Raw genomic sequence first — 44,882 nt, 5'->3', positions numbered from 1 at the left:
GCTATCGGGAAGGTCGCAAGTTCGAATCTTGCCATCCCGACTAGATAGAATTTGAATTTCCCAAGTTCAAAAAGAAATTAAAACCTGCCTTCCGGCGGGTTTTTTCTTTTATACTACATCCTCCCCCGATTACATGAATGCTATCCCTGTAATCGCGTCCCGATTGCTATCGGGAAGGTCGCAAGTTCGAATCTTGCCATCCCGACTAGATAGAATTTGAATTTCCCAAGTTCAAAAAGAAATTAAAACCTGCCTTCCGGCGGGTTTTTTCTTTTATACTACATCCTCCCCCGATTACATGAATGCTATCCCTGTAATCGCGTCCCGATTGCTATCGGGAAGGTCGCAAGTTCGAATCTTGCCATCCCGACTAGATAGAATTTGAATTTCCCAAGTTCAAAAAGAGTCTATGACCTGCCAAATGACGGGTTCGTTCTTTTTACGGGGAATTAAATCCGATTATTACCGGGTATGAATAATGCAAACAGGTTGGTGTATTTATTGATTCGTTTTATATTGATTAACATGCATTTGTAGGTGGTGATAGGGGAAGGATGTATATTTGATTTTTCATCAACCCCCAATCAAAATATCCACCAATGAAAAACATTTACCCCTTTTTAATTGGAGTCTTATTGATTTCAGCATGCTCAACGCAAAAGTTTGTGAGCTTTGAAACTCCTAAATCAGAAACCTTTTCAACTGATAAGCTGAAGTCTTTTTTAAGGAGTACCCCTAATCCCAAAGTTGTACTTAGAGTTCCCAATGCTCAGGATAATACAACAGAAGAAGATGGTAATACTTACATCTACAATACCATTGAAAAAGAGTTGTTGAAGAATCAATTTGTAGTTAGGGATAGGGCTTTGTTTAATGAAGTGATTAAAAAATCCGGAGACAAGGTTAATTATGCGGAATTGAAGTCGAAAACTGATACAGATATCATTTTAGAGCTTTCGAATCTCCAAACAGATGTGGAGTACCGTACAAATCAATATTATACCCGTAAGGGAAAGAAATCTCTTTTCGGGAAAGGAGATATAGTAGTGAAAGGTGCCAAAGTAGATTTTAAGGTCGTCCTGATCATAGATAATGAATATGCAGGAAACTATAATTTCAATTATACGCCCTGTCTGACAGGATGTGAAGTGTATGAAGCTAAACGGGGCCCGAAATTCCGTATTTCTGGAAAGAGTGCGAAGCAGCCTTACCAGGTTGTTTCACAAAGGGAATTAGAATCGTTTTTCGCAGATGCAACCAACAGACTTATAGTGGCTCTTAAACAATGACCGGTTTAGAATTAAAACAAAAAAGCCCGCAGATAAAACTATCTGCGGGCTTTTTTTATGTTGTTGAAGACTATCTCCGGTAGCCTGAGCTGCCAAGAGGAGAATTCGCCAAAGGCTGATAGTAGTTGTTTACGTCAACACCTGCAGCTGCAACAGTTACGAATTTGGTGTTGGCATTCGTGCCGGTACCTTCGCGCACTACTGCATCACCCTCGAGGTAAATGTAAGAGCGGGGCTCAATCGTTACACCACCAACGGTACGGGGCTGGATCAGTGCGTTGGCAAAGATCTGCTGTGTGCCTTTCATACCCAGGTAACCATTGAAACGGAGACAAACACCGTAAGTACGGGCAACGGTATTGTGAGAGAACTCAACAATAGCATTATCAGTTCCACGGAAGTTAACACCGTCATGAACGAAGTTGTCACGGAACAGGTTCCGGGTAATTACGTGCTTACCATTGTTTTCTCCTGAACCGAAGAACTGGAAGAGCTCACCCCAGCCATCATGCACGTAGTTGTCGTGAATGTTGGAGTTGTTCACCCTGCCGCCGATGAGCAGTCCACCGCTGTGGGAGGGGTTGTGTTGACCACCCCAGTTGGTGATTTCGTTGTTGTAAACTTCCAGGCCATCGATAGCGGCAGTCTGGATACCATCTGCACCACCATCTTTCACGATGTTGTTATAGATTTTTACGTTACGCCATTTGATGGGCTGCACGTAAACCGATCCCAATACGGCGCCTGCAGGCAGTGTGTAATAGGAGTAGTTAGATTCCAGGTTCCAGTAAGTAGCCGTGTGGCCGATGTACATGCCTTCATTGTGCGTGCCGGTGATCACCAGGTCGTGAATGAAGAGGTTCTCCAGATAGGAATTCGGATAATGGGTAGCCGGAATGCTTTTCACAGGATCCGTCTTAGCCCAGAGACCAGTACCGCCGCCAGTGATGGTGAGGTTAGCGATCTCAAAGTTGTCGGACTGCTCAGCCAGTGCCATGTTAAAGTAGGCGATGCGGCCGGCAGTGGTGGAGCCGTTGATGATAAAGCTCGTTTTGGAAGTGCCTTCCACTTTCACATAATGAGAGTTGCGGAAGCTGAGTGCGGTAGACCAGGAACCACCATTCCATGCAGGGTCACCGATTTTCAGTACGGTACCGGGTGCGTTACGGATGGTGATAGGCTTACCAGATGCGCCTTTCAGGTTGTAGAAGATCACAGCGGTAAAGGTGCCTTTCAGGTTAAGAATGTCTCCTGCTTTGTAAGTGCCATTAGCATTGTTTACTTCCAGCCGGCCGAACTTATCGGGCACAAGTGTAAACTGCCTGCCCGGTGTTCCCGTTGGAGGTTTGGCCGCAGTGGAGTCTTCCGGTTTTGGAGCAGGCTCTACCGGCTTTTCTTCGGTGCAGCTAAATACAGTCATGAGGACTGATAACGCCAATACAAGCATCACAGATACGTTAAAACGTTTGGTCATGGTTTTTCGAATAAGAAATGGTTAAAATTAAAATACGACAATTGTGCAATACTCCCCCTTTTTTTTGGAATACGGCGATTTTTTAAAGAGGCTTAACGACTAAATATTATGCCATTATTTAGGGTGGTTTTATTTATGTCGCGAGGGTCCGGGAGAATTGGGGTATCAGTTGCATTTCCGCGTGTAGTCACGGTTAGGACGATTTTGTTGACTGCTTTGAGGTGTAGGTTTTTCTAATATATGATAATATTTATTGAAGCATTTTATTTGTATATGTATAAAAAGTTTTCCCCACTTTTTGGGTGCTTTGAGATTGCATAAAAAGAAGTGATGATCCTGCTATTCACTGTCGGGAACAAACGCAATTCCATCTGCCTCCACAAGATAATCCGGATGAGCAGGTCCTGCCACGAAGCTCATGGTTACTGCCGGCGGGTGCTGCAATTTGGCAAGAAATGGCTGTGCCCCTTCGGGTTCTGGAACAGCTATTTAAGCTTCGGCATGCAGCCCTATCCGGTTACCTTCCGTATCCTGGATAATGGCAATATAACCCGCTTTAATAAGGTGCTTGGGCGTCAGGATCTTCCCGCCTGCAGGTACTACCTTATTCAGCACAGTCTGGATCTCAGGGTAAGCGTTCAGGTAGATGAGCGTGCCTTCAGCACCGGGTTTTGCTTCGGGTGAATTGGTTAGTACACCGGTAACTCTTCCGGATGTAGCCTGTACAATATTGGGATCAGAAGGGAAGAAGGTAAGCTCCTCTTTGTCGCCAGCCTGCACGGTGCGCATTTCAATGTCGAGGATGGTTTCATAAAACTTCTTTGCCCTCGGTGTATCGGTTACCGGAATCTCGAACCAGGTAACCACATTCGTTTCCGTATCTATTTTCCTTAATTGCTGCATATAGTAAAGGTTTGCGGGTGTAATACAAAAATGCTGCCACCGTTTATGACTGCAGTTTATAAGCAATTGATTATTAAATGAATCCGAAACAATGGGTTACTGAAGGGATACTGGTATATTACCAATATGGTACTTAATGTATATAAAAGGGGCGTAAATCGGCCATGGTATTGGGTAAGACAGGCTTTTATATACATTAGATATACATTAACCCTACAGTAACCCTTCTTTAACCCTTTAATAAGAGCGCCTTACCTTACTTTATCTCCTTTTTATTTTACCGGCCATTTAGAATGGAACCCCGTTACCTTATACGTTGTGCCTACTTTACCGAAAATGAAGGCGAACCAATTTTCTGCGTTGCGGGTTTTATCGGCGTACGGGTGGTAAACTTCATAAAGCGGGGCTGCACTGTCTATACCCGGGAACAGGTGGCGGTAGTAATCGTTTTCCGCACCCGCAGGGATTTCCCTGACTTCTTCCTGTTTTTCTTTTTCCAGTCCTGCTTTTACATCCGGACTAAAAATCTGATCCCTGAACCGGGCAAACTGCATCTGGCTTACCTGGCCGGCGGCGGAATCGGAATGGGAGGTGCTGATGTTATCGCCTGTCCATTTTGGAGCGGTTTGCAGCGGGAAGCGGATCATTTTTTCCAGCGTCGCGTAATCGCCTCCGGTGGCCGCAGTGCGGAAAGATGACAATGCAGTGCGGAAAAGTTGTTCGTTAGTGCTGGTTTGTTGCCGCGGCCCGCCACCGGGCATCTGGGCAAGCGTATCTTCTGTGGGCGGAACAGCATTCTGGCTCGTATGGTTAGGCTCCGGCTGGCCACAGGAGCTAATTATGGCGCATGCTATAATGACGGGGATGGGTAGGTTTTTCATGCGAATGGGTTTTGGTACTACCTTAACCTTTGCAAATACGGTGCCTTATCATGTCCATAGCGGCCTGGTACCCGGGGTGTGGTGCCCGCTGGGCATATTGTAGCATGGGGGCTATTTATTCCTGAGCAGCGTGTTAATGGCCTCAAGTATCCTTTTGGTTTGCTGTTGTGGGGTATCAGCTGTATTGATGGAAGTAATGATCGTTTTCCGGCGCTCTTCCGGCAGCCGGTGGAAAGCTTCCAGCGCTGCGGGCTCATCTTCGAGGCAGGCCTGCAATTCTTCGGGAACGATTACCGGCGTTGCATCACGGTAAAGCACTATATATACCTGATCACCTTCTTTTTTCTTCAGCTTCTTCTGTAATGCGGCCTTTACCGGTAAAAACAACCGGCCCTGTCCCATAGGCATGAGGCGGGTAAGGCCAAGGTCTAAACCATCGATGGTGCCGGTTACCCGGATCCAGCCGAAGGCTTTCCCGGGGTCGGGAGATACTTCGGGGATGTAGGCGTACGTCCAGCCACCTTTGGCCTGGAAGCGTTCCAGGATGTAGTGATTCGCTATGAGCGGGGTGGCTGGCATGAGGACGGATGATTGAGATGTTAAATTTATGTAAAAAATATTTTGGCTCAGGTGTAGGGGGGATATCTGATTTCAGTACATACTAGTATAACCTATGGACAAAAACACTTTCATACTATTAGTAGACCGTTACCTGAACGGTACTGCCACCAAAGCGGAAAAGGAGCTGGTAGATGCGTATTGCGACCGGCTGGAGGGTGTTCCTCCCGCAGCTATGAGTCCTGAAGAGGAGGCTGCGCTGGAAAAGCTGATGTATGGCAGGATTATGACGGGCATCCGCAGGAAGCCTTTGCGCCGCGCCATTTTATGGTACGCCGCAGCCGCCATGGTGGTGCTGGTAGCCGGGGGAGCCTTCTTCCTCATGCGCCCTTCTACTCCCGCAGCACCACTGGCACGTGCAGAACGTTTCAGGAACGATCTGGACCCCGGTTCCGATAAAGCCATTCTTACGCTGGCAGATGGTTCCACCATTGCCCTCGGTGGAGAAGATGCCGATACAATTGCCCGGCAGGGAGGGGCCAGCATTTATCAGCCCACCGCCGGAGCGCTGGAATACCAGGCTGCCGAACCGGAAGCCCCGGTATTCAATACCCTTACCACGCCCACAGGCGCACAGTTCCGCCTGGTACTGTCCGACGGTAGTAAGGTATGGCTCAACGCTTCTTCCTCCATTCGCTTCCCTACTGCTTTTCCCAACGGCGAGCGCCTCGTGGAGCTGAAAGGGGAAGCTTACCTCGAAGTCAGCAAAGATGCCATCCGTCCATTCCGCGTAGTAGCCAAGGGCATGACGGTGGAAGTACTCGGTACACACTTTAATATCAATGCATACGACGATGAGCCTGCTATCCGCACCTCCCTTCTGGAAGGTGCTGTACGGGTGGTGAAGAACGGGCAAACGCGCACGCTCAGTCCGGGACAGCAGGCGAGCCTGCTACCTAACGGACAGCTGCGTGTGGAAGACGGAGTGGATATGAGTGCGGTAACTGCCTGGAAAGAAGGGCGGTTTGTGTTCAACGATGCGTCTATCGCAGAAGTGATGCGGCAGGTGCAGCGTTGGTATGGAGCAGAAATAATATATGAGGGGAATATAACGCACCACTTTGTAGGATCGCTGCCGCGGAACTTGCCCGTGTCGCGCCTGCTGGAGATGCTTGAAATGACAGGAAGGGTCCGCTTTCTGATTGAAGGGAACAGGATTACAGTAAAGCCTTAGGCAACATTAGACCGTTATAGCCATTAAAAAAAATCCCGGCCAGAAGCCGGGATCCGGCAACAGGAGGTACCAGCTCCGGTTGCCAGGGCGCAACAAATGTTCATGAGAGAAAATTTATTTATCACCCAAAATCAAAAGTATGATTTTAAAAGCCAGGTGCCAACACCGGCAGGGTATCCCTTACCCGCCTGAAAGCGCCAACTCCCGGAAGATGCTACACGGGAGCAAAATGTGGAAGATTATGAAGCTGACCACTGTATTTATGCTGATGGCCTGTATGACCGTTAGTGCCGGTACCTACGGGCAAAACGTCACCCTTTCGCTGAAAAAGGCTCCGCTGGATAAGCTTTTCCGCCTGATCGAGCAGCAAACCGGGTATTCTTTCCTGTATTCCCAGGAAGATCTGCACCAGCTGGAGGCTATTAACCTCGAGCTGAATGGTGCCGATATGCCATCTGCACTTCGCGCCGCTTTCCGCGACCAGCCGCTTACCTATTCCATTGTGGATAAGGTGGTGATTGTAAAAAGAAAGCCTGTTAATTATGCTCCTTCCGCCACGATGGAGGTTTTAAAGCCCGTAAAAGTAGAAATCAGTGGTACCATTACGGATACCGATGGCACGCCGCTGCCGGGTGCTTCCATCCTGATAAAAGGAACCCAGCGTTCCGCCATTTCTGATGTGGTAGGTAAATTCGTTATCTCCGCTGATGCAGGCGATGTGCTGGTGATCCGCTATGTGGGTTACAGTGATAAAGAAGTGAAAGTAGGTCCTGAAACTGTGCTGACTATTAAACTGGAACTGCTGCCTTCGCGCCTGCAGGGTGTTTCGATTGTTAGTACGGGGTATACCACGATTTCCAAAGAGCGTGCTGCAGGATCTTTCTCTACCATTTCCGCGAAAGATCTTGAAAGCAAAATGCAGGTGAACCTTCTCGAGAAACTGGAAGGCATGGCACCTGGTTTTACTTATTATAAAAATGTTCCTCAAATCCGGGGCGTATCCACCCTCAACGCTATTTCGAGCCCGTTGTATGTGGTAGACGGTATTCCTTATGAAGGAAATATCGCTGCCATCAACCCGAATGATGTTGCCACGGTTACCATGTTGAAAGATGCGTCAGCCGCTTCTATCTACGGAGCCCGTGCTGCGAATGGTGTGGTGGTGATCACCACAAAAGCGGGTAAGCCGGGTCCCATGCGTGTAAATGTAAACAGTTCATTCCGTGTTACCCCACTGCCTGACAGGAGCTATATGAACCGCATGTCCAGCGCTGAACTAGTAGATTTCCAGCGTGATGTGTTCGCCTATTGGTCTAACGACTATGCCGGCCTCGACGAACGCCGTTTTCTGAACGATGTGTACGCGTTGCTCTATGAACGCAAAGCTGGCAATATCACCGATTCCGAACTGGAAAAGAAGCTGGATGTTTACCGTAACCGTGACCGCTATGAGCAGGTGAAAGACGAATTCCTGCGCAAGGCATCGCTGGTACAACAGCATAACATGAGCATTTCCGGGGGGACTGATAAGCATCAATACAATTTATCTGTCAATTACCTGCGTGATAACCCTTATGAAAAGGTTCAGTCAAACGACCGTTTCGGGTACAACCTCCGCAATATGTTCACGCTTAATAAGTGGGCAAGGCTTGATGTTGGTGTATTGGGCAGTCATACACGTGCCGATTACGATAATGGTTTCAACGGCTATGGCCAGTTAAACGGCGGCCGTGCGAGCTATTATATGTTCCGCAATCCGGATGGTTCCCCTGCACAGTGGTATGGTTCAAAATCACAGTTTGAAATAGACCGGTTGAACGGTCTGAAACTGCAGGATGAAACCATGTATGCACAATCCGAACTCAGGCAACAACATTACCTCGATAAATCTAACTACCTGAATCTTAATGTTGGGCTTAACCTTCGCCTCATTCAAGGTCTTTCGCTGGATGTACGTTACCAGAACGAGCGTACCGACGGCCTGAACAGCCAGTTGTACCGACCTAATTCGAATTTTGTCCGCACCATGCTGAATGATGCCACCCTGATCAAAAACGGGCAGGCCACCTTATATGTACCCACCGGTGGGCAATATGACGAAACGCGATCCACACGTAATTCCTATACACTGCGCGCGCAACTGAACTATAATCGGATGATCGCCAATAAGCATCAACTGCAGTTGCTGGCAGGTGCTGAGCGCCGCAACATACGTACTGCTTCCACCAATATCTACAGATATGGATACGATGAGTTCTCACTTTCCTATAAGTCTATCGACGAGCTCACCATGCTTGGAACAACGATCCAGGGAACTGAGGCGCTTTTCAATCAATTCCGTTTGTCGAAGAAGGAAAGAGGTTTTTCCGATATAGAGAACCGTTATGTGTCTTTTTTTGGTAACGGCTCGTTTAGTTTCAATAAGAGACTTACGGCTACAGGTTCCATCCGTATCGACCAGAGCAACCTCTTCGGTACTGATCCGAAGTATCAATATCGCCCATTATGGTCTGCCGGATTGCTGTATGTAATAAGTGAGAATGACCTTCCGTGGCTTGACCGTATGGCTGCCCGTGTAACATATGGCATTAACGGGAATGTGTCACAAAGCGCAGGCCCATACATGATCGCCAGAGACGGCGGGGCTAACTATTACACCAATGAATCGCAGTTAAGCATCACTTCTCCGCCAAACAATCAGTTACGTTGGGAAAAAACTAAAGTGGTAAACCTGGGCATAGATTTCAGCACTTTCAATGGAAAGCTGTCCGGATCGGTTGACTTCTATAATAAAGCAACCAGTGATCTGCTGGGTTACCTTCAGGAAGATCCAACAAAGGGATGGTCGAACAGAATGGTGAACTATGGCGCCATGTTCAACCGTGGGGTAGATGTTTCACTGACAAGCCAGAACCTCCGCACGAAAGATTTCCGTTGGACCTCTACCATCAACTTCAACTACAATAAGAACGAACTTACGGATCTCTATGTATCTGCGAACCAGGTGATCGACTTTGTGTACAACCCGCAGAACAGAGTGGGGCTTCCAATGAATACGCTCTACAGCATCCGATATGCAGGCCTCAATAATACCGGTCGGCCGCAGGCATTTACGAAAGACGGTAAGATCGTCAATGATGCAGGTAAGCTGACAACAGACGACCTGGTAAATTCAGGTACTACGGTACCGCCCTTCTCCACTTCACTTATCAATAATGTGAGGTACAAGAACTTCGAATTGTTCTTTATGTTCATGCACTATGGCGGTCATGTAATGCGTGATGTAATTGCACCTTATCTGACCCGTTTACCGGAGTTGAACTACACTACCAATATGGATCGCCTTGCGCTGAATTACTGGCGTAATCCGGGAGATGAAAATATCCCGGATATGGCTCCTGCATATTTCCGTCAGGCCCCGTCTGGTACTACCATGATATGGGATGCAGCCGATACGCATATCGCTAAGGCCAGTTATATAAAGCTCCGCGATGTTACACTGGCATACAGCCTGCCTTCTAAATTGCTGAATAAGTATAAAGTGCAGGGCCTCCGGGTTAGTATGCAGGTACAGAATCCCTGGCGCTGGTCTGCCAATCCGCAGGATCTTGATCCGGAAGTATGGAATGGCATGACGCTGACCAGCTACCCGACCCGTGGCATCCTGGCGCCGCCCAGTTATACATTTGGCCTTAACCTTACTTTCTAAACATGCGCAAGATGAAAAAAACAATATACGGCATCCTGGCTGGCGCAACCATGCTGCTGGCCGCAGGTTGTAATAAGTACCTAGATATCAAGCCGAAAGGATTTACCATTCCCGAGCTCGTGGAAGATTATCAGAAATTACTGAACAGCCAGGATCTGTACCGTGCAGTTTCGGCATATCCCGTGTTCCTTACTGATGATGTTCAATCGGGCGTGGATAATGATGTAAACCGGGCTGCCGGCTTCAGCACTTACTCATTGTTCAAAAGAAACCTCTATACGTTCGAAAAGGGGCAGGTAATGGAGCAGGGGCAGCAGGATGTGCAATGGGAACCCAATTATTCGCACATCTTCACCTTCAATGCGATCATCAATAACGTAATGACCGCTAAAGACGGTTCTGATACAGATAAACGCAGGATCAGGGCAGAAGCACTCGTGGGCCGTGCTTTCGAATACCTTACACTTGTAAACCTGTATGCGAAACATTATGATCCCGCAACTGCTGATAAAGACCTGGGTGTTCCAATGATTCTTTCGGAAGACATAAATGCAACATATGAGCGGGTATCAGTTGCTGCTGTGTATGCTCAGATAAAGAAGGATCTTGACGAAGCAATTCCTGATCTTTCCGAACGCGTTCCTAACAACTTCCATCCTCCTAAAAGCGTTGGATACGCTTTTCTGAGCCGTATGTATCTCTACATGGGCGATTACCAGAAAGCACTGTTCAATGCAAATGAAGCCCTGAAGCTGAATAATCAATTGATGGATTATAAAATCTATACTACGAAGAAAGGGACTTTCGGCAGGGTTTGTAAACTGTCTGACAGCACGGCATTCCCTGAGGTGCAAAAGAATATCGAATCACTCTGGGTGCGACTCGGTACAGCCAGTAGTGGTACAGTGTTTGCCGAAGTGTATGCAACTGAAGACCTGATCACCACCTATAAAAACAACCTGGCCGCTACCTCGGAAGATTATCGCTATAAACTGTTTTATTGCGACGGTAAAGCGCAGTTCGGCGCCTCGGTAATCAACTTCCCGGGACGCGTACTCTGGGCTTCGTACGTTGATGCCAACGTAGGCCTCTCCACCCCCGAAGTGATCCTGACCGCAGCTGAGTGTGAAGCACGTGTAGGTGATAAAGACAAGGCTATGACGCTCATTAACCGTCTACGTGATTACCGCATTGCCAATAATCAGCCACTCGTTGCTGCGGATAAAGAAATAGCCCTGCGTATGGTACTCGATGAACGCCGTCGCGAAATGGCTTTTGTAGGCTCTAACCGCCTCGTGGATCTGAAGAGACTGAACAAAGATCCCCGGTTCGCGAAAACTGTAACACATAAGCATGCCGACCAGACATATACACTGCCCGCTAACGATAACCGGTACATCCTCCCGGTTCCTCCACGCGTGCTGTCTATGAACCCCGGCATACCGCAATATGAAAGATAAAGCCAACCATCTTTCTTAACCACGAATGACAAACCCATACAACACAAAGGCGCCGGATGTTCCGGCGCCCTTTTCTAAAAAAGTCATCATGAAACCATTCTTACTGATCTGCGCCCTTTTTGCCACCGTAACCCTCCGCGCACAGGAAGGCATCCGCTTCAGCACCGCTACCTGGAACGAAACGCTGGAACAGGCCGCAAAAGAAAATAAGCTCGTATTCCTCGACTGCTACACCTCCTGGTGCGCTCCCTGCAAATGGATGGATAAAAATGTATTTGTCCTCAAAGAAGTGGCAGACCTCTACAACGGTCAGTTCGTGAACACGAAATTCGACATGGAGAAGGGAGAAGGAATTGAACTGCGGAAGAAATACGGCATCCAATCGTACCCCACCTACCTCTTCATCAATGCAAAAGGAGAAGTAGTGCACCGCACCGGCTCTAAAATGTCTGCAGAAGAATTTCTGGAAGAAGGCCGTATGGCCGCTGATCCGGATCGCAGCCTTTCTGCCGTAACTAAAAGATACCAGGATGGCCAGCGCGATGTTCCTTTCCTGCTGAACTACTACCTCGCGCTTAACCGTTCAGACAGGCAGGCTTCAGAAAAGGTAGCCGCTGAGATTACGGCGAAGATGACCGACAGCACACTGAGCACTCCCCTTGGCTGGAAAGTGATCAAAAACCTGGCACGCAGCAGCAACGATAAACTGGGCAAATATTACCTGGCTCACGCAGGTGATTTCAAGCACTTTGCACCAGCGGCCGAACAGGAAACCCTGACCGACCGCCTGCTGTCCAGCACGCTGTACCAGCATGTATATGCAGGTAATGAAGCTGCTTTCTATGAAGGACTGAAGCATTTCTCCCAATCGCCGTCTAAAGACCGCCAGATCCAGGCAGTGATGCTGGAGGCGGAGTACCTGCTGCGTGTGGGCCGTGTAAAAGAATACATCGCATTAACGGATAAGGCAATGAAAGGCCCCCTGAAAGGTGAAGCGGAGAAACTGAGCTTCCTTGCACGCCGCATCAACGGTAAAAAGGAGCCGGATGAGAAAATGAAGCCTTACCTCCCGCAGGCATACAAACTGGCGAAGAGGGCGGTACAGCTGGATCCGGAAGAGTACAGTGTGCAAAGCACCTTCGGATGGATCTGCCTGTCCATGAAAAAGAAGGAAGAAGGGCTGAAAGCAGCCCGCAAAGCACGCCTGATCGCTGATGCCGAAACTTCTAAGATTCAGAAGCTGGCACAGGAGCTGGTAGATGAACTGGAAAAGATATAAGCATAACGGTTGATAATATATGCGAAAACGCGGCCCCGGATTTCTCCGGGGCCTTTTTTGTTAATGCATTTCCTGATAAGATTAACAACTATGGCCGGAGTTGCCGCCTGTCCCGGGAATGGGCCGCCGTAGCAGGCGGGAAGGGGCGCAGTCGTGTAATCCATGCAGCGGAATTGCCGGAAAATGGCGTATTTTTACGGCTTGATGCCGGCATATTCGACACATACGGATGAGCAGTTATATGAAATGCTGCAGGGGGATGATCAGGAAGCTTTTACCGAAATCTACCAACGCTACTGGAAAGTACTCTACCAGCGGGCAAGTGCTATGTTGCACGATGGCCAGCTGGCACAGGATATTGTTCAGGAAGTGTTTATATCCCTATGGAACCGCCGGCACGAAGCACAAATAGAAAAACTGGCCGCCTATCTCCACCAGGCCGTCCGTTTCCAGGAGCTGAAAGCCCTGCACCGCCTCCAGTCAGACACTGCTTTTTACGACCGACTGGCTTCCATCACACAGGATCTTATTCATCATGAGCCGCTGCTTTACAGTGAAATGGAACGAATCGTCCGTACATTGCTCGACAGGCTGCCGGAAGATCAGCGCCGTATACTCCGCATGAGCCGGGAAGAGGGGCTTACCTACCGCCAGATCGCGGAAAAAACCGGTATCTCCATTAAGACCGTGGAAAAGAAAATCTCCCTGTCGCTGCGGGCCATCCGGAAAGGGATGGACGGCTCCTTCCCGCTGATACTTTCCCTCGCACTCGCAGCCCAATCAGGCCTCCGCCACCTCTAAACATTTGAAAAGAACGATTCCCGCTGTATATTGATAGCCGCAAAAACGTTTATCATGAAACCATCGATATTTACGATGATGGCCGCGCTGTTGCTGGTGGCTGTTATTCCTGCATCCGCCGCGAAAGTGGATACCGTGAGCACCTGGAGCGCTGCCATGAAAAAGAATATTCCCGCCGTGGTGATAACGCCCGATAATGCAGGGAACACACCGCTGCCGGTAGTATACCTTCTGCATGGTTACAGTGGTAATTATGCCGACTGGGTGAAGAAAGTACCGGAGGTTTCCGCATTGGCAGACAAATACAACATGATCATCGTTTGCCCCGACGGCGGGTTTAGCAGCTGGTACTGGAACAGTCCGGCCGATAAATCGTACCAGTATGAAACGTATGTTTCGGATGAGCTGGTGAAGTGGGTAGACGGGAAGTATAAAACGATTGCGAATCCCAAAGGGCGTGCGATTACCGGTTTGAGTATGGGAGGGCATGGAGCGCTGTATCTGGGGATGCGTCACCAGGATGTGTATGGTGCTGCGGGGAGCATGAGTGGCGGGGTGGATATCAGGCCTTTTCCGAAGAACTGGGATATGTCGAAGCGGCTGGGGACTTATGCGGAGCAGCCGAAGCGTTGGGAAGAGCATACTGTGATGAACCAGTTGCATTTGCTGACAGGGGGATCGCTGGCGCTGGTGATTGACTGCGGGACGGAGGATTTCTTTTTTGGTGTAAATGAGAAGCTGCACGCTGAGCTGGCGTACAGGAATATCCCGCACGACTATCTGGTTCGTCCGGGGGCGCATAATTGGGCATACTGGGGTAATGCAATCCAGTATCAGTTATTGTATATGCATCGTTTTTTCGGGAACTGATGCTTATCCGAGCATGAGGATAGAGGCGGCCAGGAGGATGGTCGTCATTTTTGATTTCAGGATTTGTTTGGCATAGCGGAGGTGTGTTTTCACGCTTTGTTTGCTGATTCCCATTTTGAGGGCAGCTTCCTGGTAGGAGAGTTCCTGCTGGTAAACGAGTTCCATGGCACGTTTACGTTGCGGGCTGAGAGAGCCGAGCCAGGATACTACCTTATTTTCTTTTTCCTGTGGGTTTGAATTGTTGTAGGATTCCGGGAGGGAAACGTCTTCCGCTGCGGATTTGTTGTAGTATTGAAAGACCTCGTCTTTCTGGTGCTGCACATCTCTTTTTCTGATTACACCCAGGCATTGGTTCTGCACCATGCGCATGAGGTACCAGCGGATATCGCGAATAGATTTCCAGAGCTGCGGCTTGTGCAGCAGTGTAGCAAAGCAGTCCTGCACCACATCGGCTGCGTCATCCTTGTCACGCATAAAAGTATATGCGATGGTGAGCATGGTAGGAGCATACTTCTTGTAGGCCTGATTAAAGGCTTCCACATTACCTTCCTGCAGTTGCTGAATAAGTTCTTGGTCCTCCACGGTTGCAGATTTTTAAAGTAACAGTATCAGTTTTGTCTTTAACTGCCGCTGGCGGCGTCTTAATACTGTCTTAAGCTTGGATGTGGAGAAACTATATAGTATAAGGTGCAGTCTCGAAAGTGTCCCAACGAAAATTGGCCGGGCAAGTTTACTGTCCTTGTCTAAATTCGGGAAAACGGTCTTAATAATTAGTTATGAAATTGTTAACATTGGGTTATAACCCAACAACCGTATCCGTTAGAATTGATCTGTGAAATATTGATTCTCTGCTTATATTTACGGATGTCCGGCCTTCCTGGATTTATTTAAGGCACAGATTCACCCTTCACCCTGCAATATGCATCTATTAACATAGACCAATTCATGCATGGAAGATAACTTGTATATACGATTGCTGATAATCCGACAGATCCTTGGGCAGATAACGCCTGAAGAACAGCAGGAATTAGACGCAATCCTCGAAGCTGACCCCGATGCACGCTCCCTCCGGGAAGAGCTCCTTTCCCTCCCGAAGGACGAGCTCCGCGATGCATTCACGTCTTTCGACGTGAACGCCGGTCTCCTCGACGTATACGACCGTGAATATGACATGCAGCGCCGCCACCGCCGTACCATCGTCCGCTCTATCCTCTCCGCCACCGCAGCAGCCCTCATTGCAGGGATCGTATATTTCACCTGGGTTAAACCCTCTCCCGTTCATATGTCCCCCGTCGCCATGACCGGTGAAGGCGGTAGCGCCTCCCTTGTTCTGGAAGACGGGACCACCATCGCCCTCAAGGATACCGGCCTTCAGCAGCACCATTCCACCGGTGCCAGCTTCACTAATAATAACCGCGTACTGGAACTGGACAGTGAAAAGCCGCCGGCCGACGGATGGACCACCCTCGTGGTACCCGCCCGCCTCGATTACCAGGTGAAACTGACAGACGGCTCCTCCGTTTGGCTCAACTCCCGCTCCCGCCTCAAATTCAGATTTGAGAACGGCCGCCAGCGCGAAGTATTCCTCGAAGCCGGTGAAGCCTACTTTAAAGTGAAAGGAGACCCCAAACACCCCTTTACCGTCCATACCCCTCAGGGTGACGTACAGGTGCTTGGTACTGAATTTAATGTTAATGCTTACACGCAGCATAAAATGGTAGCCTCTCTCATTTCCGGTAAAGTAGCCGTGAAATCAGGGGTAGACCGTATTGAACTGAACCCCGGCAGCGAAGCCCTTGTAAATGCCGGCGAGTCCATTAAAGTAGGAGCATTCGATCCCAACCGCACCCTCAGCTGGCGCACAGGCGTCCACTACTTCGAAAACGCCACTGTAGACGAAATCGCGGAAATGCTCGACCGCTGGTTCAATATCCAGATCCGGCTTGATGCCCCCGGCATAGGCCGTGAACGCCTCTGGGGCCGCCTCGACCGTAATCAGCCCATCCAGGAATTTATAGACGTGATCAACCTCACCGGCGATGTTACCTTCTACTGGAAAGGCAACGAGCTGCACGTGAAATAACCCCGCCTGTGGAATTTCTTCCACCACTTCACCTTTCTGTTTTCCATGCAGGCCCCATTACGGCACCATTCTGCCTTTCGGCACAGTATGTGATTCCGTAAAAGAAAAAACTTATGAACAAAAGCATATCCCTCTTTATCATCGCGCTCATTTCCATGACTTTATCCAGCTGTGAAATCGTTGGTGGCATCTTCAAAGCCGGTGTATGGACTGGCCTCATCCTTGTTGCCCTTGTATTAGGCCTCATCATCTTCCTCTTTACCCGGGGTGGCCGGAAAGATTAATTTCCCTGGGTCTGAATTGACCGTTTCCCGCCAAACAATTAATTTGCATGTCCGGTAGCAGCACCTTGCCTGCTGCCCCGGATACCATGCGATATTTCTTACCCGTCATCCCTTTAGCCTTCCTGTTTGCCTGCCAGCAACCCGTTGCACAGCAACAGCCTCCCGTGGTTAAAGACACGCCTGCAATTCAGGCATTGCCCCCGGCAGTCACCACCCTCCCAGCCGAACCGGTAGTGGAAAATGAACCTGATGAAGCCATCGGTATTTCCGGTGATTTCAATGGAGATGGTATTATTGATTCTGCCTGGCGCGAAGTTGTCAGGATGTCGGAAGACGGTGATGAGCCTCACATCTTTGCCGTGAAGTTTAATTCCGCTGCTATCCCTCCCATGAAAGAGATCCAAAACCGCTTCCGGCTCATACCCGAAGGCGATCTCAATGGCGATGGCATACCTGAGATGTCTATTTTTCACAGTCCCCTTCATGGTACCGTTCACAGCATCGCCACCTGGACGCTGGCTCCCGATGGATGGAAGCGTATTGCCGGGCCATGGATGGTGCCCACGGCTGGGGAATATATGAGCGATTCCGCCCTGCGGGCGCGTATCGTACTTGAAAATGATACTGTATATTACTGGCAGGAGGATGTGGAAGATGAAAATTTCACCCTTCGTAAGCAAGTGCTGCAACTGACAAAATAAGCTACATGAAGCGTAAGCGTTTCTGGAAAAGACTGGCCTGGGGTACAGGCATCTTTTTTATTCTACTGAACCTGTTCTGCGCCTGGCACGCCTGGCAATTCACTCATTTTACCAGTACTACCGCTCCCCGAACCGATCCCCGGAAGCTCTCCGTGCTGGGTAAGATCAAAACGGTTGTGGTGGGAGTAGACAACCCCAGACCGGTGAACCGCGGGGTGCCCCCCGTACCTTACGAAACGATAACGCTGCAAAGCGATTACCCGCTGGAAGCATGGATGGTACGTACTCCTCGCGCAAAAGGCACCGTAGTGCTCTTCCATGGGTACAGCGGTAAAAAATCCAGCATGATCGACCGGGGAATGATCCTCCGTGAACTTGGATTTAATGTAATGCTGGTAGACTTCCGCGGAAGCGGCGGCTCGGGAGGTAATTACACCACGGTAGGCTTTAAGGAAAGCCGGGATGTGAAAGCGGCTTATGATTATCTCTATGCTAAAGGGGAGCGCCGCATATGGCTGCTGGGAACGAGCCTGGGGGCGGCGGCAGTACTGAAGGCAATGAAAGACGGCGGCATGTCGCCCAAAGGCATTATCCTGGAGGCGCCATTTGCCACATTGTATGAGGCTACCAGTGCCCGCTTCCGCTCCGTAGGGGCGCCACCGGTACCGCTGGCGGCCTTTGTGGTATTCTGGGGAGGCACTATTCACGGTTTCTGGGGCTTTGGTCACAGGCCAATGGAAGATGCGAGATCAGTAAGTGTGCCGGCCATGGTGATTTATGGTGAAAAAGACGAAAGGGTGGAAAGATGGGAGATAGATGCAGTATTCGGGAATCTGAAAGGGAAGAAGCGGCTGGTTACATTCCCGGAGGCGGGTCATGTTAACTTCCTGTCGCGCTACCGCCCGGAGTGGACGGCGGCGCTACGGGAATTTATTAAGGAAGAATAAAATTCGTACAATCGGATTGTACAATTCGTACAATGCCTTTTATACAAAAAGCCGGTGCAAGAGCGCCGGCTTTTTTATTCCAGGTGTCTCAAGTCTAATTTGGGGAACGGGGATTCTTGTCTGATTTCTTTGTCTTAAGCTAAACTGGAAAAAAATACGAACGTATTGTTTCACAGAGTTTTATAAAAGCATTACCAGTTATTGGAAGATGGGCCCGGGCCCTCTCTCCCTGGTAGTCCAGCCTCAGCCAGGCGTTCTACCTTGTATTGTAAAAATGGCAAAAGATCGCCATGCGGCATTGTATATGCCGCGGGCGAAATTGTACGAAGTGAAATTAATCAGCCTGCCTGGTGAAGTTTATGCTTCTCACGGAACTCCTCCGGGGTAATACCGTGTTTGGCACGAATGAGGCGTACGAGGTGCGATGCGTCGGTCAGATTGGTAAAGGCGGCAATTTCCCAGACCAGCTCACTGGTGGTTTTGAGACGGTACTCCGCTTCCTCCAGCCGCTTTTGCGTGAGGTACTGGCGAACGTTTTTACCGTAGTTGTCTTTAAACAACTTGTTGAGCGCCAGGGAATGCGATCCTACTTTCCGGGCAATAGTAGTGGTGGAAATATCTTCCCCCAGGTTTTCCTGGATGTAATCGCAGGCATTTAGCAGCGTTTGGGGAACCTGGTGGCGTTTGAGGAGGTGATTGAAGTAATGGGCGGTTAGTAAAGTAACGTTGCCATGCATAAATGGGCCGTACATGGAAGGGTCACCTTCGTAGGAGCGCATTTTTTTGAAAATTACCTTTTCCTCATGGCTGTAGAGGATAAGATTTTTCTGTTCTCCATCCTGCTCTCCACGCAATTGTTTCTCTACCAGGGCTTTGTATTCTGCGTGCTGGCTGGCGAACATCTGCATGAAAGAACTGGAAAAGGAAACGTACACGGATGTATAATGCCCGGGTGCGAATTCAGCGCGGTTAAACGCCATTGGAGGTACATAGTAGAACGCAAATTTCTTTTCAGGGAGCATCAGTTTTTCCGCTGAGCCCTGCAGCTCGCAGGGTATATCCCCATCAAAGCCGGTATATAAGGCCAGCAAAGGTTTTTGGGTAATTGGATAAAGAAACACATGTTCTTTAATGTCGAAATTAAGCCACCCGATAACGAAGTTTGGACATGCATACTCCTGTTTAAAATATGCGCCGAAGGGGCCTTCCTTATAGGTGACTGTGGTGCCCGGAACGTGATGGGGCTGGTATTGAGACGGTAACCGGTCTGATTCGATGATACGACTTTTCAGATGCTCCGGTACGTCAAAATTCATGATAGCAGGATATTCTATCTCTGACATAGGATAACAGTTTGGCTGAGGACTGGTACCCGTAAATTACGATAATAATTCGGAATCCCCACATCACAAAAGGTACTGTTTACTTACCGGCTCTACGGGGGAAGGGAGGGGGGAATGGCCCAGCATTTCAAGCATATTAATCTCGATCGTGCGGCTGATGCTATTCAATGGCAGTGACATGGGATTGGTTTCAAAAGGATCCATAATACTCAGCCCGTTCTGATGGGTGACATGGAACACGAAGCCTACCGCCCAGCCGAACAGAATAGCCCAGGGGCCTATGTTTTCCGACAGGCTGAAAGTGGTCATCATCACATAAAACCAAATGAATACCCGTGTAAAGAAAAGGTAACTGGGCGGGAAAACGGTGTTGCGGATACGCTCGCACATTCCCAGCTGGTCGGTGAATGCAGTGAGCCTGCTGTTGATGTCACGAAACAGGAATCCGTCTACCGCCTGCAGGTCGCGCAATGTGCGAAGGTCTGTTGCCTGCAGATTGAGCACAGCGTTGGGTACATTTTTACTCTTCGATACTGATTCCGTTTCCTCCGGACTAAGATATCCCTCGTAGTAAGTATCTCCGTCTTTCCGTAAAGCCGACTTCAGTGCATATACAAAGGCCAGGTGGCGGAATACCATGCGGCGCGCCAGCGTGGTGGCCTGTCCGTGATCATCGCTTTCACAGAATGTTATCAGGTTACGTGCCCAGGTCCGGGAATCATTTACCAGCGCTCCCCAAATCTTCCGGCCTTCCCACCACCTGTCATATGCCTGGTTATTGTTGAACCCGATGAAAAAGGCCAGTGCGGTGCCCAATACGGCCGTAATACTGATGGGGATGGATATGTGGTCGCGCAGCCAGTAGATGTCCGTAAAATAGGCAAGCGTGCAGAAAATGATCATCGTAATATCCAGCTTCCAGGTCATCCGGAAAATCTGTAACAGCGATAGTTGGTCGCGTAGAAGCATATGCGGGCATTTGGTATTTGAATTACAATATCCGGCCCCGGTTTGTTGCCGTGAAAAGATTATTTTGCTTTCATGTTTCCCGAACTCACGGCACACATCCGAAAATTCGCTACCCTCCCTGAAGGAGCAGAAGCTATCCTGGCAGACTATCTGGAGGTCCGCGCCTTCCGTAAAAAAGAGTTCCTGCTCAAAGCCGGCCAGGTATGCAATGCCAACTTTTTTATAGCAAAAGGTTGTTGCCGGTCGTTCCTGATCACAGAAAAAGATTCGGAACTCATCAATCACTTCGCGATAGAAAACTGGTGGATCACGGATTACTTCAGCCTCGAATCGCAACGGCCTTCTGAATACAGTATTCAGGCAATTGAAGATACGGAATGTGTTGTGTTGTACCGCAACCGGCAGGATGCATTGTTCCAAGAGCTGCCGGAGCTGGAAAGGTATTTCCGCATCATCAGCCAGAAGGCATTGGCGGCGGCACTGCAAAGGGTCACTTACATTTTCATGCACTCGGGCGAAGAGCGGTACGAGCATTTCCGGCAGTCGTTCCCGGAATTCGTGCAGCGGGTACCGCAATACATGCTGGCATCGTACCTCGGTTTTACACCTGAATTCCTCAGTAAGATACGCGCCAAACGTAATGGATGATTTCTTGAACCAGTTCAAGAAAAGGAGTCTGCTTTCCATCTGATCTTTGTATCCTAAAACGATACATCATGTCTCAAAGAATCAACATTAAAAAACTGGCACCCGCAGGCTACGCCGCCGTAGTGGGTTTGGAAAATTATCTGACTACTACCCGCCTCAGCCCCCTGCATCATGAACTGGTCCGTATCCGCGCCTCACAGATAAATGGGTGTACCTATTGCATCGATAAACATACGCAGGACGCAATTGCGCAGGGTGCTTCCATCCGGCAGCTGTTTGCCCTTACCAACTGGGGGGAAACTGATTTCTTTACGGAAGAGGAACAGGCAATTCTGGCTGTTACGGAGGAAGTGACACTGATCCCGCAGGGATTGTCTGACGAAACATATGCCCGTGCAGCCCGTGTTTTCGATGAAGAATATCTGGCACAGCTGATTATGGCTGTGATTGTCATCAATGCCTGGAACCGCATAGGCGTATCAACCCATATGAAGCCTGCGCTGCATTAACTAAACCCGCTGCTTCTGCTGTTTCGTATTAACAAAAGCGGGCGCCTTTATACAGGGCGCCCGCTTTCCGTTCCGGTAAAAATATTTTATCTTGAAGAAAACCCTGTTTCATATGGATCAACGTATCATTGACCTTTTCGACGAGTATACCCACCGGCCGCTCCGCCGCGATGAGTTTCTCGGCCGGCTGGTGAAGCTCACCGGTACCCTGGCTGCTGCCATGGCAATACTTCCGCTGCTTGAATCCAATTACGCCCGTGCTGCTGCACCGCTGCGGGCTGATCTGGTGGAGGAGGAAGTTTCCTACCCTGGTGACGGTGTAACCATGAAAGCTTACCTCGTGCGGCCTAAAGCAGAAGGTAAGCGCGGCGGTGTGATCGTAATACATGAAAACCGGGGTCTTACACCGCATATCAAAGATGTAACACGGCGTGTGGCCGAAGCAGGATATAATGCACTGGGAGTGGATGCACTCTCGGTTTTTGGTGGTACACCTGCTAATGAAGATGAAGCACGTACAAAAATCGGTCAGCTCGATAAAGCGCAGAATCTCCGTAATTACCTCCTGTCGTTCGACTACCTGCGTAAACGTTCCGATGCAAATGGTAAAACAGGATGTGTGGGCTTTTGCTGGGGCGGCGCAATGGCTAACCAGCTGGCAGTGAATGACCCGCAGCTGAATGCCGCTGTGGCTTTCTATGGTATGCAGGCCGATCCGGCTGATGTACCTAAGATCAAAGCCCGCCTCCTGTTGAATTATGCGGAAACGGATGAGCGGGTAAATGCAGGACTGCCCGCATATGAAGCCGCGCTGAAAGCTGCGGGTACTCAATACGAACTATTCATCTATCCCGGTACGCAACATGCATTTCATAACGATACCTCTGCAGCACGTTACAACGAAGCTGCGGCGAAGCTTGCCTGGGAAAGAACATTGAAAGTTTTTAAAGAAACACTGACCTGATCAGGCCTGCGGGCGGCGGAACCAGTACCATGCAGTAAGTGAAATGGGAAGCCCTACGCAAACCATGTGAATTGCAATGGCTGTTAAAGCTGCCTGCAGGGTTAGGGCTCCCTGTGGTGCAAGCGACAGTGGTACAATTATAAAGCGCATGAATGCCCAAACAACGATACCGTAAAGGCATCCTGTCAGCCACCGGTTGCCCTGCAGCAGCGGGAGTTTTGGATATAACAGGAAGAATATCAGGCTCCATCCAAAAGAAACCAGCAGGTGGAGGATGAGCCCCAGAACAATAAATACACCGCCTCCGGCAAAAGCAGCATTGCCGGCTACGGCACTGGCAACGTATTTGAACACACGGTCTGCCCTGAAGTCTGTTTGTATCACCGCTGCAGTTCCGTCCAGTAAAAAGACAAGGAGCCCTGCGTAGAGTGCTCCTGTAATAAATCTCGTTGTCTGGACGGAATCTGAAGTGGTCATTGATTCGTGGATTGGGGAGTAAGTAGATTTAGATCCTGGTTGATGATAAGCCGGTATTTGTAATTTACTTGATTCCTGCCATATCATGATAGCACTTTCGTGTTGGAAATAATATTAGCTTTTTTGTAATACGTATAGACTGTACATTCAATTTCATCCAACTATGTATAACATTGAGCATATCCAGTATGTAAAAGCCACGGCCGACAAAGTATTTGATGCATTAACCACCAAAGCGGGTCTTGCCGAAATATGGACCGAGAAGCTGGTGGTGAAACCAGAAGCCGGTTTTATCAATGAATTTGATTTCAACGACAATTACAACACCCGTTTCAAGGTGCTGGCCATGAGCAGGCCAAACCGCATACGATGGGAGTGTGTAGACTCTGACCAGGAGTGGATCGGTACCTTCCTTTCATTCGATATTGAGCAGCGGCAGAAGCATACTGCCGTAGTACTGAAGCACAGCAACTGGCGTGAGCTGACGGAGTTTTACCGGTATTGCAATTACAACTGGGCATGGTTCCTTTATAGCCTGAAATTGTATTGTGAAACGGGAGAGGGGGCACCCTTTCAGCGCCGTCATTTCTGATAGCGCCGGATAATGGCCATGATCTTCGCAAAGATCTCCGTGTTCTCATATACACCACGGAAATCGCCAGAGTGCGGCCCGTAAGCGAACACGGGTACCATTACGGCTGTATGGTCGTTGGTACTGAAGTGCCCGTCTACATACCCTTTTGCGATATTTCCATCGAGGAGGGTGAGGCCTCCGGTTTCGTGGTCTGCCGTTACGATCACGAGTGTTTCCCCATTGCTGTCGGCAAAGCGCATGGCCTCACCGATGGCGCGGTCGAAGTCGAGCATTTCGGTGGTGAGGTAAGCAACGGAATTACGGTGCCCTCCCCAATCGATCTGTGCGGATTCTTCCATGATGAAGAACCCTTTCTTTTCGCGTTGCAGCGTTGTGATGGCAGCCTGCAGTGATTTGGTAAGGAAAGCGCCCCGGCCTTGCGCCATGGGCAGCTGTGCACTGTCGGCCAGTACAATATATTTGTTGTTACGGATAGTGTCGAGTGCGGAAAGGCGGTATTCGATGGTATACCCTTTGTTGCGGAGTGTTTCCCACATGCCTTCAAAATGTTGCTGGCCGGCACCGATGAGGATGCTTACAGGGCTTTCCAGTAATCCTCGGGCTATTTCACCATGATGGTCCCGCTCTGCGGAATGACCGTAGAATGCAGCGGGCGTAGCGTCTGTTACATCGCCCGAGCTGATGAGGGCACTCTTCATTCCAAAAGGCGCAATAAGGTCAGGGATGGCGGGTATTGGTGCTCCTGTATTATCCACGCCCACCGAGCGGTTATTCGTTTTCTTCCCCGAAGCCATGGCTGTACCACCGGCAGCAGAGTCAGTGATATAGCTGTCAGACGAAGCAGTTTTACTGAAACCGATATTCAGCATGTTGAACAGGTTCAGCTGTCCGTAATTTGCTGTATACCCGGCATAGATCTGTGCGAGGCCCATGCCGTCGCCAATAAGGAGAATTACATTTTTTACCTTGCTTTGGCGGTCGTTATTCCGGTAGGCAGGTTTATACAGCGCATATCCGGAATCTGCCTGATACTGCGCCTGTACACGGGTACGGAGGTAAGTGGCCAGTGCGTCCGTTTGGTCGGTATTGATGTAATCCACGCCCAGTCGCATCATGGTTTTCCAGGTGTTCACATCATCGGGCGTGCCCCAGAACCTGAATTTCTTTCCTGTCTCATGCGCCTGCGCAATCACTTTCTCAATACGTGCAAGATCTGCAGCTACGGGAATGCCTTTCCCGTTCCACTGACTATAGTTCCTGAAGTTATCGCTGATTAGGGCCAGCTTCTTTAGCTCAGTTGCGGTATAGCTTACACCGGGTCTTCCATCAAATTGAATGTAAGCCGGGTAAGTGTGCCATTGCTGTTGCGGTGGACGGTTACCGCTGATCGTAAACACCAGTTTGCCGTTGCCCGTCAGTTCCGGATAATCAGCGAGCTGGTTGAGCAGGGTAGTCATGGTAGGTGCTGCGGCAGTTTTAAAATCTATAAGGATCTGAAGATGCTGTTTCGTTTCACCGAACACGCCTGATTTTGCCTGGGCCTTTGCACGGAGGGGCTCCAGATATAGCTTACGCAGCGTCTTATTCGTATCGATCTCCTGCAGGGTATGTGCTACATAGAGTTCGCCGTTTTGCCAGAACACATCCGCTTCGATAGATCCGAAGTGCAGGGTGTATGCTTTTTCGAATGGGATGGCCTGCTGGTAATCGTTATGCGAATGGGCATTGCCGGCGGTGTACTGTGCTTGTGCGCCGCAGAAGCTCAAAGAGAGCAAAAGGGAGGTGAATATGTGTTTCATCGGTACTTAAAAATAGCAAACTCCCGCTATAACGGGAGTTTGCAGTAAATCGTAATGAAGAATTAATTATTTCCAGCCGGCATTCTGGAATATGAGGCCGCCGCTGTTGTCGATCTCGCTTTGTGGTACGGGCCATATGTGGTGCCTTGCCGGGTCGAAAGTACGGGCCGGCCAGATCACGCTGCCGTTAGCACCATGGAGTGCCTTGGAATATGCTGCCTGAGCATCTCCCCAGCGTACGAGGTCGGCATGGCGGTTAGACCATTCGCCGGCCAGTTCCAGCCTGCGCTCTTTCTTCAGATCGGCAAGGGTGGCATTGTTGAGGTTGCCAAGACCGGTACGTTTCCGCACGGCATTCAACTCCGTATCTGCGTTTTTACCCTGCATGAGGCGGGCTTCCGCTTTGATGAGATAGATCTCAGCATAACGGAGCAGTGGCAGGCACAGGTCAGTGGTAGGATGGTCTCCGTTTTTGCTGGCATGTACACCATCTGCATAGGTAAATGGCTCCATGTATTTGTTGAACTGGTAACCAGAAAGGCTGTTCAGCGAATTGTAGGTTACAGAATCGCCCCAGAATTTGAACCTGTTACCGGGAGCGAGGATGGTGGCAGCACGGCGCTTGTCTGACGGGTCATAGCTGTCATACAACTCTTTGGTGGGCATGTAGTAACCCCAGCCATTGTATTTACCCCAGCCTTTATTCTCAAGCATAACACCGGGCAGGATGCTGCCGAAGCCGCCATTACCCTTGGAAGTGGAATAGGCGCTCCAGATATATTCGGCCGACCAGTTGTTGGCGATGGTAAATACATCGGAGAAGTTATCCAGCAGTTTATGACGGCCACTGAGGATGAGGGAGTCGCAATAAGCTTCTGCTTTCACCCAGTCCTTCTTGTAGAGGTACATTTTGGCGAGGAAGCCAAGGGCTGCGGATTTATGCGGCCGGCCATAGTCTGCCGGTGCCAGGTCCTGGAACCAGGGCAGGTGAGCAGATGCCTGTTTCAGCTCGCTTTCGATATAATCCCAGTTGGCAGAGATGTTGGCTGCGCGTGGGATGGGCTTCTCGTCGAGCGGCTGATCGCGGCGTACGATAGGTACACCTGCCTTCTCGTCTGCATAAGCATATGCCAGCTCAAAGTACATCAGTCCGCTCATGAAGTACGCTTCACCTATTACGCGGCGTTTGGTGGCCTCGTTCATGGTGATGGCAGGTACGCGGTTGATGACATCGTTGGCGCGTTTAATAATGCTATAACGCATGCGCCACTGGCCTTCGGTGTAGGAGCCGCCGATAAAGCTGCGGTTGAAGTTCTTAATGTTATCAGCCTCGGCTTTGATACGGCCGGTAACCATATCGTCGCTGGCATTAATGAACCACCAGTAACCACGGCCGTAGAAGTTTTCATCGTCTAATGGCAGGTACATGGCATTGGCTCCGGAAATAGCATCCAGTTCGGATTTCCAGAAGTTGTTGGTGGTGGGAGTGCCTTCCGGCGAAAGCTCCAGTTGTTTGGTGCAGGCGGTGGTAAGCCCCATGGCTATAGAACCTGCCAGCATATATCGGATCACTGATTTCATGTTAGTCCGGAATTAAGTCGGTTAAAAATTAACGTTAAGGCCTACGGTCACGTTTTTAGCCTGCGGATAGCGGCCTTTGTCGATACCGTATTCATCCAGTCCCACCTCAGGGTCGAAGCCTTTGTACTTGGTAAAGGTGAGCATGTTGTTGCCGGTTACATAAAGGCGAACCTGGCCAATGCCGGCGCGGCGCAGTATGCTGTTGGGCACGGTATAACCGAGGGTTACGTTTTTCATGCGGAGGTAGCTGCCGTCTTCCACATACCAGTCAGAAGTAGTACCGAAGTTACCATTCGGGTCGCTGCTGTTGATACGGGGGATGTTGGAATCAGGGTTCTGCGGAGTCCATGCATTCAGGATGTCTTTCAGCATGTTGTAGTTCTGACCATTACCAGCATTCAGCGCCGTGAACTTCAGTGCATTGAACAGTTTGTTACCCTGTACACCCTGGAAGAAAACGTTGAGGTCGAAGTTCTTATAGCGGCCGTTGAAGCTGAAGCCATAAGTGAACTTGGGGAATGCGTTACCGGCAATCACACGGTCGTCGTTCGTGATCTTACCATCGCCATTCTGATCAATGAATTTCAGATCACCGGGTTTGGCGAAAGGCTGGATGAGGTTGCCTGCTTTGTCTTTATAGTTGTTCACTTCATCCTGCGTCTTAAACATACCATCGGTACGTACTACATAGTAAGAATACAGCGGCAGGCCTACTTCCTGACGGAGAGGGGCGAGGGTGCTGCGTACATTGATATCGTTCAGCGGCATCACTTTCTGACCATCGCGGAGCGAAAGCAGTTTGTTGTTTACTTTAGTGAAAGTCAGGCCCAGATCGTACTGGAAATCGCCGGATTTATCGGCCTGGAAATTAAGACCCAGTTCGAAGCCTTTGTCCATTGCTTTACCTGCATTCTTCCACATACCATCGGGCACACCGAGCATACCCGGTACGCTAACGTGTACCAGCATGTTGTGCGTGGTTTTCCGGAAATAGTCGGCGTTGATGCTGAGGCGGTTATTGAACAATCCGAAATCAAGACCGATGTTGTTAATTTCTGTACTGGCCCATTTGAGATCTTTATTAGGCAATGCCGTTTCCTGATAGGTGGGCACCTGCTGGGGATCTTTACCGATCCAGATCTGTCCGCTGGACATGGGTGCATCTACCCCGGTGGCTACCAGTGATCCGAGGTTACCCTGGATGCCATGGCTGAGGCGGAGTTTCAGGAAGTTGAGCCAGGAAGATTGTTTCAGGAAGTCTTCTTCAGTGATTACCCAGCCTGCGGTGATACCATAGTAAGGCTCCCAGCGGTTATGCTTGGGCAGCATGGAAGAACCGTCGTACCGGCCGATCAGTCCCAGCAGATATTTGCTTTTGTAATCATAGTTCACACGGCTGAACCAGGATGTCATCGCCCATTTGTTGATACCGCTCCAGGGGCGGAAGAAGATGGTAGAGTTATCGAAGTAACGATAAGAAGGAAGCTCGTTGTAGAAGCCCTGTGCATTGGCGCCTACCCAGGTGCCGCGGTGCTTTTGGTGAGAGAAGCCGCCCATAGCGGTGAGGTTGTGCCCGCCTTCAAAGGTAGTGTTGTAGGTGAGGGTTTGCTCTGCCAGAATCTCGGTCAGGTTGTTAATATCCTGACGGAGCTCATTATAGTTGAAGATTTTACCGATCTCCAGCACCTTCGCGGAATAGGACTTAGCATCCCGGAAAGATTTGGTGAGGGAGAAGTTAGACCTGAAGTTCAGACCTTTAGCGAGATTGATTTCTGCGTAAGGGTTGAAGAAGATCTTGGTTTCCGGTGCCCGCGAATCGATACGCTGCAGGTAAGCCACAGGGTTTATTACGTCGCCGTAAGCACCTGCATACTGGAGCGGCAGGCCGCTGTAGCTGCCATCAGCAGTAAACGGACGGATGTGCGGGGGATAGAAGATGGCGGAAATGATAGCACCGGTATAAGCACTGGTAGTATTGGCACCATTACCATCGGTCATTGTAAGTGCCATATTCTCCCCGATTTTCAGCCAGGGTTTCAGCTGGTAATCAGTATTCATGCGGATGGAGTAGCGCTCGCTGTAAGTATTGAGCAGGATGCCTTCACCTTTGCGATAGCCGAAGCTGAAATAGTAACGGCCGTTATCGCTGCCGCCTTTGATATTGGCGTTGTAGTCCTGCAGTTTACCGGTGCGGAAGATCTCGTCCATCCAATTGGTACGGGTGATCTGGCCGTCGGGGTATTTTGCAGGATCGAAAGCATCCTGGCGGGGTTTGCCGGCTGCATCGTATGCCTGGTTGGTAACGTCAGCGAATTCCTTTGCATTGAGCGGTTCCAGCTTTTTGATAGCTGACTGCCAGCCCTGCTTAATGTCCAGCTCAACAGTTGCCTTGCCCAGTTTACCCTTCTTGGTGGTAACGAGGATTACACCGCCTGCTGCGCGGGCGCCGTAGATGGAGGCCGCAGCATCTTTTAGTACGGAGATGCTTTCCACATCGTTAGGGTTGATGGGACCACCTGCGTAAATGGCACCGTCTACCACATACAGTACGTTTTCACCATTGATGCCACCCATGCCGCGGATGTTCACACGGGGATTGGCGGTGGGGTCGCCACCTTCGTTCTGAACGATTACACCGGGAGCTTTACCCTGCAGTGCTTCGTTGAAGTTGGCGAGTGAACGGCTGGTAAGCTTATCGAGCTGTACATCGGAAACTGCTCCTGTTACTTTGGCTTTGCTTTGCGTACCATAACCGATTACCACAAGCTGATTGAGGTTAACGGTAGATGATTCGAGGCTGATGCTGAAGTCGCGGCGTGCACCTACGGGGATTTCCTGTGTGGCGTATCCGAGGATGCTCACAACGAGCGTCATATTAGGGGTTTCGTCTGCAGTAAGGCGGAAGCGGCCATCTACGGAAGTGATGGTGCCGGCAGCGGTGCCTTTAATCATAACGGAAGCACCGGGAACAGGACCGTTTTTCTCAGTCACGATGCCCGTCAGTGTTATTTTTTCTGCCGTTGCGCCGCCTGTAAGATTGACGGCGTTCTGCTTTGGGGCTTCGTAGATGAGGATGGTGTTGTGCCGCTCTTCAAAGCGGAGGCCTGAAGTGGCCAGTAGTTCTGATAAAATGGCTTCTACAGTGCGGGAAGTGTAGGAAACCGCTTTCACGTTTACCCTGCGGAGGGCTGCTTCGTCGTACGCGAGGCGTACGGCGGCAGAGTTTTCAAGTTGTTTTAGTGCGGAAGAAAGCGGGCCGGCAGGGATGTCGACTTTTTTGACCACTTTCTGAAGATCCTGCGCGGAGAGGGGCAGGGCTACGGTGGTTACCGTGGTAGCTAGCACGATCATGCAGGCCATAACGGTCCGTACAAAAAAATGCTGTCTGATTTTTTGCATCTTTGTAAGATTAAAGGTAATGACTGAACAGGCTTGTAGGCCTGAGCGATTCGCATTGCAGTTGTTGTTACTTTCAGCCGGTACATCTTGCAGCTTGTGCCGGCTTTTTCATTGGCATTAACGGATAGTGAGTTGATGTTGCTTCATCGTGAAACTGATTTTAGGTTTATAACTTATTTTTTGGAGGATATCCAGTACTTGCTGCAGGGGCATGCCTGCAGGGAAGCGGAATGTGTAGCTGCCAGCTCTTCTGTCGAGCGCTGTTGATACGGTGATGCCATATTGATCTTCAAGTGTATGGATCACGTCGGAAAGTGTGGCGTTTTGAAGGAGGATTTCGCCCTTCGTCCATGCGAGGGCATCACTGTGTTGTATGGTGTCTATTTGTTTTTCCGGATATGTGAGGCGCTGCCCCGGTGCAAGGATGCCATGGCCGCTGGCTTTTACTTTACCTGAGAGGAGTGTGATGCGCCGGGTGTTGCCACATCCGGGGCGCTCCATGGTGAAGGCCGTACCGAGTACGGTAACGGTGTCTGTACCCATGAGTACCGTGAAGGGCTTCTCAGCAGCCCCCTGCACTTCGAAATAAACCTTGCCATGCAGGAGCTTCACCTGTCTTTGCCCGGCTATTTCTTCGTAAACCAATTTGGAATTGGGGCCGGCGGTAACCCGGCTCTGGTCGGGGAGGATGAACGTACGGACTTCACCGGTGGCAGTAGCCATCAGGAGGGCTTCCGGAGTTTGCGGGCGCAGGAGCCATGCCGCGGTAAGCGCAATGGCAGCTGCGAAGGAGGCCGCTGCAGCATAATGCCACAGGCGCCTTGGGCGGCGGGGAGCGTTGGCTTCGATGTGCTGCCACATGGTATCGTGAAGGCGGGCCTTTTCAGCAGCCTCCAGTATAGAAGGTTCTGCAGCTTCTGCCAGCCCGTCGAGCCAATGATGGAGCAGGCGCTCTTCTTCCGGCGAGGCCTGGCCACTGCGGTATTTTTCCAGTAATGCCTGTATGTCTTTAGTGTCCAATTAAAGATCGCTTTCTTAAAAGACACGCGCGGAAACACGGATAACTATCGGCAGTGAAAATATTTTTTTGCTTACAAAAACGATTTAGTGGAGGATGCAAAAGATAATGAAAGGGATGGTATGCCATTGGATGCGGATGCGGCGGAGGGCGGTATTGATCTGGTTGCGGATGGTTTGTTCGCTGCTGCCAAGGCGGAGGGCAATCTCGGAAACGGAGAGGTGCTGGATACGGTGCATGTAGAATGCGGTTTTCATACGTACGGGCAGGCGGTCTATCGACTGGAGGAGGGCGGTCTCCGTTTCGCGGAGGTGGATGGTATCGAGGATGGAGTTGTCGGCTCCGGCGGCAGAAGCGCCGAATTGCCCTACATGCTGCTGGTAAACCTGTTCGTCGCGGATAACGTTCAGGAGGCGGTTGCGGAGTGCGGAGCGGAGATAGGCGGGAACGGAAGTAACGGGAGGCAGCTGGTGGTGTGTTTCCCAGAGGTGGATAAAGAGGCTCTGGATAGCGTCCTGCGCGGAGGAGCCATCTTTCAGAACGCGCACGGCATAGCAGTACAGCTCTTCCCAATACGCATCAAACAATGCGCGGAAGGCGGTTGACTGGCCCTGCCGGACCTTTTCCCATAATGTATCTGACTGTGGTTGCTGCCGCATATCCCCTCAATTATGCGCTTCAAAATTATAACGTATCCGGTGGAATTCTACTATTGCTCTATTTATGAAATTGTTAAGTAAAAATTAGGAAGATTTGCGGATATAAAAAACTTTGTTCAAAAAAAGAGCCGGGCGGAGGGCCCGGCTCTTTCTGAATGACTTTAGTTGCGTTGCAGGAATGCTACATTGCAGCGAGTTGCACTTTTTGTTGCAATTCAATTACACTGTCGCGGAAGCTGTTATCTGTGTCCATGAGGTCCTTGACGGTCTGGCAGGAGTGGATCACGGTGGTGTGATCTCTTCCGCCGAAGTGTTCGCCAATGGTTTTCAGTGAGTTCTTGGTAAAACTTTTGGCCAGGTACATGGTGATCTGGCGGGCCTGTACGATTTCGCGTTTGCGGGTTTTCTGCAACAGCTTGTCGTAAGCCACGTCGAAGTATTCGCATACCATTTTCTGGATGCTTTCGATAGTGATTTCCTTAGAGGAGGTTTTAACGAACGATTTAAGTACGCGCTTGGCCAGCTCCAGGTCAATTTCTTTCCGGTTGAGGGAAGATTGGGCGAGGAGGGAGATGAGAGCACCTTCCAGTTCGCGGACGTTGCTTTGAATGTTGTAGGCAACATACTTCACAACTTCTTTAGGCATTTCGAGGCCATCGTTGCGCATCTTCATTTCCAGGATTTCCATACGGGTCTCGAAATCGGGCAGCTGAATGTCTGCACTGAGGCCCCAGCGGAAGCGGCTCAGCAGTCTTTCCTGCACACCGTCCAGATCTTTGGGCGGTTTATCAGAAGTGAGGATGAGTTGCTTGCCACTCTGGTGGAGGTGGTTGAAGATGGCGAAAAACGCGTCCTGCGATTTTTCGGCACGGGCGAAGAACTGGATATCGTCTACGATCAATACGTCTATTAACTGATAGAAGTGGATGAAGTCGTTGATGATATTATTCTTGGAGTGGTCGATGAACTGGTTGATGAACTTTTCCGCACTAACATAGAGAACGGCTTTGTTCGGGTTTTGCCTTTTCACTTCGTTGCCGATGGCTTGGGCAAGGTGAGTTTTGCCAAGGCCAACGCCGCCATATATAACGAGCGGGTTGAAGGAAGTACCTCCGGGTTTGTCGGATACGGTTTTACCGGCCCGGCGTGCCACGCGGTTGCAATCCCCTTCGATGAAAGACTCGAAGGTGTAATTGTGGTTCAGTTGAGAATCGATCTGAACACGTTTGATACCCGGAATCACAAACGGATTCTTTACCGGGTTCTGTATCGTAAGGGGGAAATCAACTTCACTATCCTTCTGGGGCTTGGTGAACTGCGTAGGCATATTCACCGTTTTAGGATGTTGGTGAGGGGTGCTGTTCTCTACCACAATTCTGTACTCCAGGCGTGCTTCTTTGCCGAGCTCGCGCTTGATGGTTTTACCTAACAGGCCCACATAATGTTCTTCCAGGTATTCATAGAAAAACTGGCTGGGTACTTGAATGGTTAAAACGTTGTTCTCAAGCTTTACGGGTTTTATCGGCTCAAACCATGTTTTGAAAGGCTGCCACTCCACAATATCCCTGATTATATTCAGACACCTATCCCAAACTTGTTCGCAAGTTTTATTCATTTAGAAAAAAATAATTTGTCGTGTTTATAATTTGGGTGTTCTCGAATACTAAAGTCTTCAATGCGGGCAGTTGAAGATCTTTTTGACAGGACGACGAATATCTGTAGAAAATGTTGAAAAAAAAAATAAATCTGCCCTTGTTTTATTTCCTACAAATACAGTGTGCCGGCCCTGTTTTTTTAGTATTTAAATCGGCTAAAACACCCGTTTAGCCTGCAATTCGACCACTATGAAAAGTGTTAAACCGTACAAGCATGATTAACAAGTAATTTGTTAAAGTGTTTACTGATTAACGCGTAAATGGTCGGCTTATCAGGTAAAATAACATTGCCCTTTGCCTGCCTTGAAAAGCAAGCCCCTAAGGGCACATTGTTGGCTCTTGCGTGTTTCACTTTTTTGGTAACTTCTTTTTCGGTTTCTCGAATCGGCTGCAAATTTATGATCTTGTTTCTAATAAATGCGAATAACTTGTGTAAAAGTTGTTGATTATTCCTGTGTTGAAAAACCTATCTTTGGCGCAATTGAAATTTTAAACTAGTTATTATGAGCTTTGAAGTTACCGGAAAACTGGTAGTGAAGTACAATACGGTGCAGCGCAGCGAATCATTTAAAACCCGCGAGTTTGTTATTGAGAAATCTGATGATATCAATGGACGGGTGATTACCAATTATATCAAGTTTCAGTCAGTTCAGGATCGTACCGCCATTGTGGATCGTCACAATGAAGGTGAAATGGTTAAAGTTTATTTTAATATAAAAGGCACACGCTGGGAGAAAGACGGTAAAGTAAACTACATCACCAACCTCGATGCATGGCGTATCGAATCCATGATGCAGGGCACCCCCGGTGCAGACCCCATGCCTAACTACAACACTTCCCAGGAAGGTTCCTTCAGCGGCGGTGGTAACAGTGGCAACAGCGGCGATGATCTTCCGTTCTAATTCATAATATATACCGGCTCACACAGCCTTATCATATTACAGGCGCCCCGCAACAGCGGGGCGCCTTCTTTTATTACCTATCTTTGCCCCGGTTTTTAGGATAAATACCTAACATGGTCAAACAAATCTCTCTCAAGCTCCTCCCGCAGGATGCATCTTCCCATCGCGCCATTACGCGCCATGCCGCCGAAGCACTCGGCGTCAAAACTTCTGAAGTAACAGGTTTCAATATCGTGAAACGCTCTATAGACGCGCGTTCACGCCAACCCTACTTCATGCTCACCCTGGAAGTATTCGCCAACGAGCCCTTCCTGCCAAAAGCCCTGGAATTATTCCGGTACGAAACGCTGAAGCCTGATGCTCACCCCGTTATCATTATCGGCGCCGGTCCTGCCGGCCTCTTCGCTGCCCTCCGCCTCATTGAGCTGGGCTTCATGCCCATTGTGCTTGAAAGAGGTAAGGATGTGCGCGCCCGCCGCCGCGATCTCGCCGCACTCAACAAAACCGGTATCGTTAACCCCGAATCCAACTATTGCTTCGGTGAAGGCGGTGCAGGCACCTATTCCGACGGTAAGCTATACACGCGGTCCAATAAGCGCGGAAACATCCAGCGCATCCTGAACATATTCCGCCAATTTGGCGCAGATGATGCCATCACTACCGATGCGCATCCTCACATCGGCACCAATAAGCTCCCCCATATCATCACCGCTATGCGTGAACAGATCATCAACAGCGGGGGAGCCGTTCATTTCGAACAGAAGGTGGCAGACTTCCTGATCGATAAAGGACAGATCACCGGCGTGAAGTGTGCTGGCGGTGATGTGTTTCATGCACAACACGTTATCCTCGCCACCGGCCACTCTGCCCGCGATATCTTTGAGCTGCTGCACAACCGGAACATTCTCATTGAAAGAAAGCCCTTCGCACTGGGTGTTCGCGTGGAACATCCGCAGTCGCTCATAGACAGTGCTCAATATCACTGCGCCCTCCGGGGCGATCACCTTCCGCCCGCAAGCTATAGCCTGGTAGAACAGGTGAATGGCCGCGGTGTATTCTCCTTCTGTATGTGCCCCGGCGGTATCATCGCTCCGGCAGCTACTTCGCCGGGTGAGCTGGTGGTAAACGGGTGGTCTCCCTCGAAGCGTAACAACCCCTACGCCAACTCCGGTATGGTGGTAACGGTTGATGAGGAGGACTTTGCGCCATTTGCCAAAGCAGGCCCCCTGGCAGCCATGTTGTACCAGCAGGCTGTGGAGCGTACTGCCTTTGAGGCGGGTGGCGGCGGCTTTGTTGCCCCTGCACAACGTATGACCGATTTCGTGAAAGGCAAAGTATCGGCCTCCCTGCCCGATTGCTCTTATATACCCGGTGTACGCAGCACCGATATGCGCGATGTAATCCCTGCTGCGGTACATTCAAGACTGGGTGAGGCTTTCAAAGCATTCGGGAAGAAGATAAGAGGGTATTTCACGGAAGAAGCGATCCTCGTGGCTACCGAGTCCCGCACTTCCAGCCCCGTACGCATCCCGCGGAACGATCATGATCTCATGCACCCGCAGGTGAAAGGATTGTATCCCTGTGGGGAAGGAGCGGGCTATGCCGGCGGTATCGTTTCCGCGGCTATGGACGGTGAGCGGGTGGCGGAAGCCATCGCCGGGATTGGTCCAGTGAAACTGCCGGTTCGTGTAACATCCTGAAAATACAACGTCAATTCTTTGGCGCGCATAGGGTAATTGGGTAATTTTCACCCGTCAATTATCCTTATGAACGTACTGGAACTCCAACATCTTAAGAAGTATTATGCGACCCACCGTGCGGTGGACGATATCAGCTTCTCCATCCCGAAGGGCAGCATCTTCGGACTGCTTGGCCCGAATGGTGCGGGCAAAACTACGCTCCTGCGTATGATCACCGGCATTATTTACCCCGATGCCGGGGAAGTCTTTTTTGACGGCCGCCCGTTTGACCCGCATAACGATATCCAGTATATCGGGTATATGCCGGAAGAGCGGGGCCTCTATAAAAAGATGAAAGTGGGCGAACAGGCCATGTATCTCGCTCAGCTTAAAGGCCTCAGCGCAAAGGAAGCCCGGCAGAAGATCGATTACTGGTTCAACCGTTTCGAAATCACCTCCTGGTCAAATAAGAAGATCGAAGAGCTTTCAAAGGGTATGCAGCAAAAAGTGCAGTTTATCTCCACCGTTATGCATCATCCTAAGCTGCTGATCCTGGACGAACCTTTCTCCGGTCTCGACCCCATTAACTCACAACTGATTCAGGACGAGATCTTCCAGCTTGCCAAAGGCGGAACCACCATCATCTTCTCCACGCACCGTATGGAACAGGTGGAAGAGATCTGCGATCATATCGTACTCGTCAATAAAGGCAAAAAGGTGCTCGACGGGCCGGTGAAGCAAATCCGTCAGGACTTCAAACATCATCTTTACCGTATCAGCCTCGAGTCTATGCCTAATCCGGCGCAGATGGCAACGCATCATTTCACCATCGTGAAGCAGCATGAAAATGGCTATACCGTGAAGATCAATGAATACAGTAAGACCAACGACATTCTTGCCCACTTCCTGCACCATGGTATCCAGATCACTTTCTTTGAAGAAATCCTGCCCACCATTCATGAAGTGTTTATCCAGCAGGTTAAGACTACGGATATGGAAGCAGTAGCAGCAGCGGTTAATTGATACCTATGAAGTATAGCATATTCTTATTAATGATAATTGCCGCAGGATGCGGCGAAGCGGCAGGTACAAAACACATCGCAGACAGTACGGAAGCACAATGGAACAAACCTGAGGATGAGCGGCTGGCAAAGGCCGAAGCTTTTCTACAGCTGTTTCCCGTTATCAATCCTAATGATTTTGAAGTAACTTCTCCTAATACCGATTCCAATGGCGTAATGAAAGGCCTTGTGGGGAAGTGGATAGACAGCAATATGGTACATTGGTTACCGGATGATTGGGAGAAGCGGGAAATAGGTATGCCCGGAGAATTGTATGGAGGCTATTTTGCCATCGGCCGGTTCCCTTGTGGCGACTATGAGATGCTGATCGTGAGGGCGCCGGGTGAATATGAAAGCAGTGCCATCAAACTGCTCGCCTGGTATAAGCCTTCCGCTGAGTGTAAAGAACATATTTTGCTGGCAGACCATTGGGGAGATGCAGGTGAGTCGCAATACACCTATAGCTGGTTGCATCCCGGCAATAACCAGCTGGAAGTGCGGATGGGTGTAAATTATACTTATGGAGATCCGGAAGACACTACCGGCCGTACAGAATCATCCTCCGATTACCGCATCTTCTATTTCCGCGATGGCGCATTTGATACCACAGGTATGAGTTCACGCCGAAACGAAGCCTTTTTCCGTTCAAAACTTAAAGACAGCTATCTGGAACCCGATTCCGTTTACGTTGAATATCACCCAAACTCTAACTCCGACTCCCATGAATAAAATCTGGATCATCATCAAAAGAGAATTCCTCACCAGGGTACGCAAGAAATCCTTCATTGTGACCACCCTGCTGTTGCCTGTCCTTTTCGCGTCTATGATCGTGTTGCCGAGCCTCTTCATCAATTCCGACAATGATGAGAAAGTAGCAGTGATCGATGACAGCGGCTACTTCGCAGGCAAGCTCCCTGACGAAAAGGGTATCCACTATAACTTCGTGGAAGCGAAGCTGGATACCTTCAAGAAAAGCTACCGCGATCAGGGATATACCGGCCTGCTGCATATCCCCAAAATGGATATCAACCGCCTTCCCGCCATCGTCTATTACAGCAAAGGCCAGATGCCCTTCTCCCTGAGAGGCAGCATGGAAAAGAGACTGGAGAGCGTGATTGAAGACAAGCGTATGGAGATGGCAGGTATCGATAAATCGAAACTGGAAGACATCCGTGCGGATATTAGTATTGAGAACCTCGCAGGAGAAGCAGAGAAGAAAGGCAGCTCCACCGTGGCATATATCGTAGGCTGGATTTCAGGCTTCCTCATCTATATCGTGTTACTGGTATTTGGTATGATGGTAATGCGCGGAGTGATGGAAGAAAAGACCAACCGTATCGCAGAGGTAATGGTATCGAGCGTAAAGCCTTTCCAGCTGATGATGGGCAAGATCATAGGCATCGCTGGCGTTGGATTGGTACAATTTATCATATGGACTGCAATCATTATTGGTCTGCGCCTTTTGTTGCTGCCTTTACTGGGTGCTGATACCGATGTAAGCGCTGCCGGACAGATGTCTGCCAACGCAAGCGGCAAGTTCAAAGAGCAAATGGAATTTGTGATCAACAGCATCGACTGGTTTTCCCTGCTTCCGCTCTTCCTCTTCTACTTCCTCGGTGGTTACCTTTTCTATGCGGCATTGTTCGCGGCTGTAGGCAGCCTTGTGAATGAAGATCCTAACGATGCGCAATCGCTAACTTTCCCCATCACGCTTCCTATCATCGTTGCAATTATCATCATGATTCAGGCGGTGGTAAAACCAACGAGTCCGTTGGCAGTATGGGGCAGTATCATTCCGTTCACTTCACCTGTGGTGATGATGGCGCGGATCCCATATGGCGTACCGGGTACGGTACCCTACTGGCAGCTGGGCCTGTCCATGATATCACTCATTGCAGGCTTCCTCGCTACCACCTGGGTGGCTGCGAAGATCTACCGCACAGGAATTCTTATGTACGGTAAGAAAGTGACGCTGGGCGAAGTGGGTAAGTGGATTTTCAGAAAAAGCTAGTGAATATTCCGGGATAATCGCAAAAGGGCCGTCTCTCATGAAAGGAGACGGCCCTTTTTTATGTTTTGTTGAATTGTCATTCTGGTCATAGCTACTGACATGCTACTGCCATCCTTCGGTGATCCTTCAGTGGTGTTCAGTGGTGGTATAGGTTTGAGGGTGTTTGACTGAAGGATCACTGAAGGATCACCGAAGGTTCACTGAAGGATCACTGAATAATTGCTAATGGTCAGAGGGGTTAACTGTTTTGCAAAACCTACTGACATGCTACTGCCATCCTCCATCCATCCTCCATCCATGTCCAGCTGTAGCAAGGGTTTGATGAAAGTTGGATGGAGGATGGATGAAGGATGGATGGAGGTTCGATGAACAAAAGATATTTCATCCCACAGTTTATGCATGCTCGTCCCGGCTTTCAGGCTATGACGTCACAAATTTTAAAATCGGGTTCGATTTCAATGTATGTTTGAAATGTAAACGGGGAAAGACAGGGGAAGGAAAATGATCAGAGGGATCCGAGGCGGGAACAGGTGGCGCGGAACTCGTCCCAGATTTCGTGGAGTACGGCTGCTGCAGGCTTTATCTCCCGGATTAGGGCACTTACCTGGCCGATCTCCAGTTCGCCTTCTTCCAGCTGGCCTTCGAACATGCCTTTTTTGGCGCGGCCTCTGCCGAGAAGGGTTTTCAGTTTTTCGACATCAGCCCCACCCGCTTCTGCCTGGCGCACGGCTTCGAAAAACGAATTTTTTAACATCCTTACGGGGGTCAGTTGTTTGAGGGAAAGCATGGTATCGCCTTCGCCGGCATTTACCACGGCTTGTTTGAATGCTTCGTGGGAGGATGCTTCGGGGGTGGCTACGAACCGGCTGCCTACCTGCACGCCTGAAGCGCCCAGTGCAAAGGCTGCCGCCATGGCCCTTCCGCTTCCAATACCTCCCGCGGCGATTACCGGAATGCTGACGGCCGCTGCTACCGCTGGAATGAGCACCATGGTAGTGGTTTCTTCCCGCCCGTTGTGGCCCCCGGCTTCGAAGCCTTCTGCAACTACGGCATCTACACCGGCATCCTGGCTCTTCAGCGCGAATTTACTGCTGGATACTACGTGCACCACTTTCACACCGTGTTCCTTCAGCAATGGTGTCCAGGTTTTGGGATTACCGGCCGAAGTGAATACCACGGGCACTTTCTCTTCAAGGATGATTTGAATGTGCTGGTCGAGATCAGGGTAAAGGAGCGGTACATTCACTCCAAAAGGCTTATCAGTAGCTGCTTTGCACTTTTGAATATGTTCGCGTAATACGTTTGGGTACATGCTTCCCGCACCGATTACACCCAGTCCGCCGGCATTGCTTACCGCACTGGCGAGGCGCCAGCCGCTGGCCCAGATCATGCCTGCCTGGATAATGGGATAGTCGATTCCGAATAGTTGCGTAACGGAGTTGGGGAATGCAGCCATTTGTACTGAATTAGTTTTAGCCGAGATCAATTTCTGTGTTATCACCAATATTGAGGCTCTGGCTGAGCCCGCGGATATTGGCATCGCTGCCGATGAGTGACGACTTCAGCACCACTTCGTACAGATTACTGAACGAGCCGATGATGGAGTCTTTCACGATAGAGTAACTGATAACGGTATTATCGCCGATGGCCACATTAGGACCGATGATGCTGTTCTTGATATTGCAGCCTTCGCCGATGCTTACGGGAGGGATGATGATCGTGTTCTCGTATGGGAGCACCGGGCTGGCGGAGAGTTTGTATTTCTTCAGCAGCGTGGCATTGGTTTCGAGCAGCGTTTCTTTACGGCCGCAATCGAACCAGTTGTTCACCTTAAAGGCATTGAACTGTACACCGTGCTGGATCATGCATTCGAGCGCGTCTGTCAGCTGAAACTCGTCGTGCGAACGCATCTGCTGGCGGATGTTATCTTCCAGGCATTTGTACAGCTGATCCGTTTCCCGGATTTTGTACATGCCTACCAGTGCGAGGTTCGACTTGGGGATCTGTGGTTTCTCAATTACCCGGGTGATAGACAGGTTTTCGGTGATCTCCGCCACGCCGAAGTTGCGGGGATCATCCACACGCTTCACGCCGAGAACGGAAACGGGGGAGTTGATTACTTCCCTGAAGTCTACTTCCACGATAGTGTCTCCCAATACAATGAGTACTTCATCTCCCGCCACTACCTCTTTCGTAAGCAAAATAGCGTGGCCGGTGCCTTCGCGGGAATTTTGCTGAACGAAGTGAGTAGTGAGGTCAGGATATTTCTTTTCTACGTAATGCTGAATTTTTTCTCCGAGATAACCCACCACAAACACGAATTCGCGGATGCCGGATTCCACCAGCTGGTCCACGATAATGCTCAGGATGGTACGCCCCGCCAGCGGGATAAGTGCTTTCGGTTGCGTATATGTATGCGGGCGCAGTTTGGTGCCTGCACCGGCGACTGGAATGATTGCCTTCATGAATCGGTTTTGAGATGGTTCACTGCTACAGTTAACCTAATCACTTTGCTTCAGCGGGCAAATTACGGAATAACGGGGAATAAATAAATGACAACAAGGCTGATGGAGAAAAGACATTAGGAATTTGATGTATATGGCCAGATGCTTCTTTTCATCAATTCCAAGTTTATAATTAATGGGAAGATGATTAATTTCGCATCTTAAATTTTCTTTCACATGCAAAGAGACCAGCAGATCTTCGATATCATCCGCCAGGAACTGGAAAGGCAGCGCCATGGCATTGAACTGATTGCTTCTGAGAACTTCACGAGCCATCAGGTAATGCAGGCCATGGGCAACGTAATGACCAATAAGTACGCCGAAGGCTACCCCGGACGCCGCTATTATGGCGGTTGTGAAGTGGTGGACCTGAGCGAGCAGCTGGCCATCGACCGTGCCAAACAGATTTTCGGTATTGAATATGCCAACGTGCAGCCCCACTCCGGTGCACAGGCCAATGCGGCAGTTCTGCTGGCTATCCTCCAGGCGGGCGACAAAATCCTCGGTCTGGATCTGAGCATGGGCGGGCACCTTACCCATGGTTCCGCAGTAAACTTCTCCGGAAAGCTGTACCAGCCGTTCTTTTACGGTGTAAATAAAGAAACAGGCCTGGTAGAATACGACCAGATGGAAGCCGTAGCCCTTGCAGAAAAGCCTAAATTGATCATCTGCGGTGCTTCCGCTTACAGCCGCGACTGGGATTATGCCCGCATCCGCGCCATCGCTGATAAAATTGGTGCTTTTGTAATGGCAGATATCGCACACCCTGCAGGCCTCATCGCCAAAGGGCTGCTCAATTCTCCCTTCGAGCATTGCCATTTCGTAACTACCACCACCCACAAAACCCTTCGCGGTCCCCGCGGCGGTATGATCATGATGGGTAAGGATTTCGAAAACCCATTCGGTCTCAAAACTCCGAAAGGCGAAATCCGCATGATGTCTAACCTGCTGGATATGGCAGTGTTCCCCGGCATCCAGGGTGGCCCGCTCGAGCACGTGATTGCTGCAAAAGCAGTTTCATTCTTCGAGATCCTCTCCGACGATTACGATCAATACGCCCGTCAGGTAATCCGTAATGCGCAGGCAATGTCCCGCTCCTTCGTGGAAAAAGGCTACCAGATCATCTCCGGCGGTACCGATAACCACCTTATGCTCATCGACCTCCGCAATAAGAACATCTCCGGTAAAAAAGCCGAAAATGTACTGGTGCAGGCAGATATCACGGCTAACAAGAACATGGTGCCTTACGATGATAAATCTCCTTTCGTTACTTCCGGCATCCGCCTCGGCGTTCCTGCCATCACTACCCGTGGCCTGAAAGAAGACCACATGCCGCAAGTGGTGGAATGGATCGATAAACTGCTGATGGATTCAGATAATGAAGGTCTCCAGAAGAGCATCCGCGGTGAAGTGAATGAATTCATGAAACAATTCCCCCTCTACCCTGAAATGGGCTGAGCCGAATAAAGGTTTGTAAAGTAAAAGGCCGGTCCGGAGCGCCATTGCTCCAGGACCGGCCTTTTTCGTTTGGTATATATTTTACTTCGCCAGTATAACCTCCTGTTCACGCTGGTTGCGGAACACGATCACTTTAAGGTTGGAGCGCCATGCAATGGGCTGATATACAGCGAAAAATGCTTTAACGGATGGTGTCGGCTGCCCGTCCAGCTTCAGGACTACATCATTGCTGCGCAACCCCGCCTTGTAAGCCTCGCTGTTTTGAGGCACTTCCACGAAGTAGGCGCCTTTCTCATCGGGCAGGCCCGTAGCAGAGCGTTCACCCAATCCTTCAATATTCTTCACCTTTGCACCTTTCCATTCTATCAGGTCGCCTTTGCCCGCAGCAGCGGAGAGGAGCACGGTGGGCAGGGGAACGGGAGCAGCCAGTTTTTTATACGCGGCCACCCTGGTACCGAAGTTATCAATTGGGAAATCCCGATAAGTGGCATAGCGCGGTCTGCTGCTCTTTTTTAACCTGTAATCGCCTTTCGCGAAGTTGACGAACTGGAGATCTATCACCATGGAATTCGTATCAGTGCCACGTTTACGCGCCGCGTCAAGCGAAGCCTGATCGGGGAAGAAGTTGAAATTTACCCGCTTGCCCCAGGTATTTAACTGGATAGGTTTATAGTCGGTAGTGACAACGTTTTGGGTAAATTCATCGTTGCTGTTGGCGAACCACACGTGGGGGTGGAAGGTGTTATTGATCATGAGATTGTGATGCACTCTCCGGAAGAACCCTTCCCGCAGCTTCAATCCGCCATTCAGGCACACATTATCGTAAATATCGTAGTAAGAGGAACCGTCGTCGAGATCGATGTCCCAGCCATGGTCGCAACGGAAACGGTTAGCGCGTATAATGGTGGTGCCGAGGATGTCGAGCTTAGTAAGGGCGATGTTAGCCGTAGTGGCGCTATCCATGATCCTGCGGCTAGGATGCCAGTAGCGGTCGCGGCCCCAGCTGTTGAACGCTCCGTGGTCGCCGGTTTCGAGTACCGTGTTGTACACATCATTATGCTCGATGAGATGCCCGCCGAATGTTCCCTCACTTACGTTGATACCTGCACGCGGTACGTTGTGGATCGTATTATGAGCAACCCTGATGGCATTTGCGATACTGATCTGCACACCTGCAG

Annotated in this window: 38 protein-coding genes (1 of these 38 running past the window's edge); 21 read left to right on the top strand and 17 right to left on the bottom strand. The window is 49.9% G+C overall.

Going from position 1 to position 44,882, the window contains the following annotated elements; all coding sequences use genetic code 11:
- The first annotated feature begins 599 nt into the window (after positions 1-599).
- Positions 600-1,289 (top strand): hypothetical protein, encoded by a 690-nt coding sequence (locus DEV76_RS02195; RefSeq protein WP_109694646.1) that lies wholly within the window; start codon positions 600-602, stop codon positions 1,287-1,289.
- A gap of 70 nt (positions 1,290-1,359) precedes the next feature.
- On the opposite strand, the gene DEV76_RS02190 is transcribed toward DEV76_RS02195, so the two are convergent.
- From DEV76_RS02190 to DEV76_RS02175, 4 genes are all read right to left on the bottom strand, one after another.
- Positions 1,360-2,709 (bottom strand): right-handed parallel beta-helix repeat-containing protein, encoded by a 1,350-nt coding sequence (locus tag DEV76_RS02190; RefSeq protein ID WP_394336952.1) that lies wholly within the window; start codon positions 2,707-2,709, stop codon positions 1,360-1,362.
- Between the two features lie 543 nt (positions 2,710-3,252).
- Complete coding sequence (locus DEV76_RS02185; protein WP_109694643.1) at positions 3,253-3,666, bottom strand: VOC family protein; 414 nt, start codon at positions 3,664-3,666, stop codon at positions 3,253-3,255.
- Between the two features lie 272 nt (positions 3,667-3,938).
- Entirely contained in the window at positions 3,939-4,547 is a 609-nt protein-coding gene (locus DEV76_RS02180; RefSeq protein ID WP_109694640.1) for a hypothetical protein, read from the bottom strand.
- Positions 4,548-4,658: 111 nt separating this feature from the next.
- Positions 4,659-5,126 (bottom strand): YdeI/OmpD-associated family protein, encoded by a 468-nt coding sequence (locus DEV76_RS02175; protein WP_109694638.1) that lies wholly within the window; start codon positions 5,124-5,126, stop codon positions 4,659-4,661.
- Between the two features lie 94 nt (positions 5,127-5,220).
- Here DEV76_RS02175 and DEV76_RS02170 point away from each other — a divergent pair, with 94 nt between their 5' ends.
- The 6 genes from DEV76_RS02170 (at position 5,221) to DEV76_RS02140 (ending at position 14,458) form a co-directional block, all read left to right on the top strand.
- The gene (locus tag DEV76_RS02170; RefSeq protein ID WP_109694636.1) at positions 5,221-6,339 is read left to right on the top strand and encodes a FecR family protein; all 1,119 of its coding nucleotides are present in this window, start codon (positions 5,221-5,223) and stop codon (positions 6,337-6,339) included.
- Positions 6,340-6,580: 241 nt separating this feature from the next.
- The gene (locus tag DEV76_RS02165; RefSeq protein WP_157962673.1) at positions 6,581-10,048 is read left to right on the top strand and encodes a SusC/RagA family TonB-linked outer membrane protein; all 3,468 of its coding nucleotides are present in this window, start codon (positions 6,581-6,583) and stop codon (positions 10,046-10,048) included.
- 11 nt (positions 10,049-10,059) lie between these two features.
- Positions 10,060-11,508 (top strand): RagB/SusD family nutrient uptake outer membrane protein, encoded by a 1,449-nt coding sequence (locus tag DEV76_RS02160; protein WP_198651913.1) that lies wholly within the window; start codon positions 10,060-10,062, stop codon positions 11,506-11,508.
- An 88-nt stretch (positions 11,509-11,596) separates the two neighbouring features.
- The gene (locus DEV76_RS02155) at positions 11,597-12,787 is read left to right on the top strand and encodes a thioredoxin family protein (protein ID WP_157962672.1); all 1,191 of its coding nucleotides are present in this window, start codon (positions 11,597-11,599) and stop codon (positions 12,785-12,787) included.
- Between the two features lie 204 nt (positions 12,788-12,991).
- A complete protein-coding gene (locus DEV76_RS02145) occupies positions 12,992-13,588 on the top strand; it encodes an RNA polymerase sigma-70 factor (protein WP_157962671.1) in 597 nt (198 codons plus the stop codon).
- Positions 13,589-13,642: 54 nt separating this feature from the next.
- Positions 13,643-14,458 (top strand): alpha/beta hydrolase, encoded by an 816-nt coding sequence (locus tag DEV76_RS02140; RefSeq protein ID WP_109695362.1) that lies wholly within the window; start codon positions 13,643-13,645, stop codon positions 14,456-14,458.
- 3 nt (positions 14,459-14,461) lie between these two features.
- Here the strand turns inward: DEV76_RS02140 and DEV76_RS02135 are convergent, their stop codons facing one another.
- The gene (locus tag DEV76_RS02135; RefSeq protein WP_109694623.1) at positions 14,462-15,040 is read right to left on the bottom strand and encodes an RNA polymerase sigma factor; all 579 of its coding nucleotides are present in this window, start codon (positions 15,038-15,040) and stop codon (positions 14,462-14,464) included.
- A gap of 391 nt (positions 15,041-15,431) precedes the next feature.
- On the opposite strand from DEV76_RS02135, the gene DEV76_RS02130 reads away from it, so the two are divergent.
- The 4 genes from DEV76_RS02130 (at position 15,432) to DEV76_RS02115 (ending at position 18,473) form a co-directional block, all read left to right on the top strand.
- On the top strand, positions 15,432-16,541 hold the full coding sequence (locus DEV76_RS02130) for a FecR domain-containing protein (RefSeq protein ID WP_198651912.1): 1,110 nt from the start codon (positions 15,432-15,434) through the stop codon (positions 16,539-16,541).
- A 113-nt stretch (positions 16,542-16,654) separates the two neighbouring features.
- Complete coding sequence (locus DEV76_RS02125) at positions 16,655-16,825, top strand: phosphatidate cytidylyltransferase (RefSeq protein WP_109694619.1); 171 nt, start codon at positions 16,655-16,657, stop codon at positions 16,823-16,825.
- 86 nt (positions 16,826-16,911) lie between these two features.
- Positions 16,912-17,526: a hypothetical protein gene (locus tag DEV76_RS02120; protein ID WP_157962670.1), complete on the top strand. Its 615-nt coding sequence runs from the start codon at positions 16,912-16,914 to the stop codon at positions 17,524-17,526.
- A 5-nt stretch (positions 17,527-17,531) separates the two neighbouring features.
- Positions 17,532-18,473 carry an alpha/beta hydrolase gene (locus DEV76_RS02115; protein WP_109694615.1) on the top strand — a complete coding sequence of 314 codons (942 nt, stop codon included), beginning with the start codon at positions 17,532-17,534 and terminating at the stop codon, positions 18,471-18,473.
- Positions 18,474-18,811: 338 nt separating this feature from the next.
- Here DEV76_RS02115 and DEV76_RS02110 read toward each other — a convergent pair whose 3' ends face one another.
- A complete protein-coding gene (locus tag DEV76_RS02110; protein ID WP_109694613.1) occupies positions 18,812-19,816 on the bottom strand; it encodes a helix-turn-helix transcriptional regulator in 1,005 nt (334 codons plus the stop codon).
- 63 nt (positions 19,817-19,879) lie between these two features.
- Positions 19,880-20,785, bottom strand: a complete 906-nt coding sequence (locus DEV76_RS02105; RefSeq protein ID WP_109694611.1) for a bestrophin family protein — start codon at positions 20,783-20,785, stop codon at positions 19,880-19,882.
- Between the two features lie 72 nt (positions 20,786-20,857).
- Between DEV76_RS02105 and DEV76_RS02100 the strand changes: the two genes are divergently transcribed.
- From DEV76_RS02100 to DEV76_RS02090, 3 genes are all read left to right on the top strand, one after another.
- Positions 20,858-21,433 (top strand): Crp/Fnr family transcriptional regulator, encoded by a 576-nt coding sequence (locus tag DEV76_RS02100; RefSeq protein ID WP_109694609.1) that lies wholly within the window; start codon positions 20,858-20,860, stop codon positions 21,431-21,433.
- 68 nt (positions 21,434-21,501) lie between these two features.
- A complete protein-coding gene (locus DEV76_RS02095; RefSeq protein WP_109694607.1) occupies positions 21,502-21,942 on the top strand; it encodes a carboxymuconolactone decarboxylase family protein in 441 nt (146 codons plus the stop codon).
- 112 nt (positions 21,943-22,054) lie between these two features.
- Complete coding sequence (locus DEV76_RS02090; RefSeq protein WP_109695360.1) at positions 22,055-22,906, top strand: dienelactone hydrolase family protein; 852 nt, start codon at positions 22,055-22,057, stop codon at positions 22,904-22,906.
- Here DEV76_RS02090 and DEV76_RS02085 read toward each other — a convergent pair whose 3' ends face one another.
- Complete coding sequence (locus DEV76_RS02085) at positions 22,907-23,383, bottom strand: hypothetical protein (RefSeq protein ID WP_157962669.1); 477 nt, start codon at positions 23,381-23,383, stop codon at positions 22,907-22,909. It lies immediately after the preceding gene.
- Positions 23,384-23,546: 163 nt separating this feature from the next.
- Here DEV76_RS02085 and DEV76_RS02080 point away from each other — a divergent pair, with 163 nt between their 5' ends.
- Complete coding sequence (locus DEV76_RS02080; protein WP_109694603.1) at positions 23,547-23,975, top strand: SRPBCC family protein; 429 nt, start codon at positions 23,547-23,549, stop codon at positions 23,973-23,975.
- Here the strand turns inward: DEV76_RS02080 and DEV76_RS02075 are convergent.
- The 6 genes from DEV76_RS02075 to dnaA all read right to left on the bottom strand — a co-directional run bounded on the left by DEV76_RS02075 (position 23,966) and on the right by dnaA (position 34,049).
- On the bottom strand, positions 23,966-25,777 hold the full coding sequence (locus DEV76_RS02075; RefSeq protein ID WP_109694601.1) for an alkaline phosphatase: 1,812 nt from the start codon (positions 25,775-25,777) through the stop codon (positions 23,966-23,968). The genes DEV76_RS02080 and DEV76_RS02075 overlap by 10 nt on opposite strands.
- Before the next feature lie 66 nt (positions 25,778-25,843).
- On the bottom strand, positions 25,844-27,358 hold the full coding sequence (locus tag DEV76_RS02070; RefSeq protein ID WP_109694599.1) for a RagB/SusD family nutrient uptake outer membrane protein: 1,515 nt from the start codon (positions 27,356-27,358) through the stop codon (positions 25,844-25,846).
- Positions 27,359-27,379: 21 nt separating this feature from the next.
- A complete protein-coding gene (locus DEV76_RS02065; protein ID WP_109694597.1) occupies positions 27,380-30,757 on the bottom strand; it encodes a SusC/RagA family TonB-linked outer membrane protein in 3,378 nt (1,125 codons plus the stop codon).
- 117 nt (positions 30,758-30,874) lie between these two features.
- Positions 30,875-31,777, bottom strand: coding sequence for a FecR family protein (locus DEV76_RS02060; protein WP_109694595.1), 903 nt, complete (start codon positions 31,775-31,777; stop codon positions 30,875-30,877).
- Between the two features lie 84 nt (positions 31,778-31,861).
- Positions 31,862-32,434, bottom strand: a complete 573-nt coding sequence (locus DEV76_RS02055; RefSeq protein WP_109694594.1) for a sigma-70 family RNA polymerase sigma factor — start codon at positions 32,432-32,434, stop codon at positions 31,862-31,864.
- Between the two features lie 181 nt (positions 32,435-32,615).
- Positions 32,616-34,049, bottom strand: coding sequence for a chromosomal replication initiator protein DnaA (gene dnaA, locus DEV76_RS02050; protein ID WP_109694592.1), 1,434 nt, complete (start codon positions 34,047-34,049; stop codon positions 32,616-32,618).
- A 543-nt stretch (positions 34,050-34,592) separates the two neighbouring features.
- Here dnaA and DEV76_RS02045 point away from each other — a divergent pair.
- The 5 genes from DEV76_RS02045 (at position 34,593) to DEV76_RS02025 (ending at position 39,742) form a co-directional block, all read left to right on the top strand.
- Positions 34,593-34,991: a DUF3127 domain-containing protein gene (locus DEV76_RS02045; RefSeq protein ID WP_109694590.1), complete on the top strand. Its 399-nt coding sequence runs from the start codon at positions 34,593-34,595 to the stop codon at positions 34,989-34,991.
- A 113-nt stretch (positions 34,992-35,104) separates the two neighbouring features.
- Positions 35,105-36,691 carry an NAD(P)/FAD-dependent oxidoreductase gene (locus DEV76_RS02040; protein ID WP_109694588.1) on the top strand — a complete coding sequence of 529 codons (1,587 nt, stop codon included), beginning with the start codon at positions 35,105-35,107 and terminating at the stop codon, positions 36,689-36,691.
- Positions 36,692-36,757: 66 nt separating this feature from the next.
- Positions 36,758-37,693: an ABC transporter ATP-binding protein gene (locus DEV76_RS02035; RefSeq protein WP_109694586.1), complete on the top strand. Its 936-nt coding sequence runs from the start codon at positions 36,758-36,760 to the stop codon at positions 37,691-37,693.
- Between the two features lie 5 nt (positions 37,694-37,698).
- Positions 37,699-38,460, top strand: a complete 762-nt coding sequence (locus tag DEV76_RS02030; RefSeq protein ID WP_157962668.1) for a hypothetical protein — start codon at positions 37,699-37,701, stop codon at positions 38,458-38,460.
- On the top strand, positions 38,453-39,742 hold the full coding sequence (locus tag DEV76_RS02025) for an ABC transporter permease (RefSeq protein WP_109694582.1): 1,290 nt from the start codon (positions 38,453-38,455) through the stop codon (positions 39,740-39,742). The genes DEV76_RS02030 and DEV76_RS02025 overlap by 8 nt, the downstream gene beginning before the upstream one ends.
- A 505-nt stretch (positions 39,743-40,247) precedes the next feature.
- Here the strand turns inward: DEV76_RS02025 and DEV76_RS02015 are convergent.
- Both DEV76_RS02015 and DEV76_RS02010 read right to left on the bottom strand, forming a co-directional pair.
- Positions 40,248-41,198 carry an NAD(P)H-dependent flavin oxidoreductase gene (locus DEV76_RS02015; RefSeq protein WP_109694578.1) on the bottom strand — a complete coding sequence of 317 codons (951 nt, stop codon included), beginning with the start codon at positions 41,196-41,198 and terminating at the stop codon, positions 40,248-40,250.
- A gap of 16 nt (positions 41,199-41,214) precedes the next feature.
- Complete coding sequence (locus DEV76_RS02010) at positions 41,215-42,207, bottom strand: sugar phosphate nucleotidyltransferase (RefSeq protein ID WP_109694577.1); 993 nt, start codon at positions 42,205-42,207, stop codon at positions 41,215-41,217.
- A 216-nt stretch (positions 42,208-42,423) separates the two neighbouring features.
- On the opposite strand from DEV76_RS02010, the gene DEV76_RS02005 reads away from it, so the two are divergent.
- The gene (locus DEV76_RS02005) at positions 42,424-43,704 is read left to right on the top strand and encodes a serine hydroxymethyltransferase (RefSeq protein WP_109694575.1); all 1,281 of its coding nucleotides are present in this window, start codon (positions 42,424-42,426) and stop codon (positions 43,702-43,704) included.
- An 81-nt stretch (positions 43,705-43,785) separates the two neighbouring features.
- On the opposite strand, the gene DEV76_RS02000 is transcribed toward DEV76_RS02005, so the two are convergent.
- A protein-coding gene (locus DEV76_RS02000) for a PDZ domain-containing protein (RefSeq protein ID WP_109694573.1) crosses the window boundary here: on the bottom strand, positions 43,786-44,882 show its 3' portion. 1,252 nt of this gene lie beyond the right edge of the window; 1,097 of the gene's 2,349 nt are visible here — the last part of the coding sequence; the start codon falls outside the window, past its right edge; its stop codon occupies positions 43,786-43,788.

The organism is Chitinophaga deserti, assembly GCF_003149455.1.
Taxonomy (GTDB): Bacteria; Bacteroidota; Bacteroidia; order Chitinophagales; family Chitinophagaceae; genus Chitinophaga; species Chitinophaga deserti.
The sequence above is the reverse complement of the archived record's forward strand: the minus strand, read 5'-3'. Positions and strand labels throughout refer to the sequence as shown.

What these genes read in the sequence shown, in the direction of transcription:
- DEV76_RS02095 (WP_109694607.1), top strand. Translation starts at nt 21,502, where the DNA reads ATGTCTCAAAGAATCAACATTAAAAAACTGGCACCCGCAGGCTACGCC.
- DEV76_RS02185 (WP_109694643.1), bottom strand. Translation starts at nt 3,666, where the DNA reads ATGCAGCAATTAAGGAAAATAGATACGGAAACGAATGTGGTTACCTGG.
- DEV76_RS02100 (WP_109694609.1), top strand. Translation starts at nt 20,858, where the DNA reads ATGTTTCCCGAACTCACGGCACACATCCGAAAATTCGCTACCCTCCCT.
- dnaA (WP_109694592.1), bottom strand. Translation starts at nt 34,049, where the DNA reads ATGAATAAAACTTGCGAACAAGTTTGGGATAGGTGTCTGAATATAATC.
- DEV76_RS02145 (WP_157962671.1), top strand. Translation starts at nt 12,992, where the DNA reads ATGCCGGCATATTCGACACATACGGATGAGCAGTTATATGAAATGCTG.
- DEV76_RS02160 (WP_198651913.1), top strand. Translation starts at nt 10,060, where the DNA reads ATGAAAAAAACAATATACGGCATCCTGGCTGGCGCAACCATGCTGCTG.
- DEV76_RS02065 (WP_109694597.1), bottom strand. Translation starts at nt 30,757, where the DNA reads ATGCAAAAAATCAGACAGCATTTTTTTGTACGGACCGTTATGGCCTGC.
- DEV76_RS02170 (WP_109694636.1), top strand. Translation starts at nt 5,221, where the DNA reads ATGGACAAAAACACTTTCATACTATTAGTAGACCGTTACCTGAACGGT.
- DEV76_RS02010 (WP_109694577.1), bottom strand. Translation starts at nt 42,207, where the DNA reads ATGAAGGCAATCATTCCAGTCGCCGGTGCAGGCACCAAACTGCGCCCG.
- DEV76_RS02110 (WP_109694613.1), bottom strand. Translation starts at nt 19,816, where the DNA reads ATGTCAGAGATAGAATATCCTGCTATCATGAATTTTGACGTACCGGAG.
- DEV76_RS02175 (WP_109694638.1), bottom strand. Translation starts at nt 5,126, where the DNA reads ATGCCAGCCACCCCGCTCATAGCGAATCACTACATCCTGGAACGCTTC.
- DEV76_RS02125 (WP_109694619.1), top strand. Translation starts at nt 16,655, where the DNA reads ATGAACAAAAGCATATCCCTCTTTATCATCGCGCTCATTTCCATGACT.
- DEV76_RS02090 (WP_109695360.1), top strand. Translation starts at nt 22,055, where the DNA reads ATGGATCAACGTATCATTGACCTTTTCGACGAGTATACCCACCGGCCG.
- DEV76_RS02190 (WP_394336952.1), bottom strand. Translation starts at nt 2,709, where the DNA reads ATGACTGTATTTAGCTGCACCGAAGAAAAGCCGGTAGAGCCTGCTCCA.
- DEV76_RS02035 (WP_109694586.1), top strand. Translation starts at nt 36,758, where the DNA reads ATGAACGTACTGGAACTCCAACATCTTAAGAAGTATTATGCGACCCAC.
- DEV76_RS02005 (WP_109694575.1), top strand. Translation starts at nt 42,424, where the DNA reads ATGCAAAGAGACCAGCAGATCTTCGATATCATCCGCCAGGAACTGGAA.
- DEV76_RS02105 (WP_109694611.1), bottom strand. Translation starts at nt 20,785, where the DNA reads ATGCTTCTACGCGACCAACTATCGCTGTTACAGATTTTCCGGATGACC.
- DEV76_RS02155 (WP_157962672.1), top strand. Translation starts at nt 11,597, where the DNA reads ATGAAACCATTCTTACTGATCTGCGCCCTTTTTGCCACCGTAACCCTC.
- DEV76_RS02115 (WP_109694615.1), top strand. Translation starts at nt 17,532, where the DNA reads ATGAAGCGTAAGCGTTTCTGGAAAAGACTGGCCTGGGGTACAGGCATC.
- DEV76_RS02195 (WP_109694646.1), top strand. Translation starts at nt 600, where the DNA reads ATGAAAAACATTTACCCCTTTTTAATTGGAGTCTTATTGATTTCAGCA.
- DEV76_RS02180 (WP_109694640.1), bottom strand. Translation starts at nt 4,547, where the DNA reads ATGAAAAACCTACCCATCCCCGTCATTATAGCATGCGCCATAATTAGC.
- DEV76_RS02045 (WP_109694590.1), top strand. Translation starts at nt 34,593, where the DNA reads ATGAGCTTTGAAGTTACCGGAAAACTGGTAGTGAAGTACAATACGGTG.
- DEV76_RS02055 (WP_109694594.1), bottom strand. Translation starts at nt 32,434, where the DNA reads ATGCGGCAGCAACCACAGTCAGATACATTATGGGAAAAGGTCCGGCAG.
- DEV76_RS02120 (WP_157962670.1), top strand. Translation starts at nt 16,912, where the DNA reads ATGCGATATTTCTTACCCGTCATCCCTTTAGCCTTCCTGTTTGCCTGC.
- DEV76_RS02140 (WP_109695362.1), top strand. Translation starts at nt 13,643, where the DNA reads ATGAAACCATCGATATTTACGATGATGGCCGCGCTGTTGCTGGTGGCT.
- DEV76_RS02165 (WP_157962673.1), top strand. Translation starts at nt 6,581, where the DNA reads ATGAAGCTGACCACTGTATTTATGCTGATGGCCTGTATGACCGTTAGT.
- DEV76_RS02015 (WP_109694578.1), bottom strand. Translation starts at nt 41,198, where the DNA reads ATGGCTGCATTCCCCAACTCCGTTACGCAACTATTCGGAATCGACTAT.
- DEV76_RS02070 (WP_109694599.1), bottom strand. Translation starts at nt 27,358, where the DNA reads ATGAAATCAGTGATCCGATATATGCTGGCAGGTTCTATAGCCATGGGG.
- DEV76_RS02080 (WP_109694603.1), top strand. Translation starts at nt 23,547, where the DNA reads ATGTATAACATTGAGCATATCCAGTATGTAAAAGCCACGGCCGACAAA.
- DEV76_RS02030 (WP_157962668.1), top strand. Translation starts at nt 37,699, where the DNA reads ATGAAGTATAGCATATTCTTATTAATGATAATTGCCGCAGGATGCGGC.
- DEV76_RS02085 (WP_157962669.1), bottom strand. Translation starts at nt 23,383, where the DNA reads ATGACCACTTCAGATTCCGTCCAGACAACGAGATTTATTACAGGAGCA.
- DEV76_RS02040 (WP_109694588.1), top strand. Translation starts at nt 35,105, where the DNA reads ATGGTCAAACAAATCTCTCTCAAGCTCCTCCCGCAGGATGCATCTTCC.
- DEV76_RS02075 (WP_109694601.1), bottom strand. Translation starts at nt 25,777, where the DNA reads ATGAAACACATATTCACCTCCCTTTTGCTCTCTTTGAGCTTCTGCGGC.
- DEV76_RS02025 (WP_109694582.1), top strand. Translation starts at nt 38,453, where the DNA reads ATGAATAAAATCTGGATCATCATCAAAAGAGAATTCCTCACCAGGGTA.